The following is a 56,047-nucleotide window of genomic DNA, read 5'->3' on the forward strand; positions in this document are numbered from 1 at the left end:
CTTCCAGGCGCACCGCGTCGCCGTAGCGGCGCGAGAACAGCTCACCGCGCAGGGCGCGGGCCAAGTCTTCGACGTCTTCGGAATCCAGCGCCAGGTCGGCGTTACGGGTCAGGCGGAACTGGTAGCAGCCCTTTACCTTCATGCCCTGGAACAGGTCATCGGCGTGCGCGTGGATCATCGACGACAGGAATACATAGTTGTCGCCAGCACCCCCCACCTCTTCCGGTACCTTGATGATTCGTGGCAACAGACGCGGCGCCGGGATAATCGCCAGGCCTGAATCGCGGCCGAAGGCGTCGATGCCTTCCAGTTCGACGATGAAGTTCAGGCTCTTGTTCACCAGCAGCGGGAACGGGTGCGTCGGGTCCAGACCAATCGGGGTAATGATCGGTGAAATCTCGTCACGGAAGTAACGGCGCACCCAGGTCTTGATCTTGGTGGTCCAGTGCCGGCGACGGATGAAGCGGACCTGATGTTTTTCCAGCTCCGGCAGCAGGATGTCGTTGAGGATCGCGTATTGGCGGTCGACATGGCCGTGCACCAGCTCGCTGATGCGCGCCAGGGCCTGGTGCGGCTGCAGGCCGTCGGCACCGGCTTGTTCGCGGGCGAAGGTGATTTGTTTCTTGAGGCCGGCGACGCGGATCTCGAAGAACTCGTCCAGGTTGCTGGAGAAAATCAGCAGGAATTTCAGCCGCTCCAGCAGCGGGTAGGACTCATCCAGCGCCTGCTCGAGCACGCGGATGTTGAATTGCAGTTGTGACAGCTCGCGGTGGATGTACAGGCTGCTGTCATCCAGGTTGGTGACCGCGACCACCGGGGCCGGCGCGGGCGCTTCGGCCACCACGGCAGGCGGTGCGGGCTCCAGCTCCGGCGGGGTTTCGGTGACTTGTTCCACCACCGGGTGAGCGTCTTTTACGGCAACTTCTGAGAGTCCTTCGGTATTCATTGAGTGTTCCTGTGAGGGCTATTGTTGCTCTCTAAGCAATTGGGCGGCGCGGGCGGCGAAGTAGGTCAGAATGCCATCAGCGCCGGCACGTTTAAAGGCAGTCAGGGATTCGAGGATCACCGCTTCACTCAACCAACCATTCTGGATCGCGGCCATGTGCATCGCGTATTCACCGCTGACCTGATAGACAAAGGTCGGCACCTTGAATTCCTCTTTGACCCGATAAAGGATGTCCAGGTACGGCATCCCTGGCTTGACCATCACCATGTCGGCGCCTTCAGCCAGATCCGCCGCCACTTCGTGCAGGGCTTCCTGGCTGTTGGCCGGGTCCATCTGGTACGAGGCCTTGTTGGCCTTGCCCAGGTTCAGTGCCGAGCCCACCGCATCGCGGAAAGGCCCGTAATAGGCGCTGGCGTACTTGGCCGAGTAGGCCATGATCCGCACATTGACGTGGCCGGCCAGTTCCAGGGCTTCGCGAATCGCCTGGATGCGACCGTCCATCATGTCCGACGGCGCGACGACCTGGGCGCCAGCGGCTGCGTGGGACAGCGCCTGTTTGACCAGCGCATCGACGGTAATGTCGTTTTGAACATAGCCGTCTTCGTCAAGAATGCCATCCTGGCCGTGGGTGGTGAACGGATCCAGCGCCACGTCGGTGATCACACCCAGCTCCGGGAAACGCTCGCGCAACGCGCGGGTAGCACGCTGGGCAATGCCTTGCGGGTTCCAGGCTTCGCTAGCGTCAAGCGTCTTGAGTTCAGAAGGCGTCACTGGAAACAGCGCCAGCGCCGGAATCCCGAGTTCCACCCAGTTCGCCGCCTCGATCAGCAGCTGATCAATGGTCAAGCGCTCCACACCCGGCATCGATGCCACCGCTTCCCGACGGTTTTCACCGTCCAGCACAAACACCGGCAAGATCAGATCGTTCGTCGTCAGCACGTTTTCACGCACCAGACGACGAGAAAAATCATCACGGCGATTGCGGCGCAGGCGGGTAGCAGGGAACAGGCGATTGGCAGGGGTAAAGCTCACGACAGACTCCTGAGCCCGTGTTTACGGGCGAGCGTTGCAGTTATAAGCGGCCATTATGACGAAGGAATGACAGTTGTGCTTATCGATGCGACCTGCAGTCGCATTCGTCGCATATGTAGGAATTGTTCACTTCGTGACACATCTCGATACTTTCATGAATGTCCACGAAGGCGTAGGCTGCGCGTTCATTTCGCCAGCACCCCAGACCATGCTTCAACAATTTCTGCATGACTTCGGCTACTTTGCGCTCTTCCTGGGCACGTTCTTCGAAGGCGAAACCATTCTGGTTCTCGCAGGCTTCCTGGCGTTCCGTGGATACATGGATATCAACCTGGTGGTGGTCGTTGCCTTCTTTGGCAGCTATGCCGGTGACCAGCTGTGGTACTTCCTGGGGCGCAAGCATGGCCGCAAACTGTTGGCGCGCAAGCCGCGCTGGCAATTGATGGGCGACAAAGCGCTGGAACACATCCGCAAGCATCCGGATATCTGGGTGTTGAGCTTTCGGTTCGTCTACGGGCTGCGCACCGTGATGCCGGTGGCGATTGGCTTGTCCGGTTACCCGCCTTTGCGCTACTTGCTGCTCAACGGCATTGGCGCTGCGGTGTGGGCGGCGGCACTGGGCGCTGCGGCTTATCATTTTGGCGCGGTGCTGGAAGGCATGCTCGGCAGCATCAAGAAATATGAGCTGTGGGTGTTGGGCGCACTGCTGTTGCTGGGCTTGGGCCTGTGGCTGCGTCGCCGCTTCAAGAACGCGCGCATTGCCCGCCAGGCCTGCGAAGATGCCAAAGCCCGGCTGGCCGCAGAGCAACTCGCCGAGCCCGCCAAGGTCGACGCACCTAAGACGCCAATCGAGTAAACCGGTTTCTGCAGCAGTAGAGACCGATCACGCTGAGCAAGCTGTAACTCACCAGGCCCAGCCAGCCCAAATTGCTGGCCGGCCACAGCCCGACCAGCGGCGCCAGCCATACCAACGGTACATTCAGCCCCAGGCGCACCAGCTCAGCCTTCAGGGCCCAGGGGCGATTCTCCAACGCCACGCCCAGCGTGAACAACCCTAACGCCATCGCGCTCCAGCCCAGGATCAACGCCGCCGTGGGCAGCCCTTCGCCTGCATTCATCAGATAGCTGCCAAACCCCACATACGCCGCAAATTGCAGGGCAACGTAGACCTGCTGGCGTGCGTCCAATGGCACTTCGAATTTGCGGAACTGGCTCAAATCGGGCTTGGCCAGCGGGTACTTGGCCTTCACGTCCGCCGGGCGCCAGCCGGTGCGCATGAACCAGATGCGCAGCTTGTCCCACCAGCGCTCGGTACGCCGCGCATCACTCCACAACTGTGCATAAAACTGCAGGTTGGCCCACAGCGGGTTCCAACTGGCCAAGGGCGTGGTCACGCCAAAGATCACCGGTTCGTTGTCGTCTTCTTCCTGGAAGCTGCCGAACAGCCGGTCCCAAATAATGAACACGCCGCCATAGTTGCGATCCATGTAAAGAGCGTTCTGTGCATGGTGAGCCCGATGATTGGACGGTGTGACAAAGAACCATTCGAACCAGCCAAGCTTGGGCACGTGGCGGGTGTGCACCCAGAATTGATACAGCAGATTGAGCGAGGCCACGCTGATAAACACCACCAGCGGCACGCCCACCAAGGCCAGGGGCAGGTAGAAAATCCAGCTCAGCAAGAAGCCGGTGCTGGTCTGGCGCAAGGCGGTGGTGAGGTTGTAGTCCTCACTCTGGTGATGCACCGAGTGCGCGGCCCACAGGATGTTGCGCTCATGGCCGCAGCGATGCAGCCAGTAGTAGCAGAAGTCATAGAACACAAAGGCGAACACCCAGGTCCACACACTCTGGGCCGAGAGCTCGACCAACGCCAGGTGCTTGAGGGCGAAGGCGTAAGTCAGCAGCCCGACCCCCTTGGTCAGCAAGCCCGTGGTGGTGGACAGCACACCCGTGCTGAGGCTGTTGATGGCGTCGGCCACCCGATAGTTGCGCGCGCCGCGCCAACGGTCGGCCAACAGCTCAACCACGATCAAGGCAATGAAAAACGGTACCGCGTAAGGCACGAAGTCCATGGGCTAGTCCGGTCTGTTTTTGTTAGATCAAGATTAGGTGTAGCGGCGCGAGATCCCATTGGCAACAGATGACAAATTAGTAGACATTTAACGCCATGAAATAGGGAGAAATACTCATGAGCAAAAAGATTGCAGTGATCCTTTCCGGCTGTGGCGTGTTCGACGGCGCAGAGATCCACGAAAGCGTGATTACCTTGCTGCGCCTGGACCAGCGAGGCGCCCAGGTCCAATGTTTTGCGCCGGATATCGCGCAACATCATGTGATCAACCACCTCACCGGCGAAGAGATGCCCGAGTCGCGTAACGTGCTGGTGGAGTCGGCGCGGATTGCTCGGGGTGACGTGAAAGATATCCGTGAGGCCCGCGCCGAAGACTTCGATGCGCTGATCGTGCCCGGCGGGTTTGGCGCGGCGAAGAACCTGTCGAACTTTGCCGTGGAAGGTGCGGGTTGCAGCGTCAACCCGCAGGTGCTGGCGCTGGCGGAAGCCTTCGCCGAAGCGAGCAAGCCGGTGGGGCTGATCTGCATTTCGCCGGCACTGGCCGCGAAAATCTACGGCCCTGGCGTGACCTGCACCATCGGCAACGACGCCGACACCGCCGCTGCCCTCGACAAGATGGGCGCCACCCACCGCGACTGCACAGTGGAAGACATCGTCGAGGACACCCCGCGCAAACTGGTGAGCACCCCGGCCTACATGCTCGGCAAGAACATCAGTGAGGTGGCCTCAGGTATCAACAAACTCGTGGATCGGGTGCTGGAATTGACCCACGAAAATGATTGAGCGCGTCCCGAACACTTAAGGGTGGCTAGCCCACCGTTGTGGCGAGCGGGCTTGCCCCGCGTTGGGCTGCGCAGCAGCCCCAATCCAGACAACGCGGTCAGTCAGTTAATCTGCGGCGTGAAGTTTTGGGGCGGCTTCGCCCCCCAACGCGGGGCAAGCCCGCTCGCCACAAGAACACCGCTCGCCAACGTCAGGCCTCGCGCATCAACTTGGTCAATATCCTGTCCAGCGCATTGGCAAACGCCTGCTTATCCTTTTCCCCATGGGGCGGCGGGCCTCCGCCCATCTGGCCCTGCTCGCGCAGATCCGTGAAAAGGTTACGCACCGCCAGCCGTTCGCTCATGTTGGCCGGGCTGAATTCCTTGCCGCGAGGGTCAAGGGCCGTGACGCCCTTCTTCACCAGCCGGTCGGCCAAGGGCACGTCGCTGCAAATCACCAGCTCACCGGGCACGGCGTGTTCCACCAGGTAGTCATCCGCCGCATCCGGACCGCTGGGCACCACGATCAACTTCACACAAGCAAAGCTCGGTTTGATCTGGCTTTGCCCCGCCACCAGTACCACCTCGAACTGGCGCTTGAGGGCGAATTTCACCACCTGGTCCTTGGCCGCCCGTGGGCAAGCATCCGCATCGATCCACACGCGCATGGTCAGGCTGCCACGCGGCGTTTTTCTGCCAGGCGGCTGCGGCCGTACAGCACCACAATCGCCAGGATCGCCACGGCCTGCGCACTCAACGAATACGCGTCGGCGTGGATGCCCAGCCAGTCGAAGTCAAAGAACGCCACCGGCCGTGTGCCAAAGATGCCGGCTTCCTGCAAGGCCTTCACGCCATGGCCGGCGAACACCACCGACAGCGCACACAGCAGCGCCGCGTTGATGCCGAAGAACAACGCCAAGGGCAGCTTCGCCGAGCCGCGTAGGATCACCCACGCCAGGCCCACCAGCAGCACCAGCGCCGTGGCGCCACCGGCCAGCACCGCGTTGTGCCCGGCGGGGCCGGCTTGCAGCCACAGGGTTTCGTAGAACAGGATCACTTCGAACAGCTCGCGGTACACCGAGAAGAACGCCAGCATGGCAAAGCCGAAGCGCCCGCCGCCGCCCACCAGGCTGCTCTTGATGTAATCCTGCCAGGCCGCCGCGTGGCGTCGGTCGTGCATCCACACGCCAAGCCACAGCACCATCACACTGGCGAACAGTGCCGTGCAGCCCTCAAGCAATTCGCGTTGGGCGCCGCTGACGTCAATCACATACGCCGCCAATGCCCACGTCGCCAGACCGGCCAACAGCGCCAGACCCCAACCGACGTTGACGCTGCGCACCGCCGATTGCTGGCCGGTGTTACGCAGGAAAGCCAGAATCGCCGCCAGCACCAGGATCGCTTCCAGACCTTCACGCAACAGAATCAGGAGGCCGGAGATGTAACTCAACGACCAGCTCAAGCCATCGCTGCCCAGCAAGCCGGCAGATTCAGTGAGTTTGCCCTTGGCCACGTCCAGACGCTGCTGCACCTGCTCGATCGGCAGGCCGTCCTGCAATGACTGCCGGTAGGCCATCAGGGCTTTCTCGGTGTCCTTGCGCACGTTGGCGTCGACGTTGTCCAGCGAGCCTTCCACCAGCTCAAACCCTTCCAGGTAGGCGGCTACCGACAAGTCGTAGGCCTGTTCGTGATCACCATTGCGGAACGCGGCGAGGCTCTTGTCCAGCGTGGTCGCGGTGTAATCGAGCAACTGCGCCGGGCCACGCTTGACCTGCGGCGGCTGCGCACGTTGGGCGCGGAACGTCGCAGCGGCGGCCGGGCCGTTTGCGGCGAGCACTTCATTGGGGGTCTGGCGGGCCAGGTCGGCAAGGTTGAAGGGTTGTTCGCTGCTTGCCGCAGCCGGGTCAGCGGTGAAACCGGCGATGTAAGTCGCCAAGTCCCAGCGTTGACGGTCATCCAGTTGGTCAGCGAAAGACGGCATGTCAGTGCCCTCGACGCCCAGACCGAGTGTGTTGTAGATCGCGTAGAGGCTCAGGCGGTCCAGGCGCGCGACGTCGCGCAGATTTGCGGGCGGCGGCGTCATGCCCGTGCTGGCCGGGCCATCACCGGCGCCCGCAGTGCCGTGGCATACCGAGCAGTGCTGGGCATAGAGCGGTGCGCCGCGCGTGGGGTCTGGAGTGATCGCCGGAGCCTGGCTGACCTCGTACGCCACTGCCAACTTGGCACCCAATTGACGGGCCTGGTGGGCGACGGTCGTGCCCTCTTCACGCGCGGTCACCGCCGCCAGCAATTCATTGACGCCCTTTATCAAATCGGCGCGTTCGGGCTTCTCGGGTAAATCCGCTACCAGGCCCTGCAATACCCCAAGAAATTCCACCTGTTCGCGGTATTCGGATTCATCCACGACCGTGCCCGCGTCCACCGTTGGCGGGTAGTCGGCACCGATGTAATCGAGCAGATGCAAGGCTTGAGGCGCGCCCTCGGCAGTTGCCGCCAACAGATTAAAGCTGCACGACATCAGCGCCGGCAGCAGCAGCCAGGCGAGAAAACGGTAAAGGGCAGTCATGAATGAATCTCAAAGGGAAATGCGAAGTAACACATTGTTTAACGTTAAGGGGTTTGACTCAAGACGTCAGTGATAAGGCGATAGAAATATCGCCGTCGACATGATGGCAATCGCACAAAAAACGGAGCAAAAAGCCATTGTTTTGCCAGTAATGGCGCCTATAATGCCGCGCCCTGTTATTGCGAAAGGGAATTTAATTCCTCGTTTTTATGAGGAATAGGCACATCGGCTGATTATTTTCAGGGAAGAAGTTTGTATGGCATTTCGCGCCTTAACCCCGCTCGCACTCGCGGCGGTGACCTTGCTGTCCGGTTGTTCGATGTTTCGCAGCTACGACACAGAGCTGCAAGCCACCAACCAGCAGCTGGCCACCGGCAATGTCGACGGTGCCCTGACCCTGCTGGAAAAAAACAATACCGGCGACGACAAAGACCTGCTCTATTTCTTCGAAAAGGGCGAGCTGTTGCGCGCCAAGGGCGACCTCACCGGCAGCCAGACCGCCTGGCGCAGCGCCGACCTGCAAGTCTACAAGTGGGAAGAGTCAGTCAAATTCGACAGCGAAAAGTACCTCGCCCAGTTCGGCAGTTTCCTGGTCAACGACAAAGTGCGTCGCTACGAAGGTTATGACTACGAAAAAGTCATGCTCACCACCCAGATGGCCTTGAACCTGCTGGCCGTGAACGACTTCGACGGTGCCCGCACCGAGATCAAGAAGACCCACGAACGCGAAGCGGTGATCGCCGACCTGCGCGACAAGGAATACCTCAAGCGCGAAAACGAAGCCGAGCGCCAAGGTGTCACCACTCAGATCAAAGACTTGCGCGGCTACCCGGTGGAGGCACTGGACGCGCCGGAAGTGGTCGGCCTGAAAAACAGCTACCAGAGTGCGTTCAGCCATTACCTGGCAGGCTTTGTCTACGAAGCGCTCGGCGAAAAAGACCTGGCTGCGCCCGGCTACCGCAAGGCCGCCGAACTGCGCCCCAACACGCCGCTGCTGGAGCAGGCGTTGCTTGAGCTGGACAAGTCCAAGGTCGGCGCCGATGAGACCGACGTGCTGATCGTGGTCCAGAGCGGCCTGGCGCCCGCACGTGATTCGATCCGCCTGCCATTGCCGATCCCGATCAATGGCAACCTGGTGATCACCCCGCTGTCGTTCCCGGTGATCAAGGCCGACAACTCCACCGCGACCTTTGCCCAGATCGGCGTGGACGGCAAGCAACAGAACCTCACCGCACTCAACAGCACCACGGCCATGTCGCGCCGCGCGCTGCGTGACGACATGCCGGGGATCATCCTGCGCACCACCGTGCGTGCGGTCAGCCGTGGCGTGGCGCAGAACAACCTGAACAAGACCAATCCCATGGCGGGCCTGGTGCTGGGCATCGCCTCGGCCGTGACCGAAGGCGCCGACACGCGCACCTGGCGCACGCTGCCGGACCTGACCCAAGTGACGCGACTGCGCCTCAAGCACGGCGACCACCAGGTTAGCCTGCCCAACGCCCTGGGCGGCACGCTGGTGACGGTCAAGGCCGACCAGCGCTATCAGGTGATCACCCTGCGCGTGGTCGGCAACCAGGTATTCGCCGGTGGCCTCGCGGCCCATGTGGTGCCGAGTGCTGCCAACCAGGCCATCGCCCTCAAACAACCTTAAGGAGCACGCTATGCGTCATTTCATTCTCGGCGCCCTGGCGCTGGTCCTGCTCGCCGGCTGCGCCACCCCGCCGCCGCCGGAGCCTGGCAGCGCCGCCAGCAAAGTCGTGGTGATGGGCACGTTCAAAGGCATCGCCGTCGGTGCCATTCGTGTGGCCCGTGAAAATGGCTTTCTCACGGCCAAGGTGCAGCTGAGCAACATCACCAGCAGCAACCAGATGATGTATTACCGCTTTGCCTGGCTGGGCGCCGACGGTTTCCCGGTGGGCGATGAAGAAACCTGGAAAGTGCTGAACCTGTACGCCAACCAGGCCACGTTCTTGCCGGCCATCGCCAACCTGCCTCAGGCGGCGGACTTTCGTCTTGAAGTGAAAACGCCTTGAAGCCTTCACCTATCAGTTTTCAGAGAGATTTCCCCATGTTTGCACGCGTCTCGATTCTCGCCTTGGTTGCCCTGTTGGCCAGCGGTTGCTCCAACACCTCGCCGGTCCTTGGCGGCAAGAACATCAGCTACGGCGACTCTAAGGCCGTGGAATTGGTCACCAACGAGTTCGGCTCGACCGACCTGCAGATGATCGCCGAAAGCATGACCCGCTCCCTGGCCCAGTCCGGCATCTTGCAGGGCCGCCCGGTCGTGCAGGTGTATGACGTGAAGAACAAGACCAGCGAGTACATCGACACCCGTGAGATCACCACGTCGATCAAGACCCAGCTGATGAAGACCGGCACTGCGCGCTTCGCCAGCGACAACACCGATATGCAAAGCCAGGTTGACCAACTCAAGCTGCAAAACCAGAGCGGCCTGTACAAAAAAGCCACCGTCAGCAAGACCGGCAATATGGTCGCCGCCAAGTACCGCCTGGAAGGCTCCATCAGCTCCATCGTCAAGCGCAGCTCGGACTACAAAGACGTCTTCTACAAATTCAGCCTTCAGCTGATCGACGTCGAGAGCGGCCTGGCCGAATGGATGGACGAGAAAGAAATCCGCAAAACCACGGAGCGCTGAGCAATGCGTGCATGGATCGGCATGATCGGCCTGCTGTGCGCCTTTGGCGCCTCGGCCGCCCCGAAGATCGCGGTGACTGACCTTGCCTACGAGGCGCGCGTCGAGGAGTACATCCACGCGGTCTCGGCCAGCAACAACTTCCAGGCCAGCGCCTATCAGGCCAGCGGTGCGTCGAGCTACAGCGAGTATGAGAGCCGCACCAGCTACATCGAACAGGCCGAGCTGCGTAAATTCAGCGGTGATATCAAGGGCGAGATTCTCAAGTCGCACCAGTTCCAACTGGTACAGGGCACGCCCTACACCGCCGACGCCAAGGGCGATGTGTACGACGTGATCAAGCGCATCAAGGCCGGCAACTTCAAGGGCGCCGACTACGTGCTGTTCGGCACCCTGTCAGACATCGACTTCACCCAGGACACCAACGCCCTGGACCACACCAACAGCTACTCGGCCGTGCTGGGCCTGACGCTGGTGGCGGATTTCAGCCTGATCAACACGCGCACCTTCGAGATCACCTCGGCGTTTACCGCGATGGGCGAAGGCCAGGACACCAAGCTGGTGAACAGCCGTGATGTGCGCGTGAGCCTGAACCGGCCACGGGTGGTAAGGGACGTGTCGAAAGCCTTGGGTGAGGATGTGGCCAGGCAACTGGCAGAGCAACTGGGCGGCGGGTATCAAGACCCCGGCAAGCCTGCGCTGCGCAACAATCTGCCCAGGGATGAAGCGCCGAAGATTTTGCGCTGAAGCTGCGGTTGCACACGCAACACAAAACAAATGTGGGAGCTGGCTTGCCAGCGATGCAGGCACCGCGGTGTATCAGTTACACCTTGGTGATGCTATCGCAGGCAAGCCAGCTCCCACATTTTTAGCCGGTTTTGTCAGCCTCAGGTCGTTGCGCGATGCAAGCTGGCCAGGAAACCCGCAGCCCCCACAAACAACCCGGCAAAGGTGCGGTTCATGCGTTTTTGCTGTCTAGGCGTGCGCAGCAGGCGCAAGACCTTCGACGCCAGCCCCGTATAGCCCGCCATCACGATCATATCGACGCTGATCATGGTCGCGCCCAGGATCAGGTACTGGATCAGCAGTGGCGCCTGCGGGTTCACGAACTGCGGCAGCACCGCCAGCATGAACACCAGGGCCTTGGGGTTGCTAGCATTGACCAGGAAGCCACGGAACATCATCGCCAGCGGCTTGCCGATCGGGCGTATGGCCGAATCTTCGCTCATGTCCATGGGCAGCGCGCGCCATTGCTTGACCGCGAGGTACACCAGGTACGCCACGCCAAACCATTTGATCGCATAAAACGCGTTCGAGGACGCCGCCAGAATGGCACCCAGGCCGCCCGCGACCACGGCAATCTGCATCGCCAGGCCCAGTTGCAGGCCAATGGCATTCCAATAGCCGCGCAGGAAACCGTATTGCAGGCCGCTGGACATCGACGCGATGGCGCCAGCGCCGGGGGACAGGGAAATGATCCAGCTGGCCACAAAAAAGGCCAGCCATGTGTCGAGTGCCATTACACACCTCAGAGGGAGAGTTAGCGATTGAGCCTAAAACTAACTCCGCCGAGCAAAGGCTGGCTAGATATTTTTACAGGATGTAAATACTAGCGGTCGCCAGGGAACACATGGGTGCCTGGCCAACGCCGCACCGAGCGCTGGAAGAACAAGCTGTTAGGCACTTGCACCATCGCACTGTCGGTGCCGGCGTCCTGCACTTCGATCAGCGTGGTGTAGAGCAGGTTGATCGCCACGACCCGGCCTTTGACGCCCGGTTTGTCGACGGTATCCACCAACTCGACAATGTCACCCAGGCGGAACGGCCCGACGGTGAAAATCAAGATCGCGCACAGCAGGTTGGACAGCACCGACCACATGGCGAAAAACGCCACGGCGGCCACCGCGACAAACCCCGACAGCGCCGTCCACAGCACCGTGGCTGACACGCCGAGACGGCCCAGCACAAAGATCAACGCGCTGCCCATGATCAGCCAGCGCAGGCCGCCACGCAGGGGCATCAGCAGTTGTGGCGGGAACGGGTAACGCTCCCCCAGACGATTCAGGCCCTTGGCGACGAAGCGCTGGGCGAGATAACCCGCCAGCAGGATCAGCAGGATTTGCACACCGATCCAGACCGGTTCGACCCACTGCGTCGGCAATGGCAATTGCAGCGCTTCCATCAGGACAGCGCCTCCAGCTCCGCTTGCAGGGTTTCCAGCAGTTCGAGGGCTTCCATCCAGGTTTCCTCCAACTGACCTTCACGCACCTTGAGTTTGGCTTGTTCGGCCAACAAGTCGCGCAACTCGTCCTTGCGCGCCGCCTCGTACACGGCGCTGTCGCCCAGGCTGGTTTCGATCCTGGCCAGGCGCTCGTGCACCTTGCCCAGCTCGGCTTCCAGCTTGTCGGCTTCGCGCTTGTGCGGCGCCAGCTGCTGACGCAGGGCGGCGGCGGCCTGGCGCTGGGCCTTCTTGTCGGTCTTGTCCGGGTTGACCGGCGCAGTGCTGGCCGGCGCGTTGCGCAGACGGTAATCCGTCAGCCAACGCGCGTAATCGTCCAAGTCGCCGTCGAACTCTTCGACTTTGCCGTCAGCCACCAGCAGGAAGTTATCGGTGGTGCTCTTGAGCAAGTGGCGATCGTGAGACACCACCAGTACCGCACCACTGAATTCCTGCAAGGCCATGGTCAGCGCCAGGCGCATTTCCAGGTCCAGGTGGTTGGTCGGTTCGTCGAGCAGCAGCAGGTTTGGCCGGTCCCAGGCGATCAGGGCCAAGGCCAAGCGGGCTTTTTCGCCGCCGGAGAAATTCAACACCGGCTCATCGATGCGTGCGCCACGGAAGTCGAAGCCACCGAGAAAATCACGCAAGGTTTGCTCACGTTCGGTCGGCGCCAGACGCTGCAGGTGCAACAACGGGCTGGCCTTGGAATCGAGGGAATCCAACTGATGCTGAGCGAAGTAGCCCACCACCAGGTTCTCGCCACGCGTCAGGCGGCCGGCCAGGGGTTGCAGTTCACCCGACAGGTTCTTGATCAGCGTCGACTTGCCTGCGCCGTTGGGGCCGAGCAAACCGATACGCGCGCCCGGCGTGAGCTGCAGCTTGACCTTCTCCAGAATGGTTTTGTCGCCATAACCCAGGCGTGCATCCGAGAGGTCCAACAACGGGCTGGAGATCTTCACCGACTCACGGAACACGAAATCGAACGGCGAATCGACGTGGGCCGCCGACAGCTCTTCCATGCGCTCCAATGCTTTGATCCGGCTCTGGGCCTGGCGGGCCTTGGTGGCCTGGGCCTTGAACCGGGCGATGTAGCTTTCCATGTGCGCACGTTGCGCTTGCTGCTTCTCGAAGGCTTGCTGCTGCTGAGCCAGGCGTTCGGCGCGGGCGCGCTCGAATGCGGTGTAGCCGCCACGGTAGAGCGTGATTTTCTTCTGTTCGACGTGGGCGATATTGTCGACCACGGCGTCGAGGAAATCCCGGTCGTGGGAAATCAGCAGCAAGGTGCCCGGGTAGCTCTTGAGGAAATCTTCCAGCCACAGGATCGCATCGAGGTCCAAGTGGTTGGTCGGTTCGTCGAGCAGCAGCAGGTCGGACGGGCACATCAGCGCCTGGGCCAGGTTCAGGCGCATGCGCCAGCCGCCGGAGAAGTCGGCGACCGGGCGGTCCATCTGTTCATTGGTAAAACCCAGGCCGGCCAGCATCTTGCGGGCGCGAGCGTCGGCGGTGTAGCCGTCGGCACTGTCGAGTTCCGAGTGCAGACGGGCCTGGGCGGCGCCGTCCTGGGCTTTCTCGGCCTCGGCCAGGTCGTGTTGCACCTGACGCAGGCGCAGGTCGCCATCGAGCACGTAGTCGATCGCGATGCGGTCCAGGGTGTCGATCTCCTGGCGCATATGGGCGATGCGCCAGTCGGCCGGCAGCAGGCAATTCCCGGAATCCGGGGTCAGCTCACCGAGCAACAGGGCGAACAACGTGGATTTGCCGGCGCCGTTGGCACCGATCAGGCCGGCTTTGTGACCGGCGTGCAGGGTCAGCTCGGCGTCTTCAAGAAGACGTTGCGGGCCACGCTGTAATGTTAGGCTTTGAAGTCGGATCATAATGGCGGCGGAGTCTACCAGCTTCGTTGGCCGCTGGCTTGGGTGTGAATATGTGCGCTGACCTGTGGAGCTTTGCCCTCTCGACGTATGCCCACCCGGGCGTTGAAGCTGCTTGCCTGCGCTTGCAGGCACAAGGCGCGGATGTGTGCCTGTTGCTCTGCGGCGCCTGGCTGGAGCAGCGCGGCGTTGCACCGACCGCCGAACGCATGCAGGCGTTGCGCCAGATTGCGCAGCCGTGGCAGCAAGACGTGGTCGAACCCTTGCGACAGGTACGCGTGCAGTGGCGAGCCATGGCGCAGCAGGATGCGCAATTGGCGGCGCTACGCGAACGGGTCAAGGCCCTGGAGCTGGAAGCTGAACGGCAGTTGCTGACGCGCCTGCAAGTGCTGGCGCAAACATGGCCGACTGGCGAGAAAGGGGGTCAATCGAGATGGCTTGAAGGCTTGGCGACCGGAGCCGCCAACCTTGACCACGACGCGCTGCAGTCGCTGCGCGTCGAGGCCACCGGCACTTAGGAAGCGCTGGTTGGGGTGGTGCTTGGCGCTGCCGGTGCAGGCGTGCTGCTGGCCGGCGCAGTTGGAGCGGTGGACGCTGCCGGGGCTGCAGCCGGAGCTGTCGGGGTTGCTGGCTTGGCCGGTGCAGGCTTGGCGGCTGGCTTTGCAGCAGCGGGTTTTGCGGCTGGCTTAGCAGCTGGTTTTGCAGCAGCCGGTTTGGCAACTGGCTTAGCAGCTGGTTTTGCAGCAGCCGGTTTGGCAGCTGGCTTGGCCGCCGGTTTTGCAGCAGCGGGTTTAGCGGCTGGCTTGACGGCTGGTTTTGCAGCAGCCGTTTTAGCGGCTGGCTTGGCAGCTGGTTTTGCAGCAGCCGTTTTAGCGGCTGGCTTGGCGGCTGGTTTTGCAGCAGCAGTTTTAGCGGCTGGCTTGGCGGCTGGTTTTGCAGCAGCAGTTTTAGCGGCTGGCTTGGCAGCTGGTTTTGCAGCAGCAGTTTTGGCAGCTGGCTTGGCGGCTGGTTTTGCAGCAGCAGTTTTGGCAGCTGGCTTGGCGGCTGGTTTTGCAGCAGCAGTTTTGGCAGCTGGCTTGGCGGCTGGTTTTGCAGCAGCAGTTTTAGCGGCTGGCTTGGCGGCCGGTTTTGCAGCAGCGGTTTTAGCGGCTGGCTTGGCGGCCGGTTTTGCAGCAGCAGTTTTAGCGGCTGGCTTGGCAGCTGGTTTTGCAGCAGCGGACTTGGACGCTGCCTTAGTCGAAGCCTTCGACACAACGGCTTTTGCTGGCGTGCGAGCGCCCAGTGCTTTAGCCACGGCTTCTTTCACACGACCAACGCCCTGGGCCAGTTTCAGGCTTTCCTGAGCATCGCGTTTGAGTTGGGAAATGTAGGTGCGGGTTTCAGCTTGGCGATCTTTGAGGGCGTCCAGCAGATCCTCAAGTTCCTTAACGGCGTCTTTGGCTTTGGCTTGTGCCTTGGCCTTGCCGGCAGTGGCGGCGTCTTGCAGTTTGGTACGGGATTTGTGCAGCTTTTCTTGCGCTTTACCGCGTTGTTTTTCCAATTTGGCGAGCAGTTTTTCTGCATCAGCCAAGGCTTGGGAACACGCGCTTTCCAGATGTTCGAGCAAGCTGCCCGAAAGTTGTTGGAGTAAATGCAACGGGGTATTTACAGGCTTCTGTTTGGCCGACATGGTTTACCTCCTGGCTGACGTGGGTGCGGCTCATACTAGCCCTCTGCTCTTACCGCCGCTAGGGCATGTTGACAGTATCGTTTGCCTTGCGTTGCACCGTAGGAAAATTCTTATCGATATAACGAAAAACCACGGCACTTTTTGCGCACTCACACTGGCATAATCCGTCGCACTTTCGGCGGGAGAATAACCATGTCGCGTTACCTTTTTTTAATGCTTGGCTTGGTAGTTTCCATGACCCATGCGGCAGAACAATCGCCGTCAAAAACTACTGCCCAAGACCCGCACGACCTTGCTTACAGCCTGGGCGCCAGCCTCGGCGAACGACTGCGCCAGGAAGTGCCCGACCTGCAGATTCAGGCGTTGATCGATGGCCTTAAACAAGCCTATCAGGGCAAACCACTGGCGCTGGACAATGCACGTATCGAGCAGATCCTCGCCGAGCACGAAGCACAGAGCGCGGCCGAGGCTGAGGCGCCGCAAAGCGAAAAAGCACTCGCTGCCGAACAGCAATTTTTATCCAAGGAAAAAGCAGCAGCCGGCGTGCGTGAGTTATCGAATGGCATCCTGCTCACGGAGCTGACGCCTGGCACCGGCAGCAAGCCGTTGGCCAGTGATGAGGTGCACGTGAAATACGTAGGGCGGTTGCCCGACGGGACTGTCTTTGATCAGAGCACGCAACCGCAATGGTTTCGCCTGGACAGTGTGATCAGCGGCTGGAGCAGCGCGCTGCAACAGATGCCGGTCGGCGCGAAATGGCGTCTGGTGATCCCATCCGCCCAAGCCTATGGCGCCGACGGTGCTGGCGAGTTGATCCCCGCTTATACGCCGCTGGTGTTCGAGATCGAATTGCTCGGCACTCGCCACTGACCCAATAAAAAACGGTGCGCCATGCGCACCGTTTTTTTGTCTCGCCGCCAAGGCTCAGGCCTGGGTGGCGGCCTCTTCCTTGTGAGCGTTGTGCAACACTTCGATCAGGCAATCTTCCAGCTCGAAACGTTCGTGCAACAACCCGCCAAGCTCTTTGAATTTTTCGGCAACGCATTTGCCGGCATCGCACAACTCGGTGAACACCAGCAGTTTTTCCGTGATGACATCGATGCGCGGGTAGATGGTCTCGGCCAAGTCCAGACCACGCTGATCATCAAAGGCTTCCGCCTCTTTGGTCAGTTGTTCGTAGACGCCGAAATGTCCAGCAGACACGTAGTCCACCAACACAGCGCAAAAGTCTTGCAGCGGCTCGCGATTCTCACCCAATGCTTCGGGCTTGGCGCCGAGAGCATCAAAGGCCCGAACCAGTTCGTGACGTGCCTTCAACCAGCTGTCGATCAGCTTGTGCACCCCACCCCAGCGTTCCTGAGCATTCTGACAACTTTCCAGCATGATGATCTCTCTTCCCTATAGGGGGCGCTGCCGCCTGTGCCCGCGCAACACTCAAGGATAAAAGCAGCAGCCGGACAAGGCCGCATTTGGCAAACGGTTTCGATAATGCGTGCGGGCCAGATTATGCCCGCATGACTATGGCTTCAAGGTACGCAGGAGAGAAAGTTCATACAAGTGTTTAATCCCGTCCTACGACCCGCGACACACGTTCAAGGCCTTGCGAGACCCCATCGGCGACTTAAAAACAACCGCGAAAACTGCAGGATGCCCAGCGTCAGCATGGCCAAAAAGAACAGCAAGCTCCATTCGGGAACGCTGAGGTCGAACAGTGTCCAGTTGATCTCAACGCAATCGACAGTGCCTTTGACGGTCAATTGCAGTGCTTGCCACAGCGACAGGTTTTCAATCATGTAGTGCAGGCTTGGCCAGCAATCGGTGGTCTGCTCCGGTGCGGCATTTTGTAGCAGCACCTGGCGTACGGCAGTGATAGCGCCGAGCAATGCGCAGCCCATGCTGGCAAACCCGTAGAGGTAAACCGCAGAACGCTTTGGATTATGAATCGCCGCGACCAGATTGATCAGCGTGAAGGCTGCCAGAAAGATACGTTGCAGCTGGCAAAGGAAACACGGGCGTAGCAGCGCGCCGTACTCGAGATAAAACGACGCGCCCAACGTCAGCACACCAGCCATGAACGCCAGGAAAAACAAGGAGCGTGAAGGGGCCAAAGACATTGTTATCCGTACCGCAAGAGATAGGCCGTCACGGTAGAGGAAAGGCCTGACCCCTTTCAATACTCGTTAGAGCAGGCAATTCCGCGAGAGCATAGGGATATCTCGTCAGACCCTGGATGACTTTAAGCAGCTATCAGTAGGAATTTACTACGTAGCGCTTTAGACCCAGTATTTACAGGCTAACGAAGGGTTGGCTCTCAGAACCATCCGAGCCAACCTTCGCCCTCTTTCCTACTTCAGACGCGCGCGGGCATGGGCAACGGCGAGGCCAGCAAGCGACTGTCAAGCAGCCCCAGACCCTCCTGGAACAGCTGGTTGCTGCGCTCGGTGTCACCCAATTGGGCCAACAGCCGTGCCAGCTCAGCGCAGGCCTCAGGGTTGCGTTGCACCTGCAGGCTGCTTTCAAGGTAATCGCGTGCCTTGCCCCACAAACTGTTTTGCAGGCACAGGCGGCCCAGAGTCAGCAACAAGCTGGCATCTCCCGGGTGATCCCTGAGCCAGCCTTCGGCAAACTTCAACTGACGGGCCGAATCAGCGCCCCGCAACAAACCATAGAGCCGGATCAAGTGGCTGTCATAACCACGCTTGATGGCGCTGCGCAGCACCTCCTCAGCCTTGGCGTCGGCACCCAGTCGGCGCAGTTGCTCGGCGTAAGCCAGAACCAGCTGTGGCTCCTGGCGCTGGGCGGAAGTGAGTTGCTCCCACGCCCGATCAAGAGACTGCAAGCCTGCCTCGCCCTGCTCTTCACGCTGGGCCGCCAGCCCGAGGTTTTCACCCCAGGCGCGACGCTCCAGCTCGGCCAGCTCGCTGGCGGGAAGGACTTTGTCTTTTCGCAGCTCCGGCAACAAGCGAATCACTGAAGACCAATCGCCCCGCTGCTGATGCAGACGCTGCAACTGGCGCAACACCTGCGGGTTGTGCGGATGACGCTCGTGCATCGCCTGCAAAGTCACCAAGGCGCCTTCTGTATCGCCACGGTCCATCTGCAATTGTGCATGGCTCAAGGCAACCGCCAGCTCAGCCTGAGGCTGGCGCTCCAGAGCGCGCTCCAGCAAACCGTCGGACTCGTCATAACGGCCCTGCTCATTGGCCGCACGTGCCGCGCCAAGGTAGTACAGCAGTGGCTGGCGCTCCGCTTCGGCGGCGCGGTGCAGGTGACGTTCAGCACTGGCCCAGCGACCTTCAGCGAGGTCCATCTGGCCCTGCTCGATCGCAATTTGTACCCGGCGACTGCGGTTACGTCGCGACCATGGGTTGACCACACCACCGGAGGTGCTGAGCAGACTCAGCAACACACGGATCAGATAGATCGCCAGGCCGACGGCAAACACGGCCACCAGCGTCGCCCACAGGCTCGACTCGTAATGCAGCAGATGGGGATAGGTAATCAGCACGTAGCCGGTGTGCTTGGAAATGCCCACGCCCAGCGCAAGGGCGATCGCAATTGCCAGGACCAGGATCACATAGAAACGCTTCATCGGCTCTACTCCTGGGTCGCCGGCGTGCCCGCCGACGCCTTGGCTTCATCGGCAGACAGATGACGACGTTCGAGGTAGGCCTGCACCGCGGCCAGGCTGGCCGCCAGGTCAGGCGTGGCCACGGAAACGGCCTTGGGCTCAAGCTCGGCAATACGCGCGAGCATCGCTTTGCTCTGCGGGTTGTCCTGGTTGAAGTTGTCTTGCAGAACGCTGCGCGCCTCGCCCAGGGAACGGCTGTACACCGCCGTTTCACCATTGAGCGCAGCCCATTGCGCCTGCTCAAGGGCCAGGCTCAGCGCCAGGCGTACCTGATTCAGGCCCTGACCGGCGAGCAACGGTCGAATGTTGTCGTCCGGGTTGAAATCGATGCGGAAGTAGCGGGAAATCTCCTCCCACCATTGGCTCAGGCGACCTTGCGTATCGCTGGTCGGGCGACCTTGAGAGGCCGGCTCGCTAAGCTGGTATTCCGGGGCAATAGCTGCCAGCTGTACAACCTGATCGCGCAGCGCGGCGAGTTGCAGGTAAAGCCCGGTGCGGTCCGGCTGCTCGGTACTGCGCAACGCGGCAAGGCTCTTGGCCAGTTGCTCGCGTGCGGCGTAGGAACCCGGATCGCTTTGCTCACGCAGAATTTCGTCAGCCCCCTGGACCAAAGACTGAGCGCTGTTGATGTCCTGCAGGGCAGACAAACGCAAGCTGGCCAGACGGATCAAATGCTCGGCTTCGGCCAGACGCCAGTCCTGGCGACTGGCACCCAGCACGGTTTCCAGGCGCTGGCTCAAGCGCTGCTGATCGCCCTGCAACTGGGTTACCAGACGGCGGCGTTCTTCCAGCTCATCTGCACCGGGCAATTGCGCCAGCCGGGTAGTCAGCTGTTGCTGGCTCTGCTTGAGGGACTGGGATTGCTCGTCGAGTGCCTGCACCTGGCTCGACTGCTGTTGACTGCCGGCTTGCAGGGCGCGGACCTGCCAAATGCCCCATCCGCCAGCGGCAACACCTGCGGCGCCGAGCAACAAGGCTACGATTGCCAGGCCATTGCCACGGCGTGGCGCGGCGACCGGTGACTCAGCCGGCGCATCAAGTGCGGGCTGGGTTTCATCTTTAGGCAAGGCTGTTTCGCTCACGTATCCGTCCTTTGCGTATCAGAGAGTGGGCGCGGCTTGCCTCACAAGGCAGCGCTGCGCAACGCCACTAACAAAGCCGCGGCACTCGCACCGCGACAATCCACAACTTTTTCTGCGCCAGCGGCCCGCGCCATTTCATGGACGCGGGGGCTGGGCACGAACAATGGCAGCCGCGCCACCTGCGGCCAATCGGGGCCAGCCAACGCTTGCAGGTGCAAAAAACCCTGCCCACTGCTGACCACCACGCCGTTCAAGCGTTCCAACTGTATGCGTTGCATCAGCTCCCCGGTGTCGTAAGCCGGAAGGGTGCGACGATACAACTCCAGATAATCGACACTAGCACCTTGCTCGCGTAAACGCTCAGCCAGCAGCTCTCGTCCGCCTTCGCCACGCAGGATCAATACCCGGGCATCGGGGCGTGCGATAGCCTCGCGCAAGGCGGGCAGTGCAAGCAAAGCCTCGCTGTCGTCGCCGGTTTGCGGATAATGAACAGTGAGGTCGTGATCGGCCAGTATTTGCGCGGTGGCCGCGCCGACGCTGAACCAGGGCAGCTGCGGCCAATGCCGATCCAGCTGTTGCAAGGCCAGGCGCGCGGCAGGCTTGCTGACCACGATGACCGCGCTATAACGGCCCAGATCACAAAAGACCGCTTGTTGCTCAGCCGTCACCGGCAAGGCCTGGATCGCCAACAATGGCAGGCTGCTGCTGAAAATGCCGGCCTCGGACAACGTCGCGGCCAGGGCCGTGGCTTCCTCGGCAGGCCGCGTCAGCAACAGACGCCAGTCGGTCACTGCGGGCCAGCCTCGCCATAGATTTTTTGCAGAATCACACCGGCGCCTTTTTCCAGCAGCTCTTCTGCCACCCGGACTCCCAGCGCGGTAGCATCACGCTGTGGCCCGCGAACCTGGGCGGTGAGCAGCGTGCCGCCTGCGGGGTCGCCTACCAAGCCACGCAGCCACAGGTTTTCACCCTCAAGCACGGCGTAACAGGCGATTGGTACCTGGCAGCCACCGTTGAGGCGTTTGTTCAGCGCGCGCTCGGCCGTGACACGGACTTCGGTGTCTTGATGATCAAGGGGTTTGAGCAGGGCGTGAATTTCACTGTCAGCGGTGCGGCATTCGATACCCACAGCGCCTTGTCCGCCCGCGGGCAAGCTGTCTTCTACGCTGATGGCCGAGGTGATGCGGTCTTCGAAGCCCAGGCGAATCAGGCCAGCCGCCGCGAGAATAATCGCGTCATATTCGCCCGCATCCAACTTCGCCAGACGGGTATTGACGTTGCCGCGCAGAAACCGAATTTGCAGGTCCGGCCGGCGAGTCAGCAACTGCGCCTGGCGACGCAGGCTTGAAGTGCCGACGACACTGCCCAAGGGCAGCTCATCCAGCGACGCGTAAGTGTTGGAAACAAACGCGTCACGCGGGTCTTCGCGCTCGCAGATGCAATACAGGCCAAGACCTTCGGGGAAGTCCATCGGCACGTCTTTCATCGAATGCACGGCGATGTCGGCTTCGTTTTCCAACAGTGCGGTTTCCAGTTCCTTGACGAACAAGCCCTTGCCGCCAATCTTCGACAATGGCGAGTCGAGCAGCTTGTCGCCGCGACTGACCATGGGCACCAGAGACACTTTCAACCCCGGATGGGCTTGCTCAAGGCGTGCTTTGACGTATTCGGCCTGCCACAAGGCCAGGGCACTTTTACGGGTGGCGATGCGGATTTCGCGAGAGGACATGGATCAATCCGTACTGAATAGATACGGCAGATAATAACAGCTCAGGCAAACACGCTTTGATTTGAATCAGCAAGTGCGGGGCCTCCCTGGCCGCGTCGCACCGGGATACAGAATGCAGACCTCGCCAAAGCCCCTGGCTAAAGCTGCTGCATCATCTTGCGCACACCGGCGACATGGCGTCGGCTGACGATCAAGGCATCGCCGTTAAGCCCTTTGAGGAACAACTGAAAGTGCCCCAGGGGCGTGCGCTGCAAGCGTTCTATTCGCTCGCGGGCCACCAGCGCATTGCGGTGGATGCGCACAAAGCGGTCGCCGAATTCGTCCTCAAGGGCCTTGAGCGGCTCATCGAGCAACACTTCACCCGTCTCGTGACGCAAGGTCACGTACTTGTGGTCGGCGATAAAGTAGACCACTTGGTTCAGCGGAATCAGCTCGATACCTTTACGGGTCCGCGCGCTGATATGGCTGCGTGGCCCATTACCACTCTGAGCGGCTGGCTGGGTCAAAGCGGCGAGCTGGACGCGGTTGGGACGCTCGGCCTTTTTCAAGGCTCTGAGCAGCGCCTCAGCACTCACCGGTTTGGCAAGAAAGCTGACACCGCTGTCTTCCAGGGTCTGCGCAGAAAACTCTTCGTGAGCTGCACACAACACCACGGCTGGCGGCGATTCTCGCTCGCTCAGGCGGGCGGCCACTTGCAAGCCATCAAGGCCTGGCAGGCGAATATCGAGCAACACCACATCCGGTTTGAGGCTGTCGATCAGCGTCAACGCCTCTTCGCCGTTGGTGGCGCTCGGTTCAAGGACTGTATAACCCTCGAGTTCACTGACCAAACGGCTCAGTCGCTCGCGGGCTTGGGGTTCGTCATCAACGATCAGGACATTCATATTGCGCTGGATTCCTGCGTGAGTCTCGCACAAGGATAGCGTAGACAGGTGCGGTGACTTGCGTCACAGCGATCCACGCTAAGACTAGCGCGAGCGGCAAAAAGTGCCCCGGCAGCGGCACCCATATTTACCCGGACCTGTTCAATTGCGCCCAAGACCTGCTGCCTTCGGGCATCGTCGTAGGGTTTGCTGATACACAATCCGAATACCCCCCTTTTTTAATGGATAGTCTGGGCTATGACCGCATCACCCGACTTTGGTGCATTCACGCTCTATCAGTGCAACTGTAGACGCTCGCTGAGACGATATTGCTCAATCGTCAAATATCGTTTCAATTAGGGCCCGCTCCAGTCTCTTCCCGGAAGCGTCCGGCGGCAAGGCACTTAGCCATCCTTGGCACAAATAAAAATGCCGACCACCCGCAGCACCGCCTCTAAGTGCAACCCTGTTATTATCGGCGGCACACCTCCACGCCTCTTTTAAGCAGATCACGAGCGAATCCATGAGCACCGACAAGACCAACCAGTCCTGGGGCGGCCGCTTCAGTGAACCCGTCGACGCCTTCGTCGCGCGCTTCACCGCCTCCGTCACTTTCGACCAGCGCCTGTACCGCCACGACATCATGGGCTCGATCGCCCACGCCACGATGCTGGCCAAGGTCGGCGTACTGACCGACGCCGAGCGCGACAGCATCATCGATGGCCTGACCACCATTCGCGGTGAAATCGAGGCCGGCACGTTCGACTGGCGCGTCGACCTGGAAGACGTGCACATGAACATCGAAGCCCGCCTCACCGATCGCATCGGTGTGACCGGCAAGAAACTGCACACTGGTCGCAGCCGTAACGACCAGGTGGCTACCGATATCCGCCTGTGGCTGCGTGACGAAATCGACCTGATCCTGGGCGAAATCACCCGCCTGCAAAAAGGTCTGCTGGAGCAGGCCGAGCGTGAGTCCGGCACCATCATGCCCGGCTTCACCCACCTGCAAACTGCGCAACCGGTGACTTTCGGCCACCACTTGCTGGCCTGGTTCGAGATGCTCAGCCGCGACTACGAGCGCCTGGTGGATTGCCGCAAGCGCGCCAACCGCATGCCGTTGGGCAGCGCCGCACTGGCCGGCACTACCTACCCGATCGACCGCGAATACACCGCACAACTGCTGGGTTTTGACGCGGTTGGCGGCAACTCCCTGGACGGCGTGTCGGACCGTGACTTCGCCATCGAATTCTGCGCTGCCGCCAGCATCGCGATGATGCACTTGTCGCGTTTCTCCGAAGAACTGGTGCTGTGGACCAGTGCGCAATTCCAGTTCATCGACCTGCCGGACCGCTTCTGCACCGGCAGCTCGATCATGCCGCAAAAGAAAAACCCCGACGTGCCCGAGCTGGTCCGTGGCAAAAGCGGCCGTGTATTCGGCGCGCTGATGGGCTTGCTGACCTTGATGAAGGGCCAGCCATTGGCCTACAACAAGGACAACCAGGAAGACAAAGAGCCGCTGTTCGACGCCGCCGACACCCTGCGCGATTCGCTGCGTGCATTTGCCGACATGATCCCGGCGATCAAGCCCAAGCACGCGATTATGCGTGAAGCGGCCTTGCGCGGGTTCTCCACGGCAACCGATCTGGCGGACTACCTGGTGCGCCGTGGCCTGCCATTTCGCGACTGCCACGAAATCGTCGGCCACGCCGTTAAGTACGGCGTAGACACCGGCAAGGACCTGGCGGAAATGAGCCTGGAAGAGCTGCGCCAATTCAGCGACCAGATCGAGCAGGACGTGTTTGCCGTGCTGACCCTGGAAGGCTCGGTGAATGCGCGTAACCATGTGGGCGGCACTGCGCCGGCGCAGGTCAAGGCTGCGGTCGTGCGTGGCCAGGCACTGCTCGCCAGCCGCTAAAAAGCCTCAGACCCGCGCGGTCAAAAATGTGGGAGCGGGCTTGCTCGCGAATACGGTAGACCAGTCGCTATATGTATTGACTGACACACCGCTTTCGCGAGCAAGCCCGCTCCCACATTTGATTTGTGCACGGCTGATTACTTCTTGGCCGCAATCATCGCCATAAACGCCGGCATCGCCGCCTCCCTGTCCGCCGCCACTTTCTGCGCGTTGGGCATCGCGTGCAGTCGCTCCAGCAGCGCTTTCGCCTTCGGCAACTCAGCCAGCAGATCCAGGCCAAACAGCTTCTCGCCCACGGCACAGGCGAGGTTCACGCTGTACATGAAATACAGATCGGCCAGCGTGAAGCTCTCCCCCGCCACGTACGGCGCAAATTTGCCGTGTCGGCCTAAAGAACTGATCCCCAACAGCAACTCAGCCCTGGATTTCTCCTTGATCGCCTCCGGCACCGGCATACCGAAGAACGCCTCGGCGAAACACGCGCGGGCGGGCAACTCGATGTACAGCTCGATTTCCCTGCACAGCGCCAGCACCTGAGCCCGCTGAAAAGGCTCGGCCGGCAGCAGCGAAGGACCTTCCTGAGTGTGTTCGATGTACTCCAGAATCACGCTGGTTTCGTTGATAAAGCCTTGTTTGACGCCCAGCACCGGCACTTTGCCTCGCGGGCTTACTGCAAGCGCTTCAGGCGTCTGGCCTGCATAAAATGGCACTTCTTCAAACGGCAGGCCTTTCTCCAGCAGCGCCAGTTTGACCATGTTGTAGTAGTTGCTGACCGAAAATCCGTAAAGCTTGAGCATCGCGAATGCCTCCAGGCCGGGTGTGGGGTTGGCTGCGGAAGTTATAGAGCGTGCGGCCCGACCTGACCAGCAGCATCACCTGCCTGAATGGGGGTAGACTGGCGCCCTTTCCTTGAGGAGCCCCGCCATGAGCGAGCCGACCGATATCGACAACGACGAAGAAGAGTTCACCGAAAGCACGCTGACCCAGGCCATCGAAAACCAGATCGAAAGCGACAACCCGCCTGCCGCCAAAGCCACCTTCAACAAGCTGACCCTGGTGGGCTACGAGCGCGAAGACATTCTGAATCTCATGGCCCACGTGCTGGCTGTGGAAATCGACAAGATGCTTGAAGAAGACCGCGCCTTCGATACCCAATGGTATGAAACCGCGCTGCGCGCACTGCCGGAATTACCCCCGGAAAACGACTGAATCGAGCACTTTCGTGGCCGGGAAGCCTGCTTCCTTGCCACAAACCTGCGCCATATCAAGACCCACGACTTTCTCACTGGACAGCCTGGCAAAGTGCGTTCACCTTATGCCCTGCTAGCCTCTAATAAATTTTAGAAAGTCTGGAGTCCTTATGTCGTATACCCCTGAGTTGGTTGCCGAACTGGAAATCCTTGTACTCTTCCCCTTGGACAGCACCAAGGAAGGTCTGAAAGTCCACCAGACCGCCGCCCCCACTGCCATCGCCGCGGCCAAGCGCCTCCATGCAAAAGGCCTTATCGACCAGCCAGACGGGGGCTACCTGACCAGCCTTGGCCGGGACGCTGCAGAACAGGCCCAAACCCTGCTGACCATTCTGACGACCGCTACCACCAAAGAAGCTGCCTGATCCCTGATCCCTGATACCGCCCATGGAGTCCGCTTTCTGCGGATTCCGAGGGCATTGCTGTGGATGGCACAAAATTCTGACGCCAGAAACCATTTCCCTCTAAACCTCCTAAGCTTGTGTCTGTAAACTCCTAGACGGCCGCCCACGTCGGGCCCTGCGAGCCAACGAGTTCGACATGACCCGCACCCATGAAATCCGCCCCGACCTGGACGAAGGCATCGACCGCAAGGTGCTGGCCCAATTGCGCGCGCGCTTCATGGCCCTCAATGAAGGGCGCATGGCCCGGGCCGTCGAAGGTCTGACTCCGCGCCAGCAAAGCGTGTTGACGCTGTTGCCGCTGTTTTTCCACGTCAACCACCCCCTGCTGCCAGGTTATGTCTCGGGCAGCACGCCGGCCGGGCTGTCCAATTTCGAACCGGACGCCCAGGCTCTCACTGAAGCTCAGCGCCTGACCCGTTCGTTCTCCTACAAGCCACGCCATGGCAATCCGCCACGGCCCATCCTCGGCCTGTACCTGATGGGCAGCCTTGGCACCCTGGCTCAAGCGGACCAGAGCGATATGGACGTGTGGGTCTGCCACTCGCCCGAACTTGGCGAAACCGAACTGGCCGAGCTGCGCAAAAAGTGCCAGTTGCTGGAAGCCTGGGCCCTGACCATGGGCGCCGAGGCGCATTTTTTTCTGATCGAACCGACGCGCTTTGTATTGGGTGAGCGCGACACGCAACTGAGCTCCGACGACTGTGGCACCACCCAGCATTACCTGCTGCTGGATGAGTTCTACCGCACCGCCATCTGGCTGGCCGGGCGCACGCCGATCTGGTGGCTGGTGCCGGTGTACGAGGAACGCCGCTACGCCGAGTTCACCCATACGCTGATTTCCAAACGATTTATCCGCGCCGACGAGACCCTGGACCTTGGGCACCTGGCCCACATCCCTCCGGGCGAATTCATCGGCGCCGGGCTGTGGCAATTGTTCAAGGGCATCGAGTCGCCCTACAAATCGGTGCTCAAGCTGCTGCTGACCGAGGTTTATGCCAGCGAGCACCCGAACGTGTACTGCCTGAGCCTGCGCTTCAAGCGCGCCGTATTCGCCAATCAGGTGGACCTGGACGAGCTGGACCCGTACATCGTGGTTTATCGCCGCATCGAGGAATACCTCAAGGCGCGCAATGAGCCGGAGCGCCTCGAACTGGTGCGGCGCGCGCTGTACCTGAAGGTCAATCGCAAGCTCAGCGTCGGCCAACGCAGCACCGGCTGGCAACGCCGTCTGCTGGAGCGCCTGGCCAATGAATGGGGCTGGGACCAACGCCAACTGGCTCTGCTGGACAGCCGCAGCCAGTGGAAAGTGCGCCAGGTCGCCTCCGAGCGCCGCGCACTGGTCAACGAACTGAATTACAGCTACCGCTTCCTCACGCAGTTCGCCCGTACCGAGCAAACCGCCAGCCTGATCAACAAGCGCGATCTGAACGTGCTGGGCCGGCGCCTCTATGCAGCGTTCGAACGCAAGGCCGGCAAGGTTGAGTTCATCAACCCCGGCATCGCGCCCGACTTGGCCGAAGACACGCTCACACTGGTGCAGTCCCCCAATCGCAAGGAACCGGGCCAGTATCACTGGGGCCTGTACAACGGCAACCTTACGGCGCTGGAATGGGAGCACTTCGCGCCGATCAAGCGCAGCCGCGACCTCTTGGAAATGCTCACCTGGTGCCATCGCAACGGCGTGATCGACAGCAGCACCCGTCTGGCACTGCACCCGGGCGTCAGTGACATGACCGAATTCGAGCTGTTCAACCTGCTGGGCAGCCTGCAACAAACCATCGCCCTGCCCCTGGCCAGCGTCGATGAGGATCGCCTGTTGCGCTCGGCGGTGCCGGAAGAAGTGCTGTTGCTGATCAACGTTGGTGTCGACCCGCTCAAACATCATCGCGACTTGAACATCCTGATGACCACCGAACGCACCGACTCCCTGAGCTATGCCGGCGTGCGCGACAACCTGGTGCTGACTCTGGATCAGGTCACGCTCAATAGCTGGAACGAGGTCATGGTCAGCCGCTACGACGGCCCCCACGCACTGCTCGACTGCCTGCGTGACTACCTCAATCAACTGCCGTCGGACCACTTGCCACGCCTGCGAGTGCGCTGCTTCTGTCACAACCGTGCGCAGTTCATTGCCCAGCGGGTAGAAGAAATTTTCGACACCGCGCAAAACCTGTTGCTTAGCCAGTCCAATCACCGCTACCTGTTGCAGGTGCAGCAGCACTACCACGTGATGGAGCTGATGCCGGGTCAGGCCACCCATGTGTCACTGCCGACCCAGGACGCGCTGATTGCCTACCTCAGCGAAGAACTGGCCAGCTACAGCCCACTGCACCTGGACGCCATGGCCCTGGAAGACCACGACCTGGCGCTGCTGCTGCCGATGGGCTTGGCCGATTGCGTGCAGGTGTTCTACCGGGTCAATGAAGGTTTTGCCGAGTTGTATGTGCTGGATGAGTTCAACGCGCTCTGGCAGCAACGCCTGCCGTTTCATGATGAGCAGAGCCTGTTGGCGCCGTTGCAGCGTTTTCTGCAATCGATCATCTATCGCCGCGAAGCGCTGGCGCCGCTGGATACGCAGCAGCCGTTGGGCGAAGTGCAAATCTTGTATTACCAACTGTTGCCATCAGGCAGCAATCGCGCACGCGGCATCGAGCCGCGCCCCGCGCCGCAGAACCCGGCTAATAAGCCGTTTTATGACGTGCAGGCGATTATCGGCAAGGCGACGCCCGGCCAAGTGGGCATCACCCTGTACTGCAACCAGCGGGAGTTTTGCGAACTGGAGTTTGGCGACCAGCTGTTTGCCGTGGTCGCTCAGGAAATCGTCGGGCAACGTCGAGAAACCGAACGTTACCGCTGCTACATCACCGACCTGGACCTGTCCGGCCTGCTCGGTGATGTGCAAAGCCCGAGCAACCTGTACCTGCGTTACAAGGCCGAGCTGGAGCTGTCGCTCAACAACGCACTGAAGCAGGTTTAAAGCGGCTCTTGTTACAGAGAGAACGCGCCGCCGTCTTTAGGCTGGCCTTCAACGCTGAGCAGTTCAAGCTTGAGGGTTTTGCCGCCGGGTGCCGGCCAGTCGATATGCTGGCCCACTTTCAGGCCGAGTAACGCACTGCCTACCGGCGCGAGGATCGAGATCTTGCCCTCGTCTGCGTTGGCATCCTTGGGGTAAACCAGGGTCAGGTGATAGTCCTTGCCGCTGCCTTGCTCACGGCAATGCACGCTGGAGTTCATCGTCACGACACTTGCAGGCACTTCCTCGTGGCCAACCACTTCTTCGGCGCGGTCGAGTTCGTGCTGCAGGGCTTCGACGCCCGGCGAGTCCTCGCCTACACGGTCGATCAATTGCTCAAGACGCTGCACGTCGAGACGGGTAAGTATGATGGAAGGTGCGGTCATGATTCAGGCAGACTCCTTTTTTCTGCACAAAAAAGCAAAACCCCGCCAGAAAAAGGCGGGGTTCTCACGGACCTCGATGAGTTGAGGTGTACCCGGACACTACCACAGCGACACAAATAAACAAGACGACCTCAGGCACGCTCCCTGCGTTGCTCGGCCTCTGCGCAGATCACCCGGCGCCGGTTATCGTCGGCGGAGCGCCATTCACGAATGTCTTCCACATGGCGGAAGCACCCGAGGCAGACTTTCTGCTCGTCCAGGCGACACAAACTGATACAAGGTGACGGCACCGCCGGGCTGACATTGCTGAACAGCGGCTTGGGCGGGCGTACGGGTGCAGGCTGGGTCACCATCAGATCTCGTCGAAGTCCAGGTCAGCGCCGGACTGTTCCTTCGTGAGGCGAGCGAGCATTTCGCTCAGCAGCTCCTCGGTGGTGTCGTGCGCCCAACGATTTTCCTCTTCGTCGTAATCGAAGTGAAAACCACCGGTGCGGGCCGCCAGCCATAGCTGACGCAACGGCTCCTGACGGCTGAAGATCAGTTGGGTGCCGTTTTCAAACTTGACGGTCAGCACGCCGGCCGAGTTTTCCAGGTCCACGTCCAGGCCGCTGTCGTCGAAAATATCTTCCAGCGCCTGCTGGGTCGCATCCACCAGGTCGTGAAAACGGGCTTCGGTCAAACTCATTGTGGCAACCTCAAAAGTGTCTGGTTTTGCTCAAGCGCCGCACGATACGGGCGAGCCCCGCTGATTGCAAAGGATACCGAGTTCATTACCGATGGAGGTATGAAATATCCCCGGCCAGCGTAGCCTGCTTCGCGCCCAAGTCGGCAAACCCCCGCCGGACGGGTATTTCGGCGCATAGGCAAGCTGGCGGGTGGTCGGTATACTCGGGCGCAATTAATGCATATTCAAGGATTTCGCCATGAAGCGCCTGATCTCTTCCCTTGCTGCGCTCGTCGCGGTCGCTTGCCTCGTCAGTGCCTGTGGTCAAAAAGGCCCGCTCTACCTGCCCGATGACAGCAAAGACCCGAATGACCAGGCGCAGTCGTCACAAAAGCCGTCAAAAGCGCATAAGCACGACACCTATCAATAAGGGAAACCCATGGACGCTTTTAACTACCGGGACGGCGAGCTGTTCGCGGAAGGCGTGGCGTTGTCCGCGATTGCCGAGCGCTTTGGCACCCCGACCTATGTGTACTCGCGTGCGCACATCGAAGCCCAATACCGTTCGTTTACCGACCCACTGAACGGCGTTCCACACTTGGTGTGCTACGCGGTCAAGGCCAACTCCAACCTGGGTGTACTCAATGTCCTGGCGCGCCTGGGCGCCGGTTTCGACATCGTCTCCCGTGGCGAGCTGGAGCGTGTGCTGGCAGCTGGCGGCAAGGCTGACAAAATCGTCTTCTCCGGCGTCGGCAAGAGCCGCGAAGACATGCGCCGCGCTCTGGAAGTCGGCGTGCATTGCTTTAACGTCGAGTCCACCGACGAGCTGGAGCGCCTGCAAGTCGTCGCCGCCGAGATGGGCGTTCGTGCGCCGATCTCGCTGCGCGTCAACCCGGACGTCGACGCCGGCACTCACCCCTACATTTCCACCGGTCTCAAAGAGAACAAGTTCGGCATCGCCATTGCTGACGCCGAGGACGTGTACATCCGCGCCGCGCAGTTGCCGAATCTGGAAGTGCTCGGTGTCGACTGCCATATCGGCTCGCAACTGACCAGCCTGCCACCGTTCCTGGATGCGCTCGACCGCCTGCTGGCGTTGACCGATCGCCTGGGCGAGTGCGGCATCTACCTGCAACACATCGATCTGGGTGGTGGCGTGGGTGTGCGTTATCGCGATGAAGAACCGCCGCAGATCGCCGACTACATCCAGGCTGTGCGCGAGCGCACTGAAGGCCGCGGCCTGACCCTGATGTTCGAGCCGGGCCGCTACATCGTCGCCAACGCGAGCGTGTTGCTGACCCAGGTCGAGTACCTCAAGCACACCGAGTACAAGGACTTCGCCATCGTCGACGCGGCGATGAACGACCTGATCCGCCCGGCGCTGTACCAGGCCTGGATGGATGTGACAGCCGTCAAGCCACGTGCTGGCGAAGGCCGTAATTACGACATCGTCGGCCCGATCTGCGAGACCGGTGACTTCCTGGCCAAGGAGCGTCAGCTGGCCCTGGAAGAAGGCGACCTGCTGGCCGTGCATTCGGCCGGTGCCTACGGGTTTGTCATGAGTTCCAACTACAACACGCGCGGCCGTGCCGCCGAGGTGCTGGTGGACGGTGATCAAGCGTTTGAAGTGCGTCGCCGCGAGACGGTAGCCGAGTTGTATGCTGGCGAAAGCCTGCTGCCGGAGTAAGCCATGCTGCTGCGTTTTACCAAGATGCACGGGCTGGGTAACGATTTCATGGTCCTCGACCTGGTCAGCCAGCACGCGCACATCCTGCCCAAGCACGCTAAACAATGGGGCGACCGTCACACCGGCATTGGCTTTGATCAATTGCTGATCGTCGAGGCGCCGAGCAACCCGGAAGTGGATTTCCGTTACCGGATCTTCAACTCCGACGGTTCCGAAGTGGAACAGTGCGGCAACGGTGCGCGTTGCTTTGCGCGTTTTGTGCTGGACAAGCGCTTGACCGCCAAGCGCCAGATTCGCGTCGAGACTAAAAGCGGCGTGATCGAGCTGGATATTCGCAGCGACGGCCAGATCAGCGTCAACATGGGCGAGCCACGTCTGGTGCCGGCGGATATTCCGTTTCAGGCCACCGAGCAGGCGACCAGTTATGCGCTGGACGTTGATGGCAAGCACGTGGATATCGCCGCGGTGTCGATGGGCAACCCGCACGCCGTGCTGCGGGTCAACGACATCAATAACGCCCCGGTGCATGAATTGGGGCCGAAAATCGAACATCACCCGCGCTTTCCGGCACGGGTCAATGTGGGCTTCCTGCAGGTGATCGACCGTTCCCGCGCACAATTGCGTGTATGGGAACGCGGCGCCGGCGAAACCCAGGCCTGCGGCACCGGCGCTTGCGCTGCGGCCGTGGCCGCGATCAGCCAGGGGTGGATGGATTCGCCACTGTTGATCGACCTGCCCGGCGGACGCTTGTCCATCGAATGGGCAGGCCCTGGCCACCCGGTGATGATGACCGGGCCGGCCTCGCGCGTATACGAAGGACAGGTCCGCCTATGAGTGAGCAAAGCTAATGACCGACAAGCCTCAAGTACCCGCCCAAGCATCCCCGAGCGAAAGTCTGGAGGCCGCTGCTGTCGCGGCGTACCTTGAGGCTAATCCGGACTTCTTCGTCGAACACGAAGAGCTGTTGCCGGCCCTGCGCATTCCCCACCAGCGCGGCGATACCGTGTCGCTGGTAGAGCGGCAGATGAAGATTCTGCGCGAGCGCAATATCGAAATGCGTCATCGGCTCTCGCAGTTGATGGACGTGGCCCGCGACAACGACCGACTTTTCGACAAGACCCGTCGCCTGATTCTTACCCTGATGGACGCCACCAGCCTGGAAGAAACGGTGATTGCCGTGGAAGACAGCCTGCGCCAGGACTTCCAGGTGCCGTTTGTGAGCCTGATCCTGTTCAGCGACAACCCGATGCCGGTGGGTCGCTGGGTCAGCGGTGGCGAAGCGCAGACCGCGATTGGCGGCTTGCTCTCTGAAGGCAAGACCATCAGCGGCACCTTGCGTGAGCATGAGCTGGATTTCCTGTTTGGCGCCGAACAGCGCAAGCAGATCGGCTCCACCGCCGTAGTCGCCCTCAGCCATCAAGGCCTGCACGGCGTACTGGCGATTGCCAGTCGTGACCCGCAGCACTACAAAAGCTCCGTAGGCACGCTGTTTTTGACCTACATCGCTGAAGTGCTCGGCCGGGTACTGCCGCGCTTCACCACCGCCCTGCGCGCGGTGCGCTAGCCATGGAACGGCAACTGGACGCTTATTGCGCTCACCTGCGCAACGAGCGCCAGGTGTCGCCCCATACGCTGGAAGCTTATCGGCGGGACTTGAACAAGGTCCTGGCGTACTGCGAAAAACAACAGATCGCCAGCTGGAAAGCCCTGGATATCCAGAGCCTGCGCAGCCTCATCGCGCGACTGCACCAGCAAGGCCAGTCTTCACGCAGCCTGTCGCGATTGCTTTCGGCGGTGCGCGGCCTGTATCACTACCTCAACCGTGAAGGCCTGTGCGATCACGACCCGGCCAATGGCCTGGCCCCGCCCAAGGGCGAACGGCGCCTGCCCAAGACCCTCGACACTGATCGCGCCCTGCAATTGCTCGACGGTGCCGTCGAAGACGACTTCCTTGCCCACCGCGACCAGGCCATCCTCGAGCTGTTCTATTCCTCGGGCCTGCGCTTGTCAGAATTGACCGGCCTGAACCTCGATCAACTGGACCTGGCGGACGGCCTGGTGCAAGTGCTCGGCAAAGGCAGCAAGACCCGTGTGCTGCCGGTCGGCCGCAAGGCTCGGGAAGCCTTGCAGCTGTGGTTGCCGCTGCGTCTGTTGACCAACCCCGCGGACGACGCGGTGTTTGTCAGCCAGCAGGGCCGACGCCTCGGTCCACGGGCGATCCAGGTGCGGGTCAAGCTCGCCGGTGAGCGCGAGCTGGGGCAGAATCTGCACCCGCACATGCTGCGACATTCCTTTGCCAGCCATCTGCTGGAATCGTCCCAGGACCTGCGCGCGGTGCAGGAGCTGCTCGGCCACGCCGACCTCAAGACCACGCAGATCTACACCCACCTCGACTTCCAACACCTGGCGACGGTGTACGACAGCGCCCATCCACGGGCCAAACGCATCAAGGGCGGCGACTCATGAGTATCAAGCTGATCACCTTCGACCTGGACGACACACTCTGGGACAACGTACCCGTCATCATCGGCGCCGAAGCGTCGATGCGCGAATGGCTGGCGACCCATGCCTCCAAGGTCGGCGATTTGCCTCTTGAGCATTTCGCCAGCCTTCGCCAGCAGGTGTTGGAGCGCCATCCCGAGCTCAAGTACCGCATCAGCCTCCTGCGCCACCGCGTGTTGATGCACGCGTTTGAAGAGGCGGGTTATCCACAGCCCGAGGCCACGCAAATGGCAGACGTGTGCTATGAGGCGTTCATTCACGCCCGGCACCAGCTCACGCCTTTTCCTGAGGCCGAGCCGATGCTTCAAGCATTGCGCCAGCATTTCCTCCTGGGCGTGATCACCAACGGCAACGCCGACGTGCAGCGCGTGGGCCTGGCAGACTATTTCCACTTTGCGCTGCGCGCCGAAGATATCGGCATCGCCAAGCCGGATGCGCGACTGTTTCAGGAAGCGCTGCAACGCGCCGGCGTGGACGCCAGTCAGGCCGTACATATTGGCGATCACCCCGGCGATGACATCGCCGGGGCGCAGCAGGCCGGGCTGCGGGCGGTGTGGTTCAACCCGACGGGCAAGGCATGGGAAGCGGATAAGCGCCCGGATGCGGAAATTCGTAGCTTGAACGAGCTGCCGCCGTTGCTTCGCAGTTGGCAGTAACGCTATCGCGACAACACTAAAAATCAAATGTGGGAGCCGGCTTGCTTGCGAATGCGGTGTATCAGTCAGCCCATCAGCAACTGACAGAGCACTTCGCGAACACGCCCGCTCCCACATTTGATGGGTGGTGACCCGTAGGATTTATTACATCCATGAAAAAGCCCGCAGCGACGGCGGGCTTTTTCATGCAAGCGAGCGGCTGACCTCAGATAGGACGGCTACCGTACTTGTTATCCGGCTTCTTCGGTGGATCTGCTACCACGTTGGCCTCGACTTCCTGCACTTTGCCGCCTTTGGCGAGGAATTCTTCCATCGCACGGGCCAGCGCATCGCGCTCTTTGTTCTTGGCTTCAACGCTTGGCAGTTCATCTACCGAAACAGCGGCCTTGGCTTTGCCTTTGGCTGCCGGGACAGGTGCATCATCACCACCGTCGTCGTCAGCAACGTCCTCAGCTGCCGCCTCAAGACCTTCTTCGGCCTCGTCGTCGTCACCGACTTCGAGTTCGTCGTTTTCCAGATCATCGTCGCTCATGTTCTACCTCATGACTTGCGAAAAGCAGATTAGTTATAGCCCAGCTTCACCCTCTGTCGAGGTCGCCGGAAAAAAATCAACATCCACCGGATTACCAGTGGCTTATGCCCCATCACCGTGCAAGGTGGCGAGGACTTTACGAGCACCGCCATGATCACGGTGCTCGCCCAGATAAACACCTTGCCAGGTCCCCATCGCCAAGCGGCCGGCCTTGACCGGCAAACTCAGCTGGCAGCCCAGGAGACTGGCCTTGAAGTGCGCCGGCAGATCATCCGGACCTTCGTCGTTGTGTTCGAACCCTGCACGCCCTTGCGGCACCAGCGAGTTGAAAAAACGCTCGAAGTCACGGCGAACCGCCGGGTCGGCATTTTCGTTGACCGTCAACGAAGCCGAGGTGTGCTGCAACCATAAATGCAACAGTCCCACACGGCACGCCTTCAATTCAGGCAGGCCGGCGAGCAACTCATCCGTCACCAAGTGAAAGCCCCGGGGCTTGGCCCGCAGGGTTATCAGGGTCTGTTGCCACATACAGTTCTCCGCCCATCGGCGCGCATTCTAGCGCGCTCTGGAAAAAAACAAAGTACCGAATACACCTACATGCCTGTAAGAGATTCACACCCTTAAAAGTGCCGTGTGGATCCCATCACAAAGTCGGCATAAACCCGTACACCTTTAGCCACAGACAAACCCCAGACAAAAAAATGCCCGGCAAGCCGGGCATCTTTTTTTCGCGTACTTACAAGTTGTAGCCGCGCTCGTTGTGTTGTGCCAGGTCGAGGCCCACAGCCTCTTCTTCGTCAGTAACCCGCAGGCCCATGACCATGTCCAGCACCTTGAGGATGATGAAGGTCACGATAGCCGTGTAGATCACGGTGAAGCCGACGCCTTTGCACTGGATCCAGACTTGCGCTGCGATGTCAGTGGTCGCCGCGTTGAAGCCGCCCAGAGAAGGCGCCGCGAACACGCCGGTCAGGATCGCGCCGAGGATACCGCCGATACCGTGCACGCCGAAGGCGTCCAGGGAGTCGTCGTAGCCCAGTTTGCGTTTCAGGGTAGTGGCGCAGAAGAAGCACACTACACCCGCCGCCAGACCGATCACCAGGGCGCCCATTGGGCCCACGGTGCCCGCAGCCGGGGTGATTGCAACCAGGCCGGCGACGACGCCCGAGGCGATGCCCAGTGCGCTTGGCTTACCGTGGGTGACCCACTCGGCAAACATCCAGCCCAGCGCGGCAGCAGCGGTCGCAATCTGAGTGACCAGCATCGCCATACCTGCAGTGCCGTTGGCCGCAGCCGCAGAACCGGCGTTGAAGCCAAACCAACCGACCCACAGCATGGCAGCACCGACCAGGGTGTAACCCAGGTTGTGAGGCGCCATCGGCGTGGTTGGGAAGCCTTTACGCTTGCCGAGTACCAGGCACGCCACCAGGCCAGCCACACCGGCGTTGATGTGCACCACGGTGCCGCCGGCGAAGTCCAGCACGCCCCAATCGCCCAGCAACGAACCCGGACCGCCCCACACCATGTGCGCAATCGGTGCGTAGACCAGGGTGAACCAGACGCCCATGAAGATCAGCATCGCGGAGAACTTCATACGCTCGGCGAAGGCACCGACGATCAGCGCAGGCGTAATGATGGCGAACGTCATCTGGAAAGTGACGAACACCGCCTCAGGGAACAGCGCCGCAGGGCCGGTGATGCTCGCCGGGGTGACACCCGACAGGAACAGTTTGGACAGGCCGCCCACGAACGAGTTGAGGTTGACGACGCCTGCTTCCATACCGGTAGTGTCGAACGCCATGCTGTAGCCGTAAACGAACCACAAAATGGTGATCAGACCGGTGATGGCGAAGCACTGCATCATCACGGAAAGAATGTTTTTGGAGCGAACCATGCCGCCGTAGAACAGCGCGAGGCCTGGAATGGTCATGAACAGTACCAGCGCGGTGGACGTGAGCATCCACGCGGTGTCGCCGGAATTGAGGACTGGAGCAGGTACTGGGTCCGCCGCCATGGCCAGGGCCGGCATTACGAGGGACAACAGGGCTCCTAGCCCTGCGAATTTACGCAGAGTCATATTGTTTTCTCCTGGGGCGTTGGGGTTTGGCGGCTTAGATTGCGTCGGTATCGGTTTCGCCGGTACGGATGCGAATAGCCTGTTCCAGATTGACCACGAAGATCTTGCCGTCACCGATCTTGCCGGTGTTGGCGGCCTTGGTTATCGCCTCGATAACCCGGTCAAGATCCTTGTCGTCAATGGCGACATCAATCTTCACCTTTGGCAGAAAATCGACCACGTATTCCGCGCCGCGATACAGCTCGGTGTGACCCTTCTGCCGACCGAAGCCTTTGACCTCAGTAACGGTAATGCCCTGCACGCCGATCTCGGACAGCGACTCGCGTACATCGTCCAACTTGAACGGCTTGATGATGGCAGTGACTAGCTTCATGAAAACTCTCTCCCGAATTGGTGGACTTGCCCCAGGAAAACAAACCCGTCTCAAGTCTAAGCGCAGTGCCTGGCTTTGTAACGCGTCGTCGCCTCGGCATTTGCCGTTGCGACGCCAGCGAACCACTGGTGACGAAACCTGTACCCCTGATCCGTCGGCGCACTGCATTCGTCACAGCGACTGCATCAGTGCATGGGTCATGATCGTCTAAGCAGAAACCTTGCCAGCTCCGTAAAAATCACTGAAATCAGTCCTTTGCCCACTTATGCCCACCCGCGGGGCGTTTTGGCGACGCCAATGCGCACAAAAACAGTGCGCGGCCGCCCGGAGCACTGCGCGAAAAGCGTGCGCTCCAGGCGGTGAAAAAGACTATAGACGCTGCGTGATACACTGCCCGCCAACAGTTTTTCCGGAATGTTTCCCATGCTCGCGCCCAAAGATCTCCTCGACGCCCTGAGCGGCCACGCCTCTCGCCTGTTCAGCGGCGATACCCCGCTGCCTCGCAACGAAATCGAAAGCCAGTTCAAGGCGCTGCTGCAAAGCGGCTTCAGCAAACTCGACCTGGTGAGCCGGGAAGAGTTTGATAGCCAAATGGTGGTGCTGGCCCGCACGCGTGCACGGCTGGAGAGCCTCGAGGCGAAGGTCGCGGAGTTGGAAGCGCGGCTGACGCCACCTGCCGCTGAATAAACACGGTCAATGTGGGAGCTGGCTTGCCTGCGATAGCATCGCCTCAGTCTTTCTGATACACCGAGGCGTCTGCATCGCAGGCAAGCCAGCTCCCACATAAAGCGCTGTAAACGACTCCGGATACGTTCTGTAAAACCTCCCCCGCCTCGCTCTTCCCCACCTCGTCTACCCTTGAAAAACCCGCAGGAAGCGGCCTCTCTTTCAAGGAACGAGCATGTCCCTCGCCATCGTCCACAGCCGCGCCCAGATCGGCGTCGAAGCCCCTGCCGTCACGGTTGAAGTGCACATGGCCAATGGTCTGCCGTCCCTGACACTGGTGGGCCTGCCGGAAACCGCCGTCAAGGAAAGCAAGGACCGCGTGCGCAGCGCCATCCTCAATTGCGCGCTGCAATACCCAGCCCGGCGCATCACCCTCAACCTCGCGCCCGCCGACCTGCCCAAGGACGGCGGGCGTTTTGATTTGGCGATTGCCTTGGGCATCCTGGCGGCCAGTGTGCAGGTGCCGGCGTTGATGCTCGATGACGTGGAATGCCTGGGCGAATTGGCATTGTCCGGCGAAGTACGCGCAGTGAAAGGCGTGTTGCCGGCAGCGCTGGCAGCCCGCAAGGCCGGGCGCACCGTGATAGTGCCGCGGGCGAATGCCGAGGAGGCGTGCCTGGCCTCCGGGTTGAAGGTGATTGCGGTGGATCACTTGCTGCAGGTGGTGGCGCACCTGAATGGGCAGGTGCCAATCGAGCCCTACAAGTCTGATGGCTTGCAGTACCTGAACAAGCCCTATCCAGACCTGAGCGAAGTACAAGGGCAACTGGCGGCCAAGCGCGCGCTGCTGATCGCTGCGGCGGGCGCGCATAACCTGCTGTTCAGCGGGCCGCCCGGCACCGGCAAGACTTTGCTGGCCAGCCGGCTGCCGGGGTTGCTGCCGCCGTTGAGCGAGCAGGAAGCGCTGGAAGTGGCGGCGATCCAGTCAGTGGTCAGCCTCGCACCACTGAGCCATTGGCCGCACCGCCCGTTCCGTCAGCCACACCACTCAGCCTCGGGGCCGGCGCTGGTGGGAGGCGGGTCAAAACCGCAACCGGGGGAAATCACCCTCGCCCACCATGGCGTGTTGTTTCTGGATGAGTTGCCGGAGTTCGATCGCAAGGTCCTGGAGGTGCTGCGCGAACCGCTTGAATCGGGACACATCGTCATTTCTCGTGCCCGCGACCGAGTGAGTTTCCCGGCACGTTTTCAACTGGTGGCCGCCATGAACCCCTGCCCTTGCGGGTATATGGGCGAGCCCAGTGGACGCTGTCGGTGTACGCCGGAGCAGATTCAGCGCTATCGCAACAAACTTTCCGGCCCCCTGCTGGACCGGATCGACTTGCACCTTACCGTCGCCCGGGAAACCACGGCACTTAACCCGACCCAGCAGCCTGGCGATAACACGGCGAAGGCCTCGGCACAGGTGGCCGACGCCCGCGAGCGCCAACTCAAGCGCCAGGGTTGCGCCAATGCCTTTCTGGATTTGCCAGGGTTACGCAAACACTGCCAATTGGCGAAAGCCGATGAAGGCTGGCTGGAAAGCGCCTGCGAGCGGCTGACGCTGTCGCTGCGCGCGGCACATCGCTTGCTCAAGGTGGCGCGCACGCTGGCAGACCTTGAGCGGGTTGAGAATATTGCTCGGCATCACTTGGCCGAGGCTCTGCAATATCGGCCTGCGGCGGTCGGTTAGCCTGAGGCCAGCACCAGCCCTTGCAGTGAGCGGGCGTCTTGTAGTGAGCGGGCTTATTGTGGCGAGCGGGCTTGCCCCGCGTTGGGCTGCGCAGCAGCCCTAAAAACCGGCGACGCGGTCCAACAGTTGAAACATGGCGGCCGCACTGGGAGCGCTTCGCACTCCAACGCGGGGCAAGCCCGCTCGCCACAAAACTAGACCGCTCTCCACAGAAGCGTGCGGAATGGCCGCCTATGCGGGAAAGTCCAGCATCAAGTCATCGGCATACCCCATCGCCATGGCGAAGATCTGCCGGGCTGCGCGTTGGGGCGAATCACAGCGCAAAACGTCGGGCGAGCGCTAAGCCTCAACGAAACCGATCGACCTCATGCCGCAAACCAGCCGCCAGGGTTTCCAGCTCTTTGGCGGTAACGGCCAGGTTCGACACCACTTCACGCTGCTCGCTGTTGGCCAGCGCAATGCTCTGCAAATTGCTGCTGAGCAACGTCGCGGTGCTGCTCTGTTCCTGGGTTGCCGTGGTAATTGCCGCAAATTGCTGACCGGCCGAGCGACTTTGCTCGTCGATACGCGCCAGCGCCGAAGCCACGTCGGCGTTGCGCGACAGGCCTTCCTGCATCAACGCATTGCCGTGTTCCATGGTGCTGATGGCATTCCCGGTTTCCTGCTGAATGCTGTGGATCATCCCGGAGATTTCATCAGTAGCCTGGCGGGTGCGCGAGGCCAGGTTGCGCACCTCGTCAGCAACCACGGCGAAACCACGGCCTTGTTCACCGGCGCGGGCGGCCTCGATGGCCGCGTTGAGCGCCAACAGGTTGGTCTGTTCGGCGATCGAGGTGATCACGCCGACAATCCCGCCGATTTCCTGGGAGCGTTGGCCGAGGGTATTGATCACCGTGGCCGTGCTGTTCAGCGCGGTGGCGATATGTTCCAGGGACGACGACGCCTCTTGCATCGAGGTACGGCCGATGCGCGTCTGCTGGGCGTTTTCCTGGGCCAGTCGTTCGGTGTTGCCCATGTTATCGGCGATGTTCAGCGAGGTGGCGCTGAACTCTTCCACCGCGCCGGCCATGCTGGTGATTTCGCCGGACTGCTGCTCCATGCCCTCATAGGCACCACCCGACAAACCGGACAAGGCCTGGGCTCGGCTGTTGACCTCTTCGGCGGCCTTGCGGATATGCGAGACCATGGTCGACAGGGCTTCACCCATCTGGTTGAAGCTGCGTGCCAGTTGGCCTATTTCGTCATTACTGGACACATTGAGGCGCACACTCAAGTCACCCGCGCCGAGGGCTTCGGCTTGACGCACCAGGTCACTCAAGGGCTGCAACTTGCTGCGCAACAGCCAGACCGCCGCGCCCACCGCGAACAACATTGCCAACACGCTGCCAATCACCAGGCGAATACCAACGGCCCAGGTCACCTCGCGAATTTCGGATTTCGGCATGCTCGCCACCACCGACCACGGGCCGCCTTCAAACGGCACCGAGACGCTGTAGAAATCTTCGTTCTTGTCGCTCCAGAAGCGCCCCTCGCCCGGTTTTTTGGCCAGGTCGAGCATCACCGGTACCGCCTGGTCCAGCGCCTGCACGCCGGCCGGTGGCACCAGCCAGTGTTTCTGTTCGTCCAGCAGCGCAAGGGAACCCGTTTTGCCGATACGGAAGCGCTTGAGGTTTTCAAACTGGGCTTTCTGGGCGTCGGTGTAGTCGAAACCGACAAACAGCACCGCAATCACTTTGCCGCCGGCATCGCGCACCGGTGTGTATTGGGTCATGTAGGAGCGGTCGAACAGCACGGCACGGCCGACGTAACTTTGCCCGGCAAGCAGGCGTTGGTAGGCCGGATGCTGGTGGTCCAGCGCCGTACCGATGGCGCGGCTGCCGTCTTGTTTGGTCAGGGACGTGCTGATGCGGACAAAGTCTTCGCCGCTGCGCACAAATACGGTGGCCACGCCGCCGGAGGTATCCTTGAATTCATCGACCTCATCGAAATCGTTGTTCAACAGGTTGTTGCCCAGGAACAGGCTCGGGGTTTGTACACCCGCCACTGCAACCTGCTGCTCGCCGCGCACACTCAACCCCGCACCGAAGCGCTTTTCAAACAGCCCGCTCAAACGCTGGGTACTTTCGCGCAAGGTGCTGTGGAAGGTATTGAGTTGGTCGGCGAGCAAACGCGCTTCGCTGGCCAGGTGTTCCTCGCGGGTGTCGAGGTTGGCGGAGTCGAGCGACCGCAGGGCGAAAACCGTACTGCCGCTGATGACGACAGCCAGTATCACGGCTAATGCGAGGCCTAACTGGGAGGCAATCCGAGCGCGAGGTTGAGACATGACAGCTCCTGGCCGAGGCCAGGATCATCCTGATCTCATAGCGCTACTCGGCAAATTATCGAGTGGGAAACGTTGGTGCACGGTTGTTCCAACACACCTTATTCGGCGGGCGCGGGGAATACTTGAGCGATTCACAGGGGTATCGCGCAAACGATTGCACAAATGCTTCAGTCGAGGCGCTCGACCTGGGGCAACTCCATGGCCTTGACCTCACCTTGGAGAAATTCCGCCAAGCGCCTTAAACGCTCACCACCGGGGCGGGTTTTCGGCCACACCAGGTAGTAATTTTCCCCACTGGCCACGGCGGTCGGCCACGGCAGGCTCAATCGTCCCTGGGCCACGTCTTCGGCGACCATCAGCAAATCGCCCATCGACACCCCGTAACCTCGTGCTGCGGCAATCATGCCCAGCTCAAGCGTGTCGAACACCTGCCCGCCCTTGAGCGAGACCTGAGATGCCAGCCCCATGCGCTGCAGCCAATTGCGCCAGTCGCGGCGGTCGGGCGTGGGGTGCAGCAGCTCAGCGCACGCCAGACGCGTTACGTCCCACGGCCCGTCTGCCAGCAGGTTGGGGGCGCCCACGGGGATCAGCAGTTCGGGGAACAGGTAGCTGGCCTCCCAGTCCGCCGGAAAGTGCCCGTAGCTCAGCAATACCGCGCAATCGAATGGCTCTTGGTTGAAGTCCACTTCGTCCACGCTCATCCACGCACTGGTCAGTTGCACCTCATTGCCCGGCTGCAACGCCCGGAAGCGGCTGAGCCGCGCCAGCAACCAGCGCATGGTCAGGGTCGACGGCGCTTTCATGCGCAGGATGTCGTCCTCGGCATTCAGGGTGTGGCAGGCGCGCTCCAGCGCAGCGAAACCCTCGCGCACGCCGGGCAACAGCAAGCGCGCCGCTTCGGTGAGCTGCAGGTTGCGGCCGCTGCGCTGGAACAGGCGGCAGGCAAAATGCTCTTCGAGTGTGCGGATATGCCGGCTGACGGCACTTTGCGTGATCGACAGCTCCTCTGCCGCGCGGGTAAAGGAGTTGTGCCGTGAAGCGGCCTCAAATGCGCGCAAGGCGTACAACGGAGGGAGACGACGTGGCATAGGGAAACCTCCGACAGAGCAAGCCCAAACCCTACCATGAGTTTTAATCATGCGAACGATCGCTTTTATCCTTTTGTGTAATGCGTTGGGAGCGCCGAGAATCAACCCCTCCCCAACCCTCTGACTTTTTGAGCGTGATGACCATGCAGCATCCGGTGCGTACTGAACTCTGGGCCATTCTGCGGCTGTCGGGGCCGTTGATTGCCTCACAGTTGGCGCACATGTTGATGGTGCTGACCGACACTCTGATGATGGCCCGCCTGAGCCCCGAAGCCCTGGCCGGCGGCGGCCTGGGCGCGGCGAGCTATTCGTTTGTGGCGATTTTCTGCATCGGCGTGATTGCTGCAGTGGGCACGCTTGTGGCCATCCGCCACGGCGCCGGCGACATCGAAGGCGCCACCCGCCTGACCCAGGCCGGGCTGTGGCTTGCCTGGCTGATGGCACTGGTGGCCGGCTTGCTGCTGTGGAACCTCAAGCCCGTATTGCTGATGTTTGGCCAGACCGAAACCAACGTGCACGCGGCGGGGCAATTTCTGACCATCCTGCCATTCGCCCTGCCCGGCTACCTGAGCTTCATGGCCTTGCGCGGCTTTACCAGCGCTATCGGCAAAGCCACGCCAGTGATGGTGATCAGCCTGGGTGGCACGGTGCTCAACTACTTCCTCAACCACGCCTTGATAGAAGGCATGTTCGGCCTGCCGAAACTGGGATTGATGGGTATTGGCCTAGTCACCGCGATTGTCGCCAACAGCATGGCCTTGGCGCTGATGTGGTACATCCGCAGCAACCGGGCTTACGCCGCCTACCCGCTGAGTTCAGGCCTGCTGCGCCTCAACACCCTGTATCTGCGCGAGCTGTGGCGCCTGGGCCTGCCGATTGGCGGCACCTATGCGGTGGAGGTCGGCCTGTTTGCCTTCGCGGCGCTGTGCATGGGCACCATGGGCAGTACGCAACTGGCGGCGCATCAGATTGCCCTGCAAATCGTCTCGGTAGCGTTCATGGTGCCAGCGGGGATGTCGTACGCGATCACCATGCGCATCGGCCAGCATTACGGCGCCGGGCAGTTGCTGCAAGCGCGCATGGCCGGGCGGGTCGGCATCGGATTCGGTGCGGCAGTGATGTTGGGATTTGCCGCAGTGCTGTGGCTGTTTTCCGATGCGCTTATCGGGCTGTTCCTCGACCATAACGACCCGGCCTTCCATGACGTTATCGTCCTGGCCGTCAGCCTGCTGGCCGTGGCGGCCTGGTTCGAATTGTTCGACGGTGTGCAGACCATCGCCATGGGCTGCATCCGTGGGTTGAAAGACGCCAAGACGACCTTTCTGGTGGGCTTGGGCTGCTACTGGCTGATCGGCGCGCCGGCGGCGTGGTTGATGGCGTTCACCCTCGGCTGGGGGCCGACCGGTGTGTGGTGGGGCCTGGCGTTGGGCCTGGCCTGCGCGGCCGTCAGTTTGACCTGGGCGTTTGAGGCGAAGATGAAAAGGATGATTCGGCGGGAGCCGGAAATTCGCGCTGAATTCCAAGCCATGCAGCCAGACTAGAGACTGTACTCGGTCAATGTGGGAGCTGGCTTGCCTGCGATAGCATCACCTGGATAGGCCTGACACACCGAGGTGCCTGCATCGCAGGCAAGCCAGCCCCACACAAGCCAGTTCAGCCCAGCAAAGCCTGCTGGCTTTTGCCGAATGTCAGGTATTCCACCAACTCCGGCAACGGCAATGGCTTGCTGATCAAATACCCCTGCGCCTGATCGCAGCCAAACAAGCGCAACAGCGCCAGTTGCTCAGGCGTTTCCACACCTTCAGCCACCACTTCCAGGTTGAGGTTGTGCGCCAGGTTGATCATGGCGTGCACCAGCTTGCGGTTCTCTTCGCGCTCTTCCATGCCGCCGACAAAGCTCTTGTCGATCTTCAACAAGGCAATCGGCAGGCTGTTGAGGTGCACGAACGACGAGAATCCGGTGCCGAAGTCATCCAGGGAAAACCGCACGCCCAGGCGGCCGAGGGCGTCCATGGTCTGTTTGACCAAGTCACTGCGGCGCATGACGGCGGTTTCGGTCAATTCGAACTCCAGCCACTGTGCTTCCACGCCGCGCTCGGCAATCAGCCGGCTGAGGGTCGAGAGCAGTTGGCTGTCCTGGAACTGGCGAAACGACAGGTTGACCGCCATGTGCAACGGCGGCAGGCCGCGTTCGCGCAGGTCTTGCATGTCGCGCAGGGCGCGGGAGATCACCCAGTAGCCCAGCGGCACAATCAGGCCGCTCTGTTCGGCCAGCGGCACGAACTCGCTGGGTGGCAACAGGCCGCGTTCGCCATGGCGCCAGCGCACCAAGGCTTCCAGGCCGACAATATGCCCGTCGTCCAGGTCCAGGCGCGGTTGGTAGTGCAGTTCCAGCTCGTCGCGGCGCAATGCGCGGCGCAGTTCACTTTCCAGGTCGGCCAGGCTGCGCGCGTTGCGGTTGATGCGTTCGTTGAAGATATGAAAGGTGCAGCCTTGCGTACTTTTGGCTTGCTGCATGGCGATGTGCGCGTGCCACATCAGCGGGTCGGCGCCAGCACGCGCGCGGGCATGCGCCACGCCCAGGCTGCAGCCGATCAACAGGCTTTCGCCATCCACCCAATAGGGTTCGGCCATGGCTTCGGTGATGCGTTCGGCCATCCATTCGGCGCGCTGGGGCGCGCGGCGCGTATCAATCAGCAGGGCGAACTCATCGCTGCCCAGGCGTGCCAACTGGTCCCCGGCTTCGAGCTGGCTCTTGAGGCGCGAGACCACTTGCAGGATCAACCGGTCACCGGCCTGATGGCCTAAAGCGTCGTTGGCATGGCGAAAGTTATCGAGGTCAAGGTGGCCGAGCGCCAGGCCGCGGCCTTCGTTTTCAACCAGACGCGCCGCCAGCAGGGTCTGGAAACCCTGGCGATTGGCGATCCCGGTGAGCGGGTCCTGTTCGGCCAGGCGCTGCAAGGTGGTCTCCAGCACGCCGCGCTCGCGGACATGGCGCAGGCAGCGGCGCAATGTATCGGCATCCAATACGTCACGGATCAACCAATCGCTGACACCCAGCGGCGAAACCAGAGGTTCCTGCTCCAGCAACAATATGCACGGCAAGTTGCAACGGCCGGGGCAGGGTTGCAGGCTGGGCGTGGTCAATAACACGGCCGAGTGGTCGTCATCGAACAGACGACTCACCGAGTCCCAGTTGGGCGCACTGATCAGCACAGCCCCATCGCCCATCGGCGCCAGGCACTCGCGCAACAACGCTGCCCACGCTGGCTCATCGGCCAGTAGCAGCAAACGCAAGGGTTCGACAGGCGTAGACAAGCTAGCTCCCTAGACTCTGCAAAATTTCGTTGGCGGCGGGCATTATGACGCGCGGCCTGATAATCACCAATGATAAGGGTTATCAAATACGCTGACTGTAAGCATTCGTCCCGATCTTCAGGACAGAAGGCCCACACATCCTGCGGCAAAGTATCAAAACCGGCAAATTTAGATCGAGTGGTACGTCACACTGTCGTTCTGTGAGAGCAGAATCCTGCGAGCCTGTTAAAATGCCCGCCCTTTTGAACAACGACTCCCTGAATTCTGTATGTCCCGACTCAATCCCCGGCAGCAAGAAGCCGTGAACTACGTCGGCGGCCCTCTATTGGTGCTCGCCGGCGCGGGCTCCGGCAAGACCAGCGTGATCACCCGCAAGATCGCGCACCTGATCCAGAACTGTGGCATCCGCGCCCAGTACATCGTCGCCATGACCTTTACCAACAAGGCGGCGCGCGAAATGAAAGAGCGTGTCGGCACGCTGCTCAAGGGCGGCGAAGGCCGTGGCCTCACCGTGTGTACCTTCCACAACCTGGGCCTGAACATCATCCGCAAGGAGCATGCGCGGCTGGGCTACAAGCCCGGTTTCTCGATCTTCGACGAAACCGATGTGAAGTCGCTGATGACCGACATCATGCAAAAGGAATACGCAGGCGACGACGGCGTGGATGAGATCAAGAACATGATCGGCGCCTGGAAAAACGACCTGATCCTGCCGCCCCAGGCCCTGGAAAACGCGCGCAACCCAAAAGAGCAGACCGCCGCCATCGTCTACACCCATTACCAGCGCACGCTCAAGGCGTTCAACGCGGTGGACTTCGACGACCTGATCCTGCTGCCGGTAAAGCTGTTCGAGGAACACGCCGACATCCTCGAAAAGTGGCAGAACAAGGTCCGCTACCTGCTGGTGGACGAATACCAGGACACCAACGCCAGCCAATACCTGCTGGTGAAGATGCTGATCGGCACGCGCAACCAGTTCACCGTGGTGGGCGACGACGACCAGTCGATCTATGCCTGGCGCGGTGCGCGCCCGGAAAACCTGATGCTGCTAAAGGACGACTATCCGTCCCTGAAAGTGGTGATGCTGGAGCAAAACTACCGCTCCACCAGCCGCATCCTGCGTTGCGCCAACGTGCTCATCTCCAACAACCCCCACGAGTTTGAAAAACAACTGTGGAGCGAGATGGGCCACGGCGACGAAATCCGCGTGATCCGCTGCCGCAATGAAGACGCCGAAGCCGAGCGCGTGGCCGTGGAAATCCTCAGCCTGCACTTGCGCACCGACCGGCCCTACAGCGACTTTGCGATCCTGTACCGCGGCAACTACCAGGCCAAGCTGATCGAACTGAAATTGCAGCACCACCAGGTGCCGTATCGCCTGTCGGGCGGCAACAGCTTTTTCGGACGCCAGGAAGTAAAAGACTTGATGGCTTACTTCCGCCTGATCGTGAACCCGGACGACGACAACGCCTTCCTGCGCGTGATCAACGTGCCACGCCGGGAAATCGGTTCGACTACCCTGGAAAAGCTCGGCAACTACGCCACTGAACGCAAAATCTCGATGTATGCCGCCACCGACGAAATCGGCCTGGGCGAGCATCTGGACACACGCTTCACCGACCGACTGTCGCGCTTCAAGCGCTTCATGGACAAGGTGCGCGAGCAGTGCGCCGGCGAAGACCCGATCAGCGCGCTGCGCAGCATGGTCATGGACATCGACTATGAAAACTGGCTGCGCACCAACAGCTCCAGCGACAAAGCCGCGGATTACCGCATGGGCAACGTCTGGTTCCTGATCGAGGCGCTGAAAAATACCCTGGAAAAAGACGAAGACGGCGAGATGACCGTCGAAGACGCCATCGGCAAGCTGGTGCTGCGCGACATGCTCGAGCGCCAGCAAGAAGAGGAAGACGGCGCCGAAGGCGTGCAGATGATGACCTTGCATGCGTCCAAGGGCCTGGAATTCCCCTACGTGTTCATCATGGGCATGGAAGAGGAAATCCTCCCGCACCGTTCCAGCATCGAAGCCGACACTATCGAAGAAGAACGGCGCCTGGCCTACGTGGGCATTACCCGCGCGCGTCAGACGCTGGCCTTCACCTTCGCCGCCAAGCGTAAGCAATACGGCGAAATCATCGACTGTGCCCCCAGCCGGTTCCTCGACGAACTACCACCGGACGATCTGGCCTGGGAAGGCAATGACGACACCCCGACCGAGGTGAAAGCCGTTCGCGGCAATACCGCCTTGGCGGACATACGCGCGATGTTAAAGCGCTAGAATCGACTACTTTTTAATCTACTTTCGGCGCACACCGCGCCATTAGAGGAAGCTTTCCGTGGAAGCACTGCACAAGAAAATTCGCGAAGAAGGCATCGTGCTTTCCGATCAGGTACTCAAGGTCGACGCCTTTCTGAACCACCAGATCGACCCGGCGCTGATGAAACTGATCGGCGACGAATTCGCCGAGCGCTTCAAGGACTCGGGCATCACCAAGATCGTCACCATCGAAGCCTCGGGCATTGCGCCGGCGATCATGACCGGCCTTAACCTTGGCGTGCCGGTGATTTTCGCCCGCAAGCAGCAGTCCCTGACCCTGACGGAAAACCTGCTGTCGGCGACCGTGTATTCCTTCACCAAAAAGGTCGAAAGCACCGTGGCGATCTCGCCGCGCCACCTGACCAGCAGCGACCGCGTGCTGGTGATCGATGACTTCCTGGCCAACGGCAAGGCGTCCCAGGCGCTGATCTCGATCATCAAGCAAGCCGGCGCGACCGTCGCAGGCCTGGGGATTGTGATCGAGAAGTCGTTCCAGGGTGGCCGTGCCGAGCTGGATGCGCAGGGTTATCGAGTTGAATCGCTGGCGCGCGTGAAGTCGCTGGCCGGTGGCGTGGTCACGTTCATCGAGTAATGGGCAGCACCGCAAACCCCAAGTGAACACAGATCAAAATGTGGGAGGGGGCTTGCCCCCGATAGCAGTGGGTCAGCCAACACATGGGTGACTGATACACCGCAATCGGGGGCAAGCCCCCTCCCACATTTGGTTTCGTGGAAATTTTTAGTGTGCGGTGGCCTGTAGGCCGGCGAGCAACAGGCGCTGGTACAGATCTTCTTTCAGCCCGTCTGGCTTATCCAGCCGCATCCGTTGGAGATGCTCAGGAAACGCCTCCGGCTCCGGTGCATCCAGCGCTGCCTTGCCCAACTCCAGAATCTCCGTCAGCTTGAATTTGCTTTTGAGCCAGTTCAAAGCACGCAACAGATCCTTCTCCTCATCCGTAAAGTCAGTGCCCAGCGGATACTCCGGAAACAGCCGGTGATGCCGCGCCTGAATGCCCTTGAGCCGCTCGGGCGTATTGTCGGCAAAGCGTGGGTCCAGCTGGAAATCCTTGGGTAATTTGCCGGCCTTTTGTGCCTGTTCGATCAAGTCGTTCTGAAAGCGCGAGTCGGTGATATTCAGCAGCGCCTCGATCACCTTGGCATCTGTCTGCCCACGCAAATCGGCAATCCCGTACTCGGTGATGACGATATCGCGCAGGTGCCGGGGAATGGTGCAGTGGCCGTACTCCCAGACAATATTGGAACTGACCTCGCCAGCCGACTCGCGCCAGCTGCGCAGGATCAGGATCGAACGCGCGCCTTCCAATGCATGGCCTTGCGCAACAAAGTTGTACTGCCCGCCGACGCCGCTGAGCACGCGGCCATCTTCCAGCTGATCGGCCACACCTGCGCCGAGCAAGGTCACCATGATCGCGCTGTTGATAAACCGCGCGTCCAGGCGTTGCAGGCGCTTGAGCTCTTCCTGGCCATACAGCTCGTTGATGTAGCTGATGCGCGTCATGTTGAATTCGAGGCGCTTGGCGTGCGTCATTTCCTGCAGGCGCTGGTAAAAACTGCGCGGCCCGAGAAAGAAACCGCCATGGATCGACACGCCGTCAGGTTGCGCCGCGTCGTCCAGCGTGCCGGCGTTGGCTTGCGTCTGGGTCGCCACATCCGGGTAAACCTTGCGCCGGATAATGCCGGCGTCGGCCAGTACCAGCAGGCCGTTGACGAACATTTCGCTGCAGCCATACAGGCCACGGGCAAAGGGCGACACACCGCCTTCGCGGCTGATCAGGGGCGCCCATTGATACACATCAAGGTCGGTGAGCAGCAGTCGATAAGCCTCGTTATCCGCCTGGCGCGCCAGCAGGGCGGCGGTCAGCGCATCCCCCATGGAGCCGATACCGATCTGCAACGTGCCGCCATCGCGCACCAGCGTGCTGGCATGCACACCGATAAAGTGGTCCTGCAAGCCCACCGGCATATTGGGTGTGGAGAACAGCGTGGTGCTGTCCTTTGCGTCGATCAGGTAATCGAACGCGTCCATGCCCAGTTCGGCATCGCCCGGCATGTAGGGCAGATCGGAGTGCACTTGGCCAACGATCAGGATGGTTTCGCCATCCTCACGGCGCTTTTCGATCATCGGCAGCAGGTCGAGTGTGATGTCGGGGTTGCAGCTCAAGCTCAGGCGATCCGGATGCTCAGTGCTGCTGGCCACCAGTTGCGCCACCAGATTCAGGCCGGCGGCGTTGATGTCGCGCGCCGCGTGACTGTAATTGCTGCTGACGTAATCCTGCTGCGCCGATGCGCTGTGGAGCAGGCTGCCGGGCTGCATGAAGAACTGCTGCACGCGGATGTTCGCGGGCAGGCTGTCCTTGTGCAGGTCGGCGAGAAAATCCAGCTCGGGGTAGTCGCCAAATACGCGTTCGATGAAGGGCTCGAGAAAGCGCTTCTGCAAACCGTCGCCCAAGGTCGGACGACCCAGGGCCAGCGCGGTGTAGATCGTCAGCGCGCGCTCCGGCAACTTGGCGATGCGCCGGTACAGCGCGTTGACGAACAGGTTGGGCTTGCCCAGGCCCAGGGGCATGCCCATGTGGATATGCGCGGGCAAGCGCGCCAATACGTCGTCAACTGCTTGCTCGATTGAACACAACTGCACCATCCGACCCTCCTGAACATTCCATGATTAGGGGTTGGACCGAGCTTGCCGGGTCTTTGCTGCAATGAACAGCCTGCAAACTTAAATCACGGGCACAAAAAAGCCGCTGGGCAGCGGCTTTTTGGCGAAGATCGGTTTATTTAAGCCCCGACATCTTCTCGATCGCACCTTTAAGCTCGTCGTCCGAGCAATCGGCGCAAGTGCCTTTAGGCGGCATGGCGTTGAGGCCAGTGATCGCCTTGGCGAGCAGGCCGTCAAGGCCGCCCTGGTGATCGGCGCGGTCTTTCCAGGCAGCGGTGTCACCGATTTTCGGTGCGCCCAGCAGGCCGGTGCCGTGGCAGGCGTTGCAGTGCTTGGCGATCACGTCATCCGGCGTTTTTGCACCGCCGCCGCCACCGGCTGCCACCGCCACTTCCATCCCTTTGCATTCCTGGCCCTGAACACAGACTTGGCCGACAGGTTCCAGGCGCTTGGCAATTTCATCATTGGTCGCAGCTTGAGCGCTGACAGCCCATAGGGCCAGTACGGTTGCTGGTGCAGCCAGCATTTTCATAATTAGGTTCACGCGTTCACCCTCAATGGTGGCTATTCACGCCTGCGGCCACGGTTTCGCAGGCGGCGAAAGTATAACGGTTAGCCCGTCCGGCCGAAACAACCCTATTAAATAAAGGGAGATTCAGCCCTGCGGCGTACAGCTACGGGAGTGTCTGCAACGCTGGCAGCACGCCTCTTGTGTCAAAAGTTCGCGGGTGTGGCTGCGCTGATTAGTCGCGCCGGCACGTCGAACGGGTTGCGAAAACGATGGGGCTTGGTGCTTTCAAAGTAGTAGCTATCGCCGGCTTCGAGCACAAAAGTTTCAAGACCGACCACCAATTCCAGGCGACCTTCCACCAGAATTCCGGTTTCCTCGCCTTCGTGGGTGAGCATTTCTTCGCCGGTGTCGGCGCCCGGCGGGTAAATCTCGTTGAGAAACGCGATCGCCCGACTCGGGTGTGCGCGGCCGACCAGTTTCATGGTGACGGCGCCGTCCGATATGTCGATCAGCTCATTGGCTTTATAGACGATCTGGGTCGGTTTTTCCTGGAGGATCTCCTCGGAAAAGAACTCGACCATCGACATGGGAATGCCGCCCAGCACCTTGCGCAAGGAGCTGATCGAGGGGCTGACACTGTTTTTTTCGATCATCGAAATGGTGCTGTTGGTGACACCCGCGCGCTTGGCGAGCTCGCGCTGGGAAAGACCCTTCAGTTTACGGATGGATTGCAGTCGTTCGCCGACGTCCAATGCAGGAGCCTCCTAGGATTCAGGCGTTGTTGTAATTGAGCGTTATCATGGCGACAGCGTTCAGTATTTACAACACTTGGGCCTAAATCCTGGTCAGCTCCACTCGTAGGCCGTGTTCAAGCCCCGCAATAGAGCCTTGGCACGCGGCGCAGGTTGCAGAAGATCTGGTAGGGAATGGTCTCGGCAGCGGTCGCAACGTCGCTGGCGAGAATAGTTTTGCCCCACAGCTCCACGGTGGAACCGAGCCCGGCCTGCGGCACGTCGGTGAGGTCGACACACAGCATGTCCATGGATACACGGCCCAGCAACTGACTGCGCTGGCCCGCCACCAACACCGGTGTGCCAGTGGGCGCATGACGTGGATAACCGTCGGCATAGCCCATAGCGACCACGCCGACCCGCATCGGTTTGGGTGTGATGAACTTGGCGCCGTAGCCCACCGGCTCGCCGGCCGGCAGTTCGCGCACGCAGATGACCTTGGATTCGAGCGTCATCACCGGCTGCAAGCGCGCGGCAATGGCCTGGTCTTCACCAAACGGCGTGGCGCCGTAGAGCATGATGCCTGGGCGCACCCAGTCGCTGGACACGTTCGGCCAGCCCATCACGGAAGGCGAGTTGCGCAGGCTCACCTCGGCCGACAAGCCTTGGCGCGCCGCTTCAAACACCGCCACTTGTTCATTGCTGCGTACACAATCGAGCTCGTCGGCACGGGCGAAGTGGCTCATCAATACGATTTTTGCCACTTTACCGCTGGCCAGCAGGCGCTGGTAAGCCTCGTGGTAATCCTTGGGATGCAGGCCGACACGATGCATGCCCGAATCCAACTTGAGCCAGATGGTCAGCGGCTTGCTCAACCGGGCCTGCTCAATGGCGTCCAACTGCCACAACGAATGCACCACGCACCAGAAATCATGCTCGATGATCAGCGGCAGCTCGTCGGCTTCGAAGAACCCTTCCAGCAACAGCACCGGCGCGCGAATCCCCGCGGCACGCAGCTCCAGCGCTTCCTCGATGCACGCCACGGCAAACCCGTCGGCTTCGGCTTCCAGCGCCTGGGCCACGCGCACGGCGCCGTGGCCATAGGCATCGGCCTTGACCACGGCGAGGGCCTTGGCCCCCGTGACTTCACGGGCCAGTTGGTAATTGTGGCGCAGGGCTTGGAGGTCGATCAGGGCACGGGCAGGACGCATGGCGGCAGGCTTCTAGGCGGCAGAGTGAAGAAAAAACCGGCACCGACAGACAGCGCCGGCACCGGGAGAGGGATCATTGGTTAAGGCAGCGCGGCCACGACGGACAGCTCTACCAGGATTTCCGGTTCGCACAGCTTGGCTTCAACCGTGGCACGGGCCGGGGCAACGCCTTTAGGCAGCCACTTGTCCCACACCGCGTTCATGCCTGCGAAATCGGCGTCGATGTCTTTCAAGTAGATCGTCACCGACAGCAGCTTGGATTTGTCGGTGCCGGCCAAGTCCAGCAAACGCTCGATATTGGTCAGGGTTTCACGGGTCTGCTGTTCAATCCCGGCACTCATGTCGTCGCCGACTTGCCCTGCCAGATACACGGTACCGCTGTGAACAACGATCTGGCTCATGCGCTCATTGGTGAGCTGGCGCTGGATTGACATGTTTTGCGGACTCCTGGTGGTTGCCGTAACGGGAAATATCGAGGCCTTCGGCGCTGATCTGCGGGGTTTTCTTCGCCATCAGGTCGGCCAGCAAACGACCAGAGCCACAGGCCATGGTCCAGCCAAGTGTGCCGTGCCCGGTATTGAGGAACAGGTTCTTGAAAGGCGTGGCACCGACAATCGGCGTGCCGTCGGGTGTGGTCGGGCGCAGGCCAGTCCAGAACGTGGCTGCGGTCAAATCGCCGCCCTGAGGATAAAGGTCGTTGACGATCATCTCCAGGGTTTCACGCCGGCGCGGGTTCAGCGACAGGTCAAAACCGGCGATTTCAGCCATGCCGCCAACGCGGATGCGGTTGTCGAAACGGGTGATCGCGACCTTGTAGGTCTCGTCCAGAATGGTCGAGGTCGGTGCCATCGCCGGGTTGGTGATCGGCACGGTCAGCGAGTAACCCTTGAGCGGGTACACTGGCGCCTTGATCCCC

General features: G+C 61.0%; 56 protein-coding genes and 2 pseudogenes (2 of these 58 cut by a window edge). 23 read left to right on the forward strand and 35 right to left on the reverse strand.

Features of this window, described 5'->3' with window-relative positions; translation table 11 throughout:
* Positions 1-946 carry the 5' end (the start) of a polyphosphate kinase 1 gene (gene ppk1, locus NTD89_RS08915; RefSeq protein WP_106575798.1) on the reverse strand. 1,277 nt of this gene lie to the left of the window's left edge, so the window shows 946 of its 2,223 coding nt (coding positions 1-946); it begins with the start codon at positions 944-946; its stop codon lies beyond the left edge, outside the window.
* Positions 947-964: 18 nt separating this feature from the next.
* Positions 965-1,978, reverse strand: coding sequence for a porphobilinogen synthase (gene hemB, locus NTD89_RS08920; protein WP_242199659.1), 1,014 nt, complete (start codon positions 1,976-1,978; stop codon positions 965-967).
* 208 nt (positions 1,979-2,186) lie between these two features.
* On the opposite strand from hemB, the gene NTD89_RS08925 reads away from it, so the two are divergent.
* Positions 2,187-2,834, forward strand: coding sequence for a DedA family protein (locus NTD89_RS08925; RefSeq protein WP_106576073.1), 648 nt, complete (start codon positions 2,187-2,189; stop codon positions 2,832-2,834).
* Here the strand turns inward: NTD89_RS08925 and NTD89_RS08930 are convergent.
* On the reverse strand, positions 2,815-4,050 hold the full coding sequence (locus NTD89_RS08930) for a sterol desaturase family protein (protein WP_262207166.1): 1,236 nt from the start codon (positions 4,048-4,050) through the stop codon (positions 2,815-2,817). The genes NTD89_RS08925 and NTD89_RS08930 overlap by 20 nt on opposite strands.
* Positions 4,051-4,166: 116 nt before the next feature.
* Here NTD89_RS08930 and elbB point away from each other — a divergent pair, with 116 nt between their 5' ends.
* Positions 4,167-4,832, forward strand: a complete 666-nt coding sequence (elbB, locus tag NTD89_RS08935) for an isoprenoid biosynthesis glyoxalase ElbB (RefSeq protein WP_262207168.1) — start codon at positions 4,167-4,169, stop codon at positions 4,830-4,832.
* Positions 4,833-5,022: 190 nt separating this feature from the next.
* Here elbB and NTD89_RS08940 read toward each other — a convergent pair whose 3' ends face one another.
* Both NTD89_RS08940 and NTD89_RS08945 read right to left on the reverse strand, forming a co-directional pair.
* Entirely contained in the window at positions 5,023-5,478 is a 456-nt protein-coding gene (locus NTD89_RS08940) for a YaiI/YqxD family protein (protein WP_101273534.1), read from the reverse strand.
* A 2-nt stretch (positions 5,479-5,480) separates the two neighbouring features.
* Positions 5,481-7,376, reverse strand: coding sequence for an FTR1 family protein (locus NTD89_RS08945; protein ID WP_262207169.1), 1,896 nt, complete (start codon positions 7,374-7,376; stop codon positions 5,481-5,483).
* 256 nt (positions 7,377-7,632) lie between these two features.
* Between NTD89_RS08945 and NTD89_RS08950 the strand changes: the two genes are divergently transcribed.
* From NTD89_RS08950 to NTD89_RS08965, 4 genes are read left to right on the forward strand one after another with little or no spacing between them, the layout of a single operon-like run.
* On the forward strand, positions 7,633-9,027 hold the full coding sequence (locus NTD89_RS08950) for a COG3014 family protein (protein WP_242199652.1): 1,395 nt from the start codon (positions 7,633-7,635) through the stop codon (positions 9,025-9,027).
* A gap of 10 nt (positions 9,028-9,037) precedes the next feature.
* On the forward strand, positions 9,038-9,409 hold the full coding sequence (locus NTD89_RS08955) for a YcfL family protein (RefSeq protein ID WP_262207171.1): 372 nt from the start codon (positions 9,038-9,040) through the stop codon (positions 9,407-9,409).
* A gap of 35 nt (positions 9,410-9,444) precedes the next feature.
* Entirely contained in the window at positions 9,445-10,032 is a 588-nt protein-coding gene (gene lpoB / locus NTD89_RS08960; protein WP_262207172.1) for a penicillin-binding protein activator LpoB, read from the forward strand.
* 3 nt (positions 10,033-10,035) lie between these two features.
* Positions 10,036-10,776, forward strand: coding sequence for a penicillin-binding protein activator LpoB (locus NTD89_RS08965; protein WP_262207173.1), 741 nt, complete (start codon positions 10,036-10,038; stop codon positions 10,774-10,776).
* 140 nt (positions 10,777-10,916) lie between these two features.
* Here the strand turns inward: NTD89_RS08965 and NTD89_RS08970 are convergent, their stop codons facing one another.
* From NTD89_RS08970 to NTD89_RS08980, 3 genes are all read right to left on the reverse strand, one after another.
* A complete protein-coding gene (locus tag NTD89_RS08970; RefSeq protein ID WP_242199649.1) occupies positions 10,917-11,549 on the reverse strand; it encodes a LysE family transporter in 633 nt (210 codons plus the stop codon).
* 89 nt (positions 11,550-11,638) lie between these two features.
* Positions 11,639-12,211, reverse strand: coding sequence for a mechanosensitive ion channel family protein (locus NTD89_RS08975; RefSeq protein ID WP_145158036.1), 573 nt, complete (start codon positions 12,209-12,211; stop codon positions 11,639-11,641).
* A complete protein-coding gene (locus tag NTD89_RS08980) occupies positions 12,211-14,121 on the reverse strand; it encodes an ATP-binding cassette domain-containing protein (protein ID WP_262207175.1) in 1,911 nt (636 codons plus the stop codon). Before NTD89_RS08980 ends, NTD89_RS08975 begins: the two co-directional genes overlap by 1 nt.
* A 50-nt stretch (positions 14,122-14,171) precedes the next feature.
* Between NTD89_RS08980 and NTD89_RS08985 the strand changes: the two genes are divergently transcribed.
* Positions 14,172-14,636 carry a TIGR02444 family protein gene (locus tag NTD89_RS08985; protein ID WP_262207177.1) on the forward strand — a complete coding sequence of 155 codons (465 nt, stop codon included), beginning with the start codon at positions 14,172-14,174 and terminating at the stop codon, positions 14,634-14,636.
* Here the strand turns inward: NTD89_RS08985 and NTD89_RS08990 are convergent.
* On the reverse strand, positions 14,633-15,787 hold the full coding sequence (locus tag NTD89_RS08990) for an AlgP family protein (protein ID WP_262207178.1): 1,155 nt from the start codon (positions 15,785-15,787) through the stop codon (positions 14,633-14,635). The genes NTD89_RS08985 and NTD89_RS08990 overlap by 4 nt on opposite strands.
* A gap of 192 nt (positions 15,788-15,979) precedes the next feature.
* Between NTD89_RS08990 and NTD89_RS08995 the strand changes: the two genes are divergently transcribed.
* Positions 15,980-16,657 carry an FKBP-type peptidyl-prolyl cis-trans isomerase gene (locus NTD89_RS08995; RefSeq protein WP_262207180.1) on the forward strand — a complete coding sequence of 226 codons (678 nt, stop codon included), beginning with the start codon at positions 15,980-15,982 and terminating at the stop codon, positions 16,655-16,657.
* A 54-nt stretch (positions 16,658-16,711) separates the two neighbouring features.
* Here NTD89_RS08995 and rsd read toward each other — a convergent pair whose 3' ends face one another.
* From rsd to NTD89_RS29520, 8 genes and pseudogenes are all read right to left on the reverse strand, one after another.
* A complete protein-coding gene (gene rsd, locus NTD89_RS09000; RefSeq protein ID WP_106575814.1) occupies positions 16,712-17,170 on the reverse strand; it encodes a sigma D regulator in 459 nt (152 codons plus the stop codon).
* Between the two features lie 209 nt (positions 17,171-17,379).
* Positions 17,380-17,901: a disulfide bond formation protein B gene (locus tag NTD89_RS09005; RefSeq protein WP_262207182.1), complete on the reverse strand. Its 522-nt coding sequence runs from the start codon at positions 17,899-17,901 to the stop codon at positions 17,380-17,382.
* Between the two features lie 236 nt (positions 17,902-18,137).
* On the reverse strand, positions 18,138-19,379 hold the full coding sequence (locus NTD89_RS09010) for a heme biosynthesis protein HemY (protein WP_262207184.1): 1,242 nt from the start codon (positions 19,377-19,379) through the stop codon (positions 18,138-18,140).
* A gap of 5 nt (positions 19,380-19,384) precedes the next feature.
* Complete coding sequence (locus NTD89_RS09015) at positions 19,385-20,500, reverse strand: uroporphyrinogen-III C-methyltransferase (protein ID WP_145158053.1); 1,116 nt, start codon at positions 20,498-20,500, stop codon at positions 19,385-19,387.
* 41 nt (positions 20,501-20,541) lie between these two features.
* A complete protein-coding gene (locus NTD89_RS09020) occupies positions 20,542-21,291 on the reverse strand; it encodes a uroporphyrinogen-III synthase (RefSeq protein WP_262207185.1) in 750 nt (249 codons plus the stop codon).
* The gene (gene hemC / locus NTD89_RS09025; protein WP_262207186.1) at positions 21,288-22,229 is read right to left on the reverse strand and encodes a hydroxymethylbilane synthase; all 942 of its coding nucleotides are present in this window, start codon (positions 22,227-22,229) and stop codon (positions 21,288-21,290) included. The genes NTD89_RS09020 and hemC overlap by 4 nt, the downstream gene beginning before the upstream one ends.
* Before the next feature lie 137 nt (positions 22,230-22,366).
* Positions 22,367-23,113 (reverse strand): LytR/AlgR family response regulator transcription factor, encoded by a 747-nt coding sequence (locus NTD89_RS09030; RefSeq protein WP_262207188.1) that lies wholly within the window; start codon positions 23,111-23,113, stop codon positions 22,367-22,369.
* Positions 23,110-23,226 (reverse strand): annotated as a pseudogene (locus NTD89_RS29520) (sensor histidine kinase); the annotation flags it as partial. The gene NTD89_RS09030 and the pseudogene NTD89_RS29520, both read right to left, overlap by 4 nt.
* 389 nt (positions 23,227-23,615) lie before the next feature.
* On the opposite strand from NTD89_RS29520, the gene argH reads away from it, so the two are divergent.
* Positions 23,616-25,010, forward strand: coding sequence for an argininosuccinate lyase (gene argH / locus NTD89_RS09035; RefSeq protein ID WP_145158064.1), 1,395 nt, complete (start codon positions 23,616-23,618; stop codon positions 25,008-25,010).
* A 137-nt stretch (positions 25,011-25,147) separates the two neighbouring features.
* Here the strand turns inward: argH and NTD89_RS09040 are convergent, their stop codons facing one another.
* Entirely contained in the window at positions 25,148-25,807 is a 660-nt protein-coding gene (locus NTD89_RS09040) for a glutathione S-transferase family protein (protein WP_145158067.1), read from the reverse strand.
* A 127-nt stretch (positions 25,808-25,934) separates the two neighbouring features.
* On the opposite strand from NTD89_RS09040, the gene NTD89_RS09045 reads away from it, so the two are divergent.
* From NTD89_RS09045 to NTD89_RS09055, 3 genes are all read left to right on the forward strand, one after another.
* Complete coding sequence (locus NTD89_RS09045) at positions 25,935-26,219, forward strand: hypothetical protein (protein ID WP_106575823.1); 285 nt, start codon at positions 25,935-25,937, stop codon at positions 26,217-26,219.
* Between the two features lie 151 nt (positions 26,220-26,370).
* A complete protein-coding gene (locus NTD89_RS09050; RefSeq protein WP_010207442.1) occupies positions 26,371-26,625 on the forward strand; it encodes a TIGR02647 family protein in 255 nt (84 codons plus the stop codon).
* A 175-nt stretch (positions 26,626-26,800) separates the two neighbouring features.
* Entirely contained in the window at positions 26,801-29,641 is a 2,841-nt protein-coding gene (locus tag NTD89_RS09055) for a class I adenylate cyclase (protein WP_262207190.1), read from the forward strand.
* A gap of 11 nt (positions 29,642-29,652) precedes the next feature.
* Here the strand turns inward: NTD89_RS09055 and rnk are convergent, their stop codons facing one another.
* The 3 genes from rnk to cyaY all read right to left on the reverse strand — a co-directional run bounded on the left by rnk (position 29,653) and on the right by cyaY (position 30,748).
* Positions 29,653-30,063, reverse strand: coding sequence for a nucleoside diphosphate kinase regulator (gene rnk, locus NTD89_RS09060; protein WP_145158073.1), 411 nt, complete (start codon positions 30,061-30,063; stop codon positions 29,653-29,655).
* Positions 30,064-30,194: 131 nt separating this feature from the next.
* Positions 30,195-30,413 (reverse strand): DUF1289 domain-containing protein, encoded by a 219-nt coding sequence (locus NTD89_RS09065; protein ID WP_106575827.1) that lies wholly within the window; start codon positions 30,411-30,413, stop codon positions 30,195-30,197.
* A 2-nt stretch (positions 30,414-30,415) separates the two neighbouring features.
* Entirely contained in the window at positions 30,416-30,748 is a 333-nt protein-coding gene (cyaY, locus tag NTD89_RS09070) for an iron donor protein CyaY (protein ID WP_094948747.1), read from the reverse strand.
* Positions 30,749-30,986: 238 nt separating this feature from the next.
* Between cyaY and lptM the strand changes: the two genes are divergently transcribed.
* Genes lptM through NTD89_RS09100 form a run of 6 tightly spaced genes read left to right on the forward strand, consistent with a single transcriptional unit; the run spans position 30,987 to position 35,572 of the window.
* On the forward strand, positions 30,987-31,157 hold the full coding sequence (gene lptM / locus NTD89_RS09075; protein WP_106575828.1) for an LPS translocon maturation chaperone LptM: 171 nt from the start codon (positions 30,987-30,989) through the stop codon (positions 31,155-31,157).
* A gap of 9 nt (positions 31,158-31,166) precedes the next feature.
* Positions 31,167-32,414, forward strand: coding sequence for a diaminopimelate decarboxylase (lysA, locus tag NTD89_RS09080; RefSeq protein WP_242199633.1), 1,248 nt, complete (start codon positions 31,167-31,169; stop codon positions 32,412-32,414).
* Between the two features lie 3 nt (positions 32,415-32,417).
* A complete protein-coding gene (gene dapF / locus NTD89_RS09085; protein ID WP_242199631.1) occupies positions 32,418-33,248 on the forward strand; it encodes a diaminopimelate epimerase in 831 nt (276 codons plus the stop codon).
* A gap of 13 nt (positions 33,249-33,261) precedes the next feature.
* Entirely contained in the window at positions 33,262-33,978 is a 717-nt protein-coding gene (locus NTD89_RS09090) for a DUF484 family protein (RefSeq protein WP_242199630.1), read from the forward strand.
* Between the two features lie 2 nt (positions 33,979-33,980).
* Positions 33,981-34,880, forward strand: a complete 900-nt coding sequence (gene xerC / locus NTD89_RS09095; RefSeq protein WP_262207193.1) for a tyrosine recombinase XerC — start codon at positions 33,981-33,983, stop codon at positions 34,878-34,880.
* Positions 34,877-35,572 (forward strand): HAD family hydrolase, encoded by a 696-nt coding sequence (locus tag NTD89_RS09100; protein ID WP_242199622.1) that lies wholly within the window; start codon positions 34,877-34,879, stop codon positions 35,570-35,572. Before xerC ends, NTD89_RS09100 begins: the two co-directional genes overlap by 4 nt.
* 205 nt (positions 35,573-35,777) lie before the next feature.
* Here NTD89_RS09100 and sutA read toward each other — a convergent pair whose 3' ends face one another.
* From sutA to glnK, 4 genes are all read right to left on the reverse strand, one after another.
* Positions 35,778-36,104 (reverse strand): transcriptional regulator SutA, encoded by a 327-nt coding sequence (sutA, locus tag NTD89_RS09105; protein ID WP_106575834.1) that lies wholly within the window; start codon positions 36,102-36,104, stop codon positions 35,778-35,780.
* A 102-nt stretch (positions 36,105-36,206) separates the two neighbouring features.
* Positions 36,207-36,632 (reverse strand): secondary thiamine-phosphate synthase enzyme YjbQ, encoded by a 426-nt coding sequence (locus tag NTD89_RS09110; protein ID WP_071485166.1) that lies wholly within the window; start codon positions 36,630-36,632, stop codon positions 36,207-36,209.
* 208 nt (positions 36,633-36,840) lie between these two features.
* On the reverse strand, positions 36,841-38,181 hold the full coding sequence (locus NTD89_RS09115) for an ammonium transporter (protein ID WP_145158088.1): 1,341 nt from the start codon (positions 38,179-38,181) through the stop codon (positions 36,841-36,843).
* 34 nt (positions 38,182-38,215) lie between these two features.
* Positions 38,216-38,554 (reverse strand): P-II family nitrogen regulator, encoded by a 339-nt coding sequence (gene glnK, locus NTD89_RS09120; RefSeq protein ID WP_002555808.1) that lies wholly within the window; start codon positions 38,552-38,554, stop codon positions 38,216-38,218.
* 423 nt (positions 38,555-38,977) lie between these two features.
* Between glnK and NTD89_RS09125 the strand changes: the two genes are divergently transcribed.
* Together NTD89_RS09125 and NTD89_RS09130 are read left to right on the forward strand one after the other, a co-directional pair.
* Positions 38,978-39,241, forward strand: coding sequence for an accessory factor UbiK family protein (locus NTD89_RS09125; RefSeq protein WP_145158091.1), 264 nt, complete (start codon positions 38,978-38,980; stop codon positions 39,239-39,241).
* A gap of 214 nt (positions 39,242-39,455) precedes the next feature.
* Positions 39,456-40,952: a YifB family Mg chelatase-like AAA ATPase gene (locus NTD89_RS09130; protein ID WP_262207196.1), complete on the forward strand. Its 1,497-nt coding sequence runs from the start codon at positions 39,456-39,458 to the stop codon at positions 40,950-40,952.
* 246 nt (positions 40,953-41,198) lie between these two features.
* Here NTD89_RS09130 and NTD89_RS09135 read toward each other — a convergent pair.
* The 3 genes and pseudogenes from NTD89_RS09135 to NTD89_RS09145 all read right to left on the reverse strand — a co-directional run.
* Positions 41,199-41,279 (reverse strand): annotated as a pseudogene (locus tag NTD89_RS09135) (TetR/AcrR family transcriptional regulator); the annotation flags it as partial.
* Positions 41,280-41,298: 19 nt separating this feature from the next.
* On the reverse strand, positions 41,299-43,275 hold the full coding sequence (locus tag NTD89_RS09140) for a methyl-accepting chemotaxis protein (protein WP_145158097.1): 1,977 nt from the start codon (positions 43,273-43,275) through the stop codon (positions 41,299-41,301).
* 167 nt (positions 43,276-43,442) lie between these two features.
* The gene (locus tag NTD89_RS09145; protein WP_124418743.1) at positions 43,443-44,363 is read right to left on the reverse strand and encodes a LysR substrate-binding domain-containing protein; all 921 of its coding nucleotides are present in this window, start codon (positions 44,361-44,363) and stop codon (positions 43,443-43,445) included.
* 137 nt (positions 44,364-44,500) lie between these two features.
* On the opposite strand from NTD89_RS09145, the gene NTD89_RS09150 reads away from it, so the two are divergent.
* Positions 44,501-45,904, forward strand: coding sequence for a NorM family multidrug efflux MATE transporter (locus NTD89_RS09150; RefSeq protein WP_262207198.1), 1,404 nt, complete (start codon positions 44,501-44,503; stop codon positions 45,902-45,904).
* A 112-nt stretch (positions 45,905-46,016) separates the two neighbouring features.
* Here the strand turns inward: NTD89_RS09150 and NTD89_RS09155 are convergent, their stop codons facing one another.
* A complete protein-coding gene (locus NTD89_RS09155) occupies positions 46,017-47,681 on the reverse strand; it encodes a putative bifunctional diguanylate cyclase/phosphodiesterase (RefSeq protein ID WP_145158102.1) in 1,665 nt (554 codons plus the stop codon).
* Between the two features lie 268 nt (positions 47,682-47,949).
* Between NTD89_RS09155 and rep the strand changes: the two genes are divergently transcribed.
* Positions 47,950-49,959 (forward strand): DNA helicase Rep, encoded by a 2,010-nt coding sequence (gene rep / locus NTD89_RS09160; protein WP_053258644.1) that lies wholly within the window; start codon positions 47,950-47,952, stop codon positions 49,957-49,959.
* 58 nt (positions 49,960-50,017) lie between these two features.
* Positions 50,018-50,590, forward strand: coding sequence for a xanthine phosphoribosyltransferase (locus NTD89_RS09165; RefSeq protein ID WP_094948722.1), 573 nt, complete (start codon positions 50,018-50,020; stop codon positions 50,588-50,590).
* Positions 50,591-50,737: 147 nt separating this feature from the next.
* Here NTD89_RS09165 and NTD89_RS09170 read toward each other — a convergent pair whose 3' ends face one another.
* From NTD89_RS09170 to dadA, 6 genes are all read right to left on the reverse strand, one after another.
* Positions 50,738-52,660, reverse strand: a complete 1,923-nt coding sequence (locus NTD89_RS09170) for an acetyl-CoA hydrolase/transferase C-terminal domain-containing protein (RefSeq protein WP_262207200.1) — start codon at positions 52,658-52,660, stop codon at positions 50,738-50,740.
* Between the two features lie 133 nt (positions 52,661-52,793).
* On the reverse strand, positions 52,794-53,210 hold the full coding sequence (locus NTD89_RS09175; RefSeq protein WP_065931891.1) for a c-type cytochrome: 417 nt from the start codon (positions 53,208-53,210) through the stop codon (positions 52,794-52,796).
* A 182-nt stretch (positions 53,211-53,392) separates the two neighbouring features.
* On the reverse strand, positions 53,393-53,941 hold the full coding sequence (locus NTD89_RS09180) for a cupin domain-containing protein (RefSeq protein WP_017135864.1): 549 nt from the start codon (positions 53,939-53,941) through the stop codon (positions 53,393-53,395).
* Between the two features lie 116 nt (positions 53,942-54,057).
* Positions 54,058-55,131 (reverse strand): alanine racemase, encoded by a 1,074-nt coding sequence (gene alr, locus NTD89_RS09185; protein WP_262207202.1) that lies wholly within the window; start codon positions 55,129-55,131, stop codon positions 54,058-54,060.
* An 80-nt stretch (positions 55,132-55,211) separates the two neighbouring features.
* Positions 55,212-55,565, reverse strand: coding sequence for a RidA family protein (locus NTD89_RS09190; RefSeq protein ID WP_262207204.1), 354 nt, complete (start codon positions 55,563-55,565; stop codon positions 55,212-55,214).
* On the reverse strand, positions 55,537-56,047 hold the 3' portion of the coding sequence (gene dadA / locus NTD89_RS09195) for a D-amino acid dehydrogenase (protein WP_262207206.1). The gene runs 791 nt beyond the window's last position; only the last 511 of its 1,302 coding nucleotides appear in the window; its start codon lies off the right edge, out of view; it ends in the stop codon at positions 55,537-55,539. The genes NTD89_RS09190 and dadA overlap by 29 nt, the downstream gene beginning before the upstream one ends.

This window comes from Pseudomonas sp. 14P_5.3_Bac1 (genome assembly GCF_025466135.1).
Lineage (GTDB): Bacteria > Pseudomonadota > Gammaproteobacteria > Pseudomonadales > Pseudomonadaceae > Aquipseudomonas.

Excerpts from the sequence above, each read along its gene's own strand:
- NTD89_RS08925 (WP_106576073.1), top strand. The coding sequence starts at position 2,187 with ATGCTTCAACAATTTCTGCATGACTTCGGCTACTTTGCGCTCTTCCTG.
- NTD89_RS08930 (WP_262207166.1), bottom strand. The coding sequence starts at position 4,050 with ATGGACTTCGTGCCTTACGCGGTACCGTTTTTCATTGCCTTGATCGTG.
- elbB (WP_262207168.1), top strand. The coding sequence starts at position 4,167 with ATGAGCAAAAAGATTGCAGTGATCCTTTCCGGCTGTGGCGTGTTCGAC.
- NTD89_RS08940 (WP_101273534.1), bottom strand. The coding sequence starts at position 5,478 with ATGCGCGTGTGGATCGATGCGGATGCTTGCCCACGGGCGGCCAAGGAC.
- NTD89_RS08945 (WP_262207169.1), bottom strand. The coding sequence starts at position 7,376 with ATGACTGCCCTTTACCGTTTTCTCGCCTGGCTGCTGCTGCCGGCGCTG.
- NTD89_RS08950 (WP_242199652.1), top strand. The coding sequence starts at position 7,633 with ATGGCATTTCGCGCCTTAACCCCGCTCGCACTCGCGGCGGTGACCTTG.
- NTD89_RS08955 (WP_262207171.1), top strand. The coding sequence starts at position 9,038 with ATGCGTCATTTCATTCTCGGCGCCCTGGCGCTGGTCCTGCTCGCCGGC.
- lpoB (WP_262207172.1), top strand. The coding sequence starts at position 9,445 with ATGTTTGCACGCGTCTCGATTCTCGCCTTGGTTGCCCTGTTGGCCAGC.
- NTD89_RS08965 (WP_262207173.1), top strand. The coding sequence starts at position 10,036 with ATGCGTGCATGGATCGGCATGATCGGCCTGCTGTGCGCCTTTGGCGCC.
- NTD89_RS08970 (WP_242199649.1), bottom strand. The coding sequence starts at position 11,549 with ATGGCACTCGACACATGGCTGGCCTTTTTTGTGGCCAGCTGGATCATT.
- NTD89_RS08975 (WP_145158036.1), bottom strand. The coding sequence starts at position 12,211 with ATGGAAGCGCTGCAATTGCCATTGCCGACGCAGTGGGTCGAACCGGTC.
- NTD89_RS08980 (WP_262207175.1), bottom strand. The coding sequence starts at position 14,121 with ATGATCCGACTTCAAAGCCTAACATTACAGCGTGGCCCGCAACGTCTT.
- NTD89_RS08985 (WP_262207177.1), top strand. The coding sequence starts at position 14,172 with ATGTGCGCTGACCTGTGGAGCTTTGCCCTCTCGACGTATGCCCACCCG.
- NTD89_RS08990 (WP_262207178.1), bottom strand. The coding sequence starts at position 15,787 with ATGTCGGCCAAACAGAAGCCTGTAAATACCCCGTTGCATTTACTCCAA.
- NTD89_RS08995 (WP_262207180.1), top strand. The coding sequence starts at position 15,980 with ATGTCGCGTTACCTTTTTTTAATGCTTGGCTTGGTAGTTTCCATGACC.
- rsd (WP_106575814.1), bottom strand. The coding sequence starts at position 17,170 with ATGCTGGAAAGTTGTCAGAATGCTCAGGAACGCTGGGGTGGGGTGCAC.
- NTD89_RS09005 (WP_262207182.1), bottom strand. The coding sequence starts at position 17,901 with ATGTCTTTGGCCCCTTCACGCTCCTTGTTTTTCCTGGCGTTCATGGCT.
- NTD89_RS09010 (WP_262207184.1), bottom strand. The coding sequence starts at position 19,379 with ATGAAGCGTTTCTATGTGATCCTGGTCCTGGCAATTGCGATCGCCCTT.
- hemC (WP_262207186.1), bottom strand. The coding sequence starts at position 22,229 with ATGTCCTCTCGCGAAATCCGCATCGCCACCCGTAAAAGTGCCCTGGCC.
- NTD89_RS09030 (WP_262207188.1), bottom strand. The coding sequence starts at position 23,113 with ATGAATGTCCTGATCGTTGATGACGAACCCCAAGCCCGCGAGCGACTG.
- argH (WP_145158064.1), top strand. The coding sequence starts at position 23,616 with ATGAGCACCGACAAGACCAACCAGTCCTGGGGCGGCCGCTTCAGTGAA.
- NTD89_RS09040 (WP_145158067.1), bottom strand. The coding sequence starts at position 25,807 with ATGCTCAAGCTTTACGGATTTTCGGTCAGCAACTACTACAACATGGTC.
- NTD89_RS09045 (WP_106575823.1), top strand. The coding sequence starts at position 25,935 with ATGAGCGAGCCGACCGATATCGACAACGACGAAGAAGAGTTCACCGAA.
- NTD89_RS09050 (WP_010207442.1), top strand. The coding sequence starts at position 26,371 with ATGTCGTATACCCCTGAGTTGGTTGCCGAACTGGAAATCCTTGTACTC.
- NTD89_RS09055 (WP_262207190.1), top strand. The coding sequence starts at position 26,801 with ATGACCCGCACCCATGAAATCCGCCCCGACCTGGACGAAGGCATCGAC.
- rnk (WP_145158073.1), bottom strand. The coding sequence starts at position 30,063 with ATGACCGCACCTTCCATCATACTTACCCGTCTCGACGTGCAGCGTCTT.
- cyaY (WP_094948747.1), bottom strand. The coding sequence starts at position 30,748 with ATGAGTTTGACCGAAGCCCGTTTTCACGACCTGGTGGATGCGACCCAG.
- lptM (WP_106575828.1), top strand. The coding sequence starts at position 30,987 with ATGAAGCGCCTGATCTCTTCCCTTGCTGCGCTCGTCGCGGTCGCTTGC.
- lysA (WP_242199633.1), top strand. The coding sequence starts at position 31,167 with ATGGACGCTTTTAACTACCGGGACGGCGAGCTGTTCGCGGAAGGCGTG.
- dapF (WP_242199631.1), top strand. The coding sequence starts at position 32,418 with ATGCTGCTGCGTTTTACCAAGATGCACGGGCTGGGTAACGATTTCATG.
- NTD89_RS09090 (WP_242199630.1), top strand. The coding sequence starts at position 33,262 with ATGACCGACAAGCCTCAAGTACCCGCCCAAGCATCCCCGAGCGAAAGT.
- xerC (WP_262207193.1), top strand. The coding sequence starts at position 33,981 with ATGGAACGGCAACTGGACGCTTATTGCGCTCACCTGCGCAACGAGCGC.
- NTD89_RS09100 (WP_242199622.1), top strand. The coding sequence starts at position 34,877 with ATGAGTATCAAGCTGATCACCTTCGACCTGGACGACACACTCTGGGAC.
- sutA (WP_106575834.1), bottom strand. The coding sequence starts at position 36,104 with ATGAGCGACGATGATCTGGAAAACGACGAACTCGAAGTCGGTGACGAC.
- NTD89_RS09110 (WP_071485166.1), bottom strand. The coding sequence starts at position 36,632 with ATGTGGCAACAGACCCTGATAACCCTGCGGGCCAAGCCCCGGGGCTTT.
- NTD89_RS09115 (WP_145158088.1), bottom strand. The coding sequence starts at position 38,181 with ATGACTCTGCGTAAATTCGCAGGGCTAGGAGCCCTGTTGTCCCTCGTA.
- glnK (WP_002555808.1), bottom strand. The coding sequence starts at position 38,554 with ATGAAGCTAGTCACTGCCATCATCAAGCCGTTCAAGTTGGACGATGTA.
- NTD89_RS09125 (WP_145158091.1), top strand. The coding sequence starts at position 38,978 with ATGCTCGCGCCCAAAGATCTCCTCGACGCCCTGAGCGGCCACGCCTCT.
- NTD89_RS09130 (WP_262207196.1), top strand. The coding sequence starts at position 39,456 with ATGTCCCTCGCCATCGTCCACAGCCGCGCCCAGATCGGCGTCGAAGCC.
- NTD89_RS09140 (WP_145158097.1), bottom strand. The coding sequence starts at position 43,275 with ATGTCTCAACCTCGCGCTCGGATTGCCTCCCAGTTAGGCCTCGCATTA.
- NTD89_RS09145 (WP_124418743.1), bottom strand. The coding sequence starts at position 44,363 with ATGCCACGTCGTCTCCCTCCGTTGTACGCCTTGCGCGCATTTGAGGCC.
- NTD89_RS09150 (WP_262207198.1), top strand. The coding sequence starts at position 44,501 with ATGACCATGCAGCATCCGGTGCGTACTGAACTCTGGGCCATTCTGCGG.
- rep (WP_053258644.1), top strand. The coding sequence starts at position 47,950 with ATGTCCCGACTCAATCCCCGGCAGCAAGAAGCCGTGAACTACGTCGGC.
- NTD89_RS09170 (WP_262207200.1), bottom strand. The coding sequence starts at position 52,660 with ATGGTGCAGTTGTGTTCAATCGAGCAAGCAGTTGACGACGTATTGGCG.
- NTD89_RS09175 (WP_065931891.1), bottom strand. The coding sequence starts at position 53,210 with ATGAAAATGCTGGCTGCACCAGCAACCGTACTGGCCCTATGGGCTGTC.
- alr (WP_262207202.1), bottom strand. The coding sequence starts at position 55,131 with ATGCGTCCTGCCCGTGCCCTGATCGACCTCCAAGCCCTGCGCCACAAT.
- NTD89_RS09190 (WP_262207204.1), bottom strand. The coding sequence starts at position 55,565 with ATGTCAATCCAGCGCCAGCTCACCAATGAGCGCATGAGCCAGATCGTT.